Origin of the sequence: Pseudomonas sp. TNT2022 ID1044 (genome assembly GCF_028656895.1) — a bacterium.
GTDB lineage: Bacteria > Pseudomonadota > Gammaproteobacteria > Pseudomonadales > Pseudomonadaceae > Aquipseudomonas > Aquipseudomonas reinekei.
The window spans coordinates 1-55,831 of record NZ_JAMDHB010000032.1; the positions used below are offsets into that span (position 1 = coordinate 1).

A 55,831-nucleotide genomic window follows, 5' to 3' on the forward strand; every position below is an offset into this window, starting at 1 on the left:
AATCAGATCAGTCCTAGGAACGGTCTTACGTACACAACGCGTGTTGCTTGAGGTACACCGTATTTTGCCTGGATGTAGCGATGCCCGGCAGGGGTGGATAGAGGCCATGCATGAGCATGGAGGGCTAAAAAAAATGCCCCGTTCTCTCGACGGGGCACCTTTTATATCGCAACTGATTGATCAGCTGGCTGCCGCCGTACAGCCGGGCGGAGCGTATTCGGCTGTTACGCCGGTCGCGCATGACCACCCCGTAGTTGCACTGCGGGAAAGGGTGATTGTCTTGCCGGCTACAGGCGCTGGCGCTTTTTGCAAGGTGCAGACGATGGTGCCAGCCCCGGACGCTACGGTGCCCGTGACGGCAATTGCGCAATTTTGCGTGGTCGTTCCTGCTCCGGTCAGGGTGGTCGGCTCTGCAGTGCCGGAATTCATGAGGTCTTCAAACGAAACCTTCAACGCCGAAATCTCCGCCAGCCCGGCGGTGACCTTGGCCCGCGCCTGGTACTTGGAGTACGCCGGTATCGCAAACGTCGCGAGAATGCCGATGATCGCCACCACGATCAGCAGCTCGATCAGGGTAAAACCTTTTTGAGTCTTCATAGACAGCCTCCGTGCATGAGTCGAAATCTCATGATCTGAACCTGTCGCAGCACAGCCCATGCCAAGCCCGGTACGCCGTGCTGGCGGGGTACTCGCCGGGCTTAAAGACCTTTCCTACTCCCAGTATCCGCACTATCTGACACTTTTTGTCACCTCGGAGCCGCTGGTTTGGTTCCGTCGCTTGACTAGGCTATAAGTCATGAATTGTCTGCGTCCGGTATCCCAATGAATGACATCGCCCTCAGCGGCCTGGCCAAACAGTTGGTCCTGGCCGAGCTGCTCACTGACAAAAGCGCGCGACAGGCGTATCAGCAAGCCCAACGCAACCGTATGTCCCTGGTCAGCTACCTGGTGCAGAACAAACTGGTGAAAAGCCACCAGGTCGCCGAAATCGCCTCGGAGCACTTCGGCATGGCTCTGCTGGACCTGCATGCCCTGGACAAGGACTTGCAGCCCAAGGGCCTGGTCAGCGAGAAGCTGGTCCGCCAGCATCACGCCCTGCCCCTCTGGCGTCGTGGCAACAAGTTGTTCGTCGGGGTTTCCGACCCGACCAACCATCAGGCCATCAACGACATCCAGTTCAGCACCGGGCTCACCACCGAAGCGATCCTGGTCGAAGACGACAAGCTCAGCGATGCCATCGAGAGATTCTTCGACAACCCGGGCACTGGCCTGGAAGAAACCGCCGACGTCGACCTCGATGGCCTGGACATCGAGGCCACCCATGACAAAAGCCAGGACGCTATCGGCGGTCAGGAGGCCGATGACGCCCCGGTGGTGCGCTTCGTCCATAAAATGCTGCTCGACGCGATCAGGAGCGGTTCTTCCGACCTGCATTTCGAACCCTACGAAAAGCACTACCGCGTACGCATGCGTACTGACGGCGTGTTGCATGAAGTCGCCAGGCCGCCGATCCAGCTGGCCAGCCGTATCGCCGCACGCCTCAAAGTCATGGCCAGCCTCGACATCTCCGAACGTCGCAGACCCCAGGACGGCCGGATCAAGATGCGCCTGTCCAAAAGCAAATCCATCGACTTTCGGGTCAATACCCTGCCCACCCTGTGGGGCGAGAAAGTGGTGATCCGGATTCTCGACCCCGCCAGCGCGCAAATGGGCATCGACGCCCTTGGGTACGAGCCCGACCAGAAAGACCTGTACATGGCTGCGCTGAAACAGCCACAAGGCATGATTCTGGTGACCGGCCCCACCGGCTCGGGCAAAACCGTGTCGCTCTACACCGGGCTGAACATACTCAATACCGTGGACATCAACATTTCGACCGCCGAAGACCCGGTCGAAATCAACATGGAAGGCATCAACCAGGTCAACGTCAATCCCAAGCAGGGCATGGATTTCGCCCAGGCGCTGCGCTCGTTCCTGCGTCAGGACCCGGACGTGATCATGGTCGGCGAAATCCGCGATCTCGAAACTGCCGAAATCGCCATCAAGGCTGCCCAGACCGGGCACCTGGTACTGTCGACCCTGCACACCAACAGCGCCGCGCAAACCCTGACCCGCCTGCACAACATGGGCATCCAGGGCTTCAATATCGCCACCTCCGTCAGCCTGATCATCGCCCAGCGCCTGGCGCGCAAACTGTGCAGCCATTGTCGCGTGCCGGTGGAGATTCCCCGTGAAACGTTGCTAAAGGAAGGTTTTCCCGAGGAACGCATCGGCACCTTCACGCTCTATGGACCGGTCGGCTGCGATCACTGCAACGTCGGCTACAAAGGGCGAGTGGGGATTTATGAAGTGGTGAAGAACACGGCGGACCTGCAACGGCTGATCATGGCTGAAGGCAACGCACTGCAAATCGATGACCAGATGCGTAAGGACGGCTTTAACGACCTGCGCACCTCAGGACTGCTCAAAGCCATGCAGGGCATCACCAGCCTGGAAGAAATCAACCGGGTCACCAAGGACTGAACATGGCGGTCAAGGCAGCGAAAATCAGCGTGTATGCCTGGGAAGGCACAGACCGCAAAGGCACGAAAATCAGCGGCGAGTTGAGTGGGCAGAACCCGGCGCTGGTCAAGGCACAACTGCGCAAGCAAGGCATCAACCCCGGCAAGGTGCGCCGGAAAACCACGTCGATTTTCGACATGGGCAAACGCATCAAGGCCCACGATATCGCCCTCTTCACCCGGCAAATGGCGACGATGATGAAAGCGGGTGTGCCGCTCCTGCAATCGTTCGACATCATCGGCGAAGGCTTCGACAACCCGGCCATGCGCAAGCTGGTGGACGAAGTGAAACAGGAAGTCGCCGCAGGCAACAGCTTTGCCGCCGCCCTGCGCAAAAAACCGCAATATTTCGATGAGCTCTACTGCAACCTGGTGGACGCCGGAGAGCAGGCCGGTGCGCTGGATACGCTGCTGGAGCGGGTGGCGACCTACAAGGAAAAGAGCGAAAGCCTCAAGGCCAAGATCAAGAAAGCCATGACCTACCCGCTGGTGGTGGTCTTCGTGGCGATGATCGTTACCGCCATTCTGCTGGTCAAAGTGGTGCCACAGTTTCAATCGGTGTTCGAAGGGTTCGGTGCCGAATTGCCCGCCTTCACCGTCATGGTCATTGGCCTTTCGCAGTTCATGCAGGACGGGTGGTGGGTCATGCTCGGCGCGCTGATTGTGGCGATTTTCGGGGTGCGCCACGCCTTCAGGACGTCACAGGGGTTTCGCGACCGCACGGACGCCTGGTTGCTGAAGCTGCCGCTGGTGGGCACCTTGATGTACAAGTCCGCCGTGGCCCGATTTGCCCGAACCCTGTCGACCACCTTCGCGGCCGGCGTACCGTTGGTGGAAGCCCTGGAGTCAGTGGCCGGCGCCACCGGCAACATCGTGTTCAAACGGGCCGTGCTGCGCATCAAGCAGGACGTCTCGACAGGCATGCAACTGAATTTTTCCATGCGCACATCCGGCATTTTCCCGAACATGGCCACGCAGATGACCGCCATTGGCGAAGAGTCCGGGGCACTGGATGACATGCTCGACAAGGTCGCCGAATTCTACGAGGACGAGGTCGACAACATGGTCGATAACCTGACCAGCCTGATGGAACCGTTCATCATGGTGGTGCTGGGTGTTATCGTCGGCGGATTGGTGGTTGCCATGTACCTGCCCATCTTCCAACTCGGCTCAGCGATCTGACATGCCCTTGAACGAAATACTGATTCAATACCCGCTGGCGTTCGTTGTGATCGCCGGGGTGATCGGCCTGCTGGTCGGCAGCTTCCTCAACGTGCTGGTCTGGCGCCTGCCGAAAATGCTGGAACGCGAATGGCGCGTGCAGGCCCACGAGATCCTCGGGCAGCCCGGCGAATCAACGCTGCCGACCTTCAATCTGTTTCTACCCCACTCCCAATGCCCGCATTGCAGCCACCGGATACGCCCGTGGGAAAATATTCCGGTGCTCAGTTTTCTGTTCCTGCGCGGCCGCTGTTCAGGCTGCGCAGCACCGATCAGCAAGCGTTATCCGCTGGTCGAACTGGCCTGCGGCCTGGGGTCGGCTTTCATTGCCTGGCATTTCGGCTTCGGCTGGCAAGCGTGCATGACATTGCTCCTGAGCTGGGGCCTGTTGGCCATGAGCCTGATCGACGCCGAGCACCAACTGCTGCCGGACGTGCTGGTGCTGCCCTTGTTGTGGCTGGGGCTGATCGTCAACAGTCTCGATCTGTTCGTGCCGTTACCGGACGCAGTGTGGGGCGCCGTGGCCGGCTACATGACGCTGTGGTCGGTGTTCTGGCTGTTCAAGCTGCTTACCGGCAAGGACGGCATGGGCCATGGTGACTTCAAGTTGCTGGCGATGTTTGGCGCGTGGGGCGGCTGGCAGATTCTGCCGCTGACGATCCTGTTGTCATCCTTGGTGGGCGCGGTGATTGGCGTGATTTACCTGCGCTTGCGCAATGCCAGAACATCGACGCCGATCCCCTTCGGCCCCTATCTGGCAATTGCCGGCTGGATTGCCTTGCTCTGGGGTGGTCAAATAACCGACTTCTATTGGCAGTTTGTCGGTTTGAAATGAATACCCCTGTGGAAAAACCCTGGATTCTCGGCCTGACCGGCGGCATCGGCAGCGGCAAGAGCGCGGCTGCCCAGCATTTCATCGACCTGGGTGTGCACGCGGTCGATGCCGATCACGCCGCACGCTGGGTGGTGGAACCGGGTCGGCCGGCGCTGGCGAAAATCGCCGAACACTTCGGCCCTGGCGTCTTGCAGGCCGACGGCCAACTGGATCGCGCCGCATTGCGCAAACTGATCTTCGAAGTGCCGGATGAACGTCGCTGGCTGGAAGCCTTGCTGCATCCGCTGATCGGCGAAGAAATCGCCCATCACCTGGCGCTGGCAAAATCACCTTACGCGATCCTGGTTTCACCGCTGCTGATCGAGTCCGGCCAGTACGCCATGACCCAACGGGTGCTGGTCATCGATGCCCCGGAACAGCTACAGATCGAACGCACCTTGCGGCGCGACCAGACCAGCGAACAGCAGGTTCAGGCGATCCTCAAGGCCCAGTCCAGCCGTCAGGATCGCATCAGCCATGCCGACGATGTGGTGGTCAATGACCGCGACCTCGCCTGGCTGCACAGCGAAGTCGAGCGCCTGCATCACTTTTACCTAACTTTGCGTGGAGGCCAGTCATGAGCCAAACCCCAACCGTCGAATGCCCGACCTGCGGCGCCCCTGTCGAATGGAGTGCCGAGAGTAAATTCCGGCCGTTCTGTTCGGACCGTTGCAAACTGATCGACCTCGGCGCGTGGGCGTCGGAAGAACACAAGATCCCGGTCGCCCCCGATGCCGAGGACGAACTGTTCAGCGGCGATTTCGACCCGCGTCACTGATCCTTGTCATCGACGATCCCGGGACTCATCAAGGCTTGGGATCGTCGTCTTTCCACGGCGCCGACAAGTAACGCGTGCGGTTGAACGTCTCCAGCCACTCGGGGCAAAACACTACCAGCGCACTGACCACCATGCCGTTGATGAATGCCTCCGGGAAAATGATCAGCCACAGGTAGCCGACGAAATCTTCCAGCCAGTACGGCATGGCAAACACCCCGTCGAACCACAGCAACCAGAGCGCCAGCAGCAGGCACAGCAACGCCGACAGCGCCGCTGCAAAGAAGCCGGAAACGAAGATGTACACGAAGGGATTACGCGGCTGCCCGCGCTCCACGAGGATGGCGCAGCACTCGGTGACCAGCACCGGCAACGCAATCAGCAAGGCGCCGTTGACCCCGACAGCGGCCAGGTCCTGACGCCCCAGCAGCACCAGCCCCATTTGCGCCACCAGCCCGCCGACGAGCGCCAGCGGCCAGTCCAGCAGCAACGTCACCGCCGTCATGCCGATGAAGTGATAGGACACGCCGGTATCGAAATCCCGCCGCACCAGCCACAACAGAAACAATGCGAACACTGTCCCGAACAGCAGATGCTGACGACGGCTGTCGGTAAACAACTCGACCCAGGGCGCGCGACAGATCGCCCAGATCAACACCGGCACATAGATCAGCCAGCCGACCGCAAGGGTTTGCGATGACAGCAATTCGGCACCGATCATGGCGATGTGCGCCTCCTGGGGAAAAACGGCAGGCACTCAGTCTACGGTGACTGTTACGTTTCAGGTAAGGCTGCATCTGCCGTTCGCCCCTTTATCCGTAGGTGGCAAAGACTAAAATTCAGGTATCAAAACCGACCTGGAGCACGCCAGCATGAAAACCCTGATCAGCCTGTTACTGACTGTCATCGCCACCTCGGCCATGGCCGCAGGCAACGAACCTCCTGCCGTTCAGTACAACCCCGCGCAGCCTCTGGACATCGCCAAAGTAGTTTCAGTCTCGGACACGGCAAACGCGTGCGGGGTTGTACCGGCGACCATGGAATACATCGATCATCAGGGCCAGACCCACCGCGTGACCTACAACGTCATCGGTGATTGCACCAGCAACCTGTGATCAGCGGCTCATAGCAAGGTCCACGTGTAACTGAGGATCAAGCGGTTCTCGTCGATATCACTGCGGTAGTTGGAACGCGCCATCGCATTGCGCACACGAATGCCCAAGCCTTTGAGGCTGCCACTCTGCAGCACATAGCCGATGTCCAGGTCACGCTCACGATCCTTCCCCTCAAAGCCCTTCCCGGTATCGACATTGTTGCCACTGATGTAGCGCACGGTACTGGTCAATCCCGGCACACCGAGCGCCGCGAAATCGTAGTCATAGCGCGCCTGCCAGGAACGTTCATCGGTGTAGGCGAACTCGTAGGTCGGCACTTCGTTGCCCAGTGGCGAGATGTTGGCAAATACCCGTGGAAATGCGCTGTCACCGAACATGCTGTGATAGCCGACGTAAAACGTATGGCCGCCACGCTTGGCCGACAGCAACGAGAAGAACGCCTGGTTGTCGATGTTGCCCAGCTGTTTTTTGCCGTCCTCGCGTGAGTCGTAGTAGCCGAGGTTGGCACCGAGAACCCAGTCCCCCACCGGCTCACTGTGTTTTAGACCCAGGAAGCGCTGGTTGTAGATATCTTCCAGCTGACCATACCAGGCGCTGACCGAGCTGCGCTTGTCGTTGAAGACATAATCAGCGCCGGCAAAATTGAAACCGTCACTGCTGACCTGGCGCTGCGGCACATGCCCCAGCATCGCTTGCATCTTTTCGTCCCCAGCCTCGTTGCGCAGGCTGGTTGAACTCAAGTGACCACCCTGCAGCGTCAGGCCGTTGATCTCGTTAGAGGTGATGCTTGCGCCCTGATAACTCGGTGGCAACAGGCGAATATCGCTGAAGGCCAACACCGGAAGATTGGGTTGCAGTTCACCGACTTTCAGCTCGGTTCTGGAGTAGCGCATCTTCAACGCGCCTTCCAGACGGCTGAAGTTGTCCGCCGCACGACCGTCGTCCTGCACCGGCAGCAACCCGGTATTGGTGCGGTCCGGAGCACTGTCGAGCTTGAGGCCGAGCAGGCCGATGACGTCCACACCAAAACCGACGGTGCCCTGGGTGTAGCCGGACTTCACGTTGAGAATAAAGCCCTGCGCCCACTCTTCGGCCTTCGACTGCTGATTGGCACCGACGATGTCGGAAAAGTCGCGACTGAAGTAATAATTGCGCGCCTGCAACGACGCGCTGGTGCCTTCGATAAAGCCTTTTTCTGCGGCCATCGCGCCGGTGGAAAAACCCGAGACGACAGCCAGGGACAACACCGAACCAGTTGTTGGGAGAGTCTGTTTCATTGTCTTTCTCTTATTGTTATTGATCGACAGGTTGAACAACTTCAGTTGCAGCGGATTTGCGAAGGGGAACGGGACGACGGGCGTTTAACAGCACATGGGTGACCATGCCGAAAATCAGCCCCCAGAATGCGGCGGACAACCCGAACAGCGACATGCCCGAAGCGGTGACCAGAAACGTCACCAGCGCGGCTTCACGATCGCCCGGCACAGCCATGGCGCCCGTCAACGCGCCGGCAATGGCGGCGAACAGCGCCAACCCGGCCAGCGCCGCGATCAGTTCTTTGGGGAACGCCGAAAACAGCGAAACCAACGTGGCACCGAAAATCCCGAACAGCAGGTAACACAGGCCGCCGACGACTCCCGCCACGTAGCGTTTACGTGGATCTTCGTGGGATTCGCGACCGGTGCAGATCGCCGCGGTGATCGCCGCCAGGTTCAGCCCATGGCAACCGAACGGCGCCAGCAGCGCCGTGCCCAGCGCGTTACTGGCGATGATCGGGCTGGCCGGTATGGAATAACCGCTGGCACGTAGCACCGCCATGCCGGGCACGAACTGACCGGTCAGCGCCACCATCACCAGCGGCAAGGCGATGTTCAGGATCGCGCCGAGGCTGAATTGGGGCGTGATCCACACCGGCGTGGCCAGGCCGATCACCAACGCTTCACGATGTAAATCGCCAGTGAACGCAGCAATCGAACAGCCCACCAGCAGCACCATCATCACCGCATAGCGCGGCATCAACCGCTTGCAGATCAGGTAGCAGGCAAACATCGCCAGGACCAGCATCGGCTTGTGCTGCATCGACACAAACAACCCGGTGCCAAAGCTGAACAGGATCCCCGCCAGCATCGCCGCGGCAATGGCGGCGGGCAGCTTGTTGATGATCCGGTCGAACGCCCCGGAAATGCCGACCACGAAAATGATCAGGCTGCTCACCAGATACGCCCCCACCGCCTCTGCCATGGAGACGTCCGGCAATAGCGCCACCAGCAACGCCGAGCCCGGCGCCGACCAGGCAATGATCACCGGCACGCGGTAGCGCAGGCTCAAACCGATGCCCAGCACTGCGCTGCCAATGGAAATCGCCCAGATCCAGGACGACAGCACTTCCCGCGAAAGATGTGCCGCTTCAGCCGCTTGAAAAATGATCACCAACGGGCCGGCGTAGGAAATCACCGTGGCGATGAATCCAGCCACGGCGGCTGACAGGGAGAAGTCCCGGAGAAACCCTTTCATGACTCAGGCACCGGTCGCTGACAGCGCCGGGCTGACGCTGGAGGCGCTGCGTCGGCTGCTGATGGCGAATACGGTCATGGCCAGGGCTGCCACCGCCCCGGGCAATGCAAACGCCATGAAGTTCAGTTGCAAGGGCAGGCTGATCCCGAGCAAGGCACCGCCCAGCAGCGGACCGACGATGGCACCGTTGCGCCCGATGCCCGACGCCCAACCCAACCCGGTAGAACGAATCGTCATGGAGTAAAACTGCGCGGCACAGGCGTACAGCAAAATCTGCGAACCAATGGTGGTGGCACCCGCAATGGCGATCAGCAGGTACAACACCGGCATCGGACTGTTGAAGCCCAGCAGGGTGATCGACACCGCCGCCATGGCAAAAAACACCGCCAGCACTTTCGGCAGATTGAGTTTGTCACCCAACACCCCGCCGCCCACCGCGCCGAAAATCGCCCCGAAATTCAACACCAGCAGGAACGACAGGCTCGAGCCCAGGCTGTAACCGGCGTTGGCCATCAGTTTCGGCAGCCAGGAACTCAGCGCGTACACCATCAGCAGGCAGCAGAAAAACGCCAGCCACAGCATCAGCGTGCGCAGCGCACGGCCTTCACGGAACAACTGCAACACCGGGGCGCCCGTGCCCTTCACTTCATCCATGTGCAACTGATCGGATGTATGAGCAACGTACGCGGGATCGACGCGTTGAAGAATGTTGCGCGCCTCTTCATTGCGTCCCTGACGCAGCATGAAACCCACCGATTCGGGCAGGAAATACATGATCAGCGGCAACAACAGCAACGGCAGGACCGCCACGTAAAACACCGACTGCCAGCCGAAGCTCGGGATCAGCACAATGCCCAGCCCGGCGGACAACATGCCGCCCACCGAGTAACCACTGAACATGATCGCCACCAGTGTGCTGCGGATTTTTTTCGGCGCGTATTCGTTCATCAGCGCCACGACGTTAGGCATCACGCCGCCAATGCCGAGCCCGGCGATGAAGCGACAAATGCCGAATTCGGTGGGGTTTCGGGCGAAACCGTTGAGCACGGTGAAACCACTGAAGAGGATCACGCAAAGGGTGATGGCTTTCTTGCGGCCGATCTTGTCCGACAACGGGCCAAAGAACAGCGCGCCGAACATCATGCCGAACAATGCGTAACTCCCCAGTGCACCGGCTTGCAGAGGACTGAGCCCCCACTCCTTCATCAGCATTGGCAAAACCACGCCGTAGATCACCAGATCGTAACCGTCGAAAATGATGATCAGGGCACACCAGAACAGCACCATCCAGTGAAAGCGGTTGAAACGAGCGTTGTCGATAACCTCATGTACGTCGATCTTGCGCATGGCATTTATCTCTTGTTGTTGTTTTTGTAGAGCGTCGGTAACACGGCTTACGTCCGTACAGCCGAGGGTAGAGCCATCCAATACGTGGCAATATCCAGTGCGCGCAGATCACTATCCGTTTTGTGCAGTGCCCTGAAACGGGCGTGAGAACCGGGGGAATTGACCCTCTCCGACAAACTGTCTTCTTTGCGATCACATTTGAACGCTAAGCTTGGGCCTATGGATGACTCAGATTACTTACGCCTGCTGACCATCGCGGCCGAGCAAGCCAACGCGTTCCTGTCCAATGCCCGCAAATGGGAGCGTGAGCGTTGGGTCTGCCAACGCCTGCTGCAAGGGCTGAACATTCCGTATCGCGCCGACGAATTCGCCCCGGCCGGGGAACCCCCGGACGTACTGTTTCGCGACGCCAGTTTCGAAGTGTTCTTCGTGCTCGATGAGGGGCGGCGCCTCAATGATGAGTGGCGCGATGAACTGCAACGCCGGCGCAGCGCGTTCTCCCTGAGCCAGCTGGTGCGCCGCGAAGCCAAGCCGCGACGCATCCCCGCCAACGAGTTCTTGCTGCGGCTGGCGCCGACCTTGCGCAAGAAAGCGCATAACTACAAAGAACGCGGCATGGACTTGGGTGAGCTGGACATCATCGCCTTCGCCAGCCTCAAGCGCGAAGTGCTGGACCTCAACAGCCATTTCCCGCCGCCCACCGAATACCTGCGCCAGGGCTGGCGCTCGCTGTCGCTGGTAGGGCCGACGTTCGCCCGCGTTCTGTTCGCCCATCCCGACGCACCGGATTTCCTGCGCAGCAACCTGGGACGCAGCATCGTCTTCGATGTCGGGATCAGCCTGTGAGTCCATTGCAGGAATTGATTGCCCATGTCCCGCAAACCGGCCGCGTGCGCTGGATCGGCGTGCGCCCGGAACGTAACGCGCCGATGATCGAACTGGACGCCGTGGAAGCGCGGCTTGAAGCCGGTTTGACCGGTGACCGCGCCCGGCCAGGCGTACGCAACGCGCGGCAGGTGACGCTGATTCAGTGGGAACATCTGGCAGTAATCAGTTCGCTGATGGGGCGCCCGAGCGATCAACCGGTCAAACCTGAAGATCTGCGGCGCAATCTCGTTATCAGCGGGATCAATCTGTTCAGTCTCAAGGGCCGGCGCTTCCGGATCGGCCAGGCGATTTTCGAAACCACTGGCTGGTGCCAGCCTTGCGCACGCCTGCAAAACAACCTCGGCCCGGGCACCTTTCAAGCTGTACGCGGGCATGGCGGGATCACTGCCCGAGTGTTACAAAGTGGCATTATTCGCCTGGATGATACGGTGAACGTCGAGCCTGTTCCGGACACCGGCTATGCTCCGTTCATCGTTCGTTAAATCAGCCTGTAGCTTCTACACATTCAGCAACGTCTACCTGACGAGGCCTTTATGACCAGCCGCCTGAACCCCGACGATCAAAAACATGTCGAAGAGTACCTGCAACTGTCCCAGCACCAAGTCGAGCGCCGACCTTTCCGGCCGTGGATGCTCCTTGTACTGGTATTGGCAGTGACCATTGGTTTAGGCCTGTTGAGCCGACTTATCAGTTACCTGACGCTATGAGCTGCCTTGCGCTCGCGCGGTTGACTGTACCGATTTCTTTTAGCCTTGCGAGTTATCCCCATGTCCCATCGTATTGTTATTGTCGGCGGCGGCGCCGGCGGTCTGGAGCTGGCTACCCGTCTGGGTAAGACTCTGGGCAAGCGCGGCACTGCCAGCGTCATGCTGGTCGACGCGAACCTGACCCACATCTGGAAGCCGCTGTTGCACGAAGTGGCGGCCGGGTCGCTGAACTCTTCCGAAGACGAACTCAACTATGTCGCCCAGGCCAAATGGAACCACTTCGAGTTCCAGCTGGGGCGCATGAGCGGGCTCGACCGCGCGAACAAGAAAATCCAGCTGGCCGCCACCTACGACGAAGCCGGTCTGGAACTGGTGCCCGCCCGTGAAGTGCCGTACGACTCGCTGGTGATCTCTGTCGGCAGCACCACCAACGATTTCGGCACCTTGGGCGCGGCCCAGCACTGCCTGTTTCTCGATACCCGCAAACAGGCTGAGCGCTTCCACCAGCAATTGCTCAACCACTACCTGCGCGCCCATGCCGGGCAGACCGACAAAGTCGAGCAGATCAGCGTGGCCATCGTCGGCGCCGGTGCCACCGGGGTCGAACTGGCTGCCGAACTGCACAACGCCGCCCATGAACTGGCGGCTTATGGCCTGGACCGGATCAAACCGGAAAACATGCACATCACCTTGATCGAAGCCGGTCCACGGGTATTGCCAGCGCTACCGGAACGCATCGGCGGACCTGTGCATAAAACCCTGGAGAAACTCGGGGTCAACGTGATGACCAACGCAGCGGTCAGCGAAGTGACGGCTGACAGCCTGATCACCGCGGATGGCAAAGTGATCAACGCCAGCCTGAAAGTCTGGGCGGCGGGGATTCGCGCACCGGCGTTCCTCAAGGACATCGACGGCCTGGAAACCAACCGCATCAATCAGCTGCAAGTGCTGCCAACCCTGCAAACCACCCGCGACGACAACATTTTTGCCTTCGGTGACTGCGCCGCCTGCCCACAGCCAGGCACCGACCGCAACGTCCCGCCGCGCGCCCAGGCTGCGCATCAACAAGCATCGTTACTGGCCAGATCGCTGAAGCTGCGCATCGAAGGCAAGGCGCTGCCGGAGTACAAGTACACCGACTACGGCTCCTTGATTTCGCTGTCGCGTTTTTCCGCTGTGGGTAACTTGATGGGCAACCTCACCGGCAGTGTGATGCTCGAAGGCTGGCTGGCGCGGATGTTTTATGTCTCGTTGTACCGCATGCACCAGATGGCGTTATACGGCCCGTTCCGCACGGCGATGCTGATGCTGGGCAGCAAGATCGGACGCGGCACCGAGCCACGCCTGAAGCTGCACTAAAGCAAAACCTGTGGGAGCTGGCTTGCCAGCGATTGCGGTGAGTCAGTCAACGAAGATGTCGACTGGCGCGACGTCATCGCGGGCAAGCCACGCTCTCTCACAGGTTTCAATGGCGCTCATAAATTCCGGGTACACCGGATTGCATGCTTTCGCGTTTCTCGCAGACAAAAAAAATCCCCGTATCTTTCGATACGAGGATTTTTAATATGGTCGGGGTAAGGGGATTCGAACTCCTGACATCCTGCTCCCAAAGCAGGCGCGCTACCGGACTGCGCTATACCCCGGTAAAAAAAAGGCACCTTCGAGAGGCGCCTTCTGCGAACAGAGCTTTTGGCGTCTGATCTTAAGATTCGATTCCAGCGTTAACTGGTTTCAAAAATGGTGGGTCGTGTGGGATTCGAACCTACGACCAATTGGTTAAAAGCCAACTGCTCTACCAACTGAGCTAACGACCCAAAAATGGTCGGGGTAAGGGGATTCGAACTCCTGACATCCTGCTCCCAAAGCAGGCGCGCTACCGGACTGCGCTATACCCCGGTTTGAAATTGGCTCCGTGACCAGGACTCGAACCTGGGACCCAATGATTAACAGTCATTTGCTCTACCGACTGAGCTATCACGGAACTACATATTTCAAATTACAACTTTGAAGCTTTACTGCGTTCTCTTCGACTCGTTCGCATCGCTGCGTTCGTGTGTCTGAGGCGCGCTATTCTACAATCTTCAGCACCTCTGTCAACCCCCTAAATTGCTTTCAAGTTAATGATTTGCAACTTATTTTGGATTCCTGCTTGGGGAGCGGAAACCCTGGCGGGTGACTGACTGCGGGGCGCACTTTACAAGCCTTTTCCTTTGAGTTCAACAGCCTAACGAAAAAAAGGCCTCGCAATGCGAGGCCTTTTCATTTTTGCTGCCGTCGAGGATCAGGTGAAGACGATTTCGTCGTTTTCCACCACACCATGGGCCGTGTCCCCTGGCATGAATCGTCCCGACAGAATCAGCTGCGCCAGCGGGTTCTCGATCCAGCGCTGAATCGCTCGTTTGAGCGGCCGTGCGCCGTACACCGGGTCGTAACCCACCGCGATCAGCTTATCCATGGCCTCAGGACTGAGTTCAAGCTTCAGCTCCCGCTCGGTCAGGCGGCTACGCAGACGCCCCAACTGTATCTCTGTGATACCGGCGATCTGATCCCGTGCCAATGGCTCGAAAATCACCACTTCGTCGACCCGGTTGATGAACTCCGGCCGGAAGTGCGTGGAAATGGCATCCATGACCGCCGCACGCTGCGCCTCACGATCACCGACCAGCTCCTGGATCTGCACCGACCCCAGGTTAGAGGTCATGACAATCACGGTGTTCTTGAAGTCCACCGTGCGGCCATGGCTGTCAGTCAGGCGACCATCTTCGAGCACTTGCAGCAAGATGTTGAACACATCCGGGTGCGCCTTCTCGACTTCATCCATGAGAATCACCGAGTAAGGCTTGCGACGCACAGCCTCGGTCAGATAGCCGCCCTCTTCATAACCGACATACCCTGGTGGCGCGCCGATCAAGCGAGCCACGGAATGCTTCTCCATGAACTCGGACATGTCGATCCGCACCATCGCCTCTTCCGTATCAAAGAGGAACTCGGCCAACGCCTTGCACAGCTCGGTTTTACCGACACCGGTCGGGCCGAGGAACATGAACGAGCCACTTGGCCGGTTCGGGTCGGACAACCCGGCGCGGGAACGCCGTACCGCATTGGAAACTGCGACCACCGCCTCTTCCTGGCCAATCACACGTTTGTGCAAAAGGCTTTCCATCTTCATCAGTTTGTCGCGCTCGCCTTCGAGCATCTTCGACACCGGGATACCGGTCCACTTGGACACGACTTCGGCGATCTCTTCTTCAGTCACCTTGCTGCGCAGCAACTGGTTTTCGGCCTTGCCATGCTGGTCGACCATTTGCAGGCTGCGCTCCAGGTCCGGGATCACCCCGTACTGCAATTCGGCCATGCGGTTCAGGTCGCCTTTACGGCGAGCGGCTTCCAGTTCCTGCCGGGACTGTTCGATCTTTTGCTGGATCTGCGCAGAACCCTGAACTTCGGCTTTTTCCGAGTTCCAGATTTCTTCGAGATCGGAGTACTCACGCTCATGCCGAGCGATTTCCTCCTGCAGTTTTTCCAGGCGCTTCTTCGCCGCGTCGTCGCTTTCTTTCTTCAGCGCCTGGGATTCCACCTTCAGCTGAATCAGGCGACGCTCCAGACGGTCCAGCACTTCCGGCTTGGAGTCGATTTCCATACGGATGCGGCTGGCGGCCTCGTCGATCAGGTCGATGGCCTTGTCCGGCAACTGCCGGTCAGTGATGTAGCGATGGCTGAGCTTGGCCGCCGCAATGATCGCACCGTCGGTGATCGCCACCTTGTGGTGAACCTCATAGCGTTCTTTCAAGCCACGCAGGATGGCGATGGTGTCTTCCTCACTCGGTTCGTCCACCAACACTTTCTGGAAGCGTCGCTCAAGCGCGGCGTCCTTCTCTATATATTGGCGGTACTCGTTGAGCGTGGTTGCGCCGACGCAATGCAGCTCACCGCGTGCCAGGGCGGGCTTGAGCATGTTGCCCGCATCCATCGAGCCTTCGCCTTTACCGGCGCCGACCATGGTGTGCAGCTCGTCGATGAACAGAATGATCTGTCCTTCCTGCTTCGACAGCTCATTAAGCAGGGATTTCAGGCGCTCTTCGAACTCACCGCGATACTTGGCACCGGCAATCAACGCCCCCATGTCCAGGGACAACAGACGCTTGCCCTTGAGGCCATCCGGCACTTCGCCATTGATGATGCGCTGGGCCAGGCCTTCGGCGATGGCGGTTTTACCCACACCAGGCTCACCGATCAGCACCGGGTTGTTCTTGGTGCGGCGTTGCAGCACCTGGATCGTCCGGCGAATTTCGTCGTCACGGCCGATCACCGGATCAAGCTTGCCGTCTTCGGCGCGCTTGGTCAGGTCGACGGTGTATTTGTCCAGCGCCTGGCGCGCCTCCTCGTGGTTCGGGTCGTTGACGGCCTCGCCACCACGCAGGTTGTTGATCGCGTTTTCCAAGGCTTTCTTGCTCACGCCCTGACCGAGCAACAGCTTGCCGAGCTTGCTGTTTTCGTCCATGGCGGCGAGCAGCACCAGCTCACTGGAGATGAACTGGTCGCCCTTCTGCTGGGCCAGACGGTCAGCCTGGTTGAGCAGACGCGCCAGATCCTGCGACATGTTGACGTCGCCGGTCGGGTTCTGGATTTTCGGCAGTTGGTCGAGTTCTTTGGTCAGTTCTTTACGCAGGCTGTTGACGTCGAAGCCCACCTGCATCAGCAGGGGCTTGATCGAACCGCCCTGCTGTTCGAGCAAAGCTTGCATCAAGTGGGCCGGCTCGATGGCCGGATGATCGAGGCCGACAGCCAGGGATTGGGCATCGGACAACGCCAACTGCAATTTGCTGGTTAAACGGTCTATACGCATGGGTCACCTTCCTTTTGAGCAGGCCGGACCTATAAAACATCCTGAATGAAGAAACCTGCCAGATAGCACAATAGATGCGGTCGATTCTGGGAGTTTCAAGCGCCGTGACGTTGATGTAGATCAGACAAGTCTAGTGTTGGAGCCAGATAAGGGAGGCGAATCGACCGGTGCGGGACGCACGGCGATAGGAAAAGAAGCGAGGGTCGGTGACGGTGCAGAAACCGCCGCCATAGACAGCCGTCACCCCGCGAGCTGCCAAGCGCAAGCGCGCGAGCATATAGATGTCGGCCATGAACTTGCCGGCGTTTGCGCTGGGCACAAAGGCTTCATCTGCTTGTGGCAGTTGCTGCACGAAGGTTTCGCGCACTTCAGGGCCAACTTCAAAGGCTTGCGGGCCAATGGCCGGGCCGAGCCATACCAAGACTTCGGCTGGTGGCACGTCCAGACTGTCGAGCGTTGCTTCGAGTACACCCGCCGCCAACCCGCGCCATCCGGCATGGGCTGCGGCAACGCGAGTACCGGCACGGTCGCAAAACAGCGCTGGCAGGCAGTCGGCAGTCATTGCCGCACAGGCAATACCTGGGGTGGCCGTCCAGCTGGCATCGGCGGTCACCACTCGGCTCGGGTCCGCGTGTGCCACGACAATGCCGTGAACCTGCTGCAACCAGGCCGGCCGGATAGAAAAATGATCGGTGAGGCGACGGCGATTCTCGGCGACAGCTTCAGGGCTGTCGTCGACGTGATCGCCGAGATTGAGGCTGTCGAACGGCGCCAGACTGACGCCGCCCGAACGGGTGGTGACACAGGCTTTGACCCCGGCCGGCGCGGGCCAGTCAGGAATCAGCCAGTCACTCATCCAATGAACGCCTCGCGGTCTTGCTTGAGCAGGGTCAGCAACCAGACGAAATCTTCCGGCAGTGGCGATTCCCAGCTCATGCGTTGACCGGTCGTCGGGTGATCCAGCTCCAGGAACCGCGCATGCAGCGCCTGACGCGGGAAGTTTTTCAGCGACTCGACCATGGTCGGGTTGGCTGCCGGCGGAATCCGGAAACGACCGCCGTAGGCAGGATCTCCGACCAACGGGTAGTTGATGTGCGCCATGTGCACGCGAATCTGGTGCGTACGACCGGTTTCCAGCTTCACCCGCACGTGAGTGTGGGATCGGAAACGCTCAAGCACACGGTAATGACTGACGGCAGGCTTGCCGCCTTCCATCACGGCCATGCGCTGGCGTTGCTGGCCATGACGACCGATCGGCGCATTGATCTTGCCACCCGCCGTCACCACACCAATCACGATGCATTCATAGATGCGGCTGACGCTGCGGCTCTGCAACTGTGCAACCAGCTGCGTCTGCGCCTGAATGGTCTTGGCCACCACCATCAGACCGGTGGTGTCCTTGTCCAGACGATGCACGATACCGGCGCGGGGCACATTGATGATGTCCGGCACGTGGTGCAGCAAAGCGTTAAGCAAGGTGCCATCGGCATGACCGGCAGCCGGATGCACCACCAGGCCCGCAGGCTTGTTGATCACCAGGATTTCGTCGTCTTCATAGACGATGTCGAGCTCGATGTCTTGAGCGATCCATTCGCCCTGAGCTTCCTGCTCGGCAGTGAGTTCAAGAATGGCGCCACCGTGAACGATGTCTCGCGGGCGGATAACCGCCCCATCCACAGTCAGGCGGCCGTCTTTGATCCAGGCGGAAAGGCGCGAGCGCGAGTGCTCAGCGAATAATTGTGCGGCGACTTGATCGAGGCGTTGGCCGCCCAATTCGGACGGCACCTCTGCGCGAAGTTCAATTTTATCGGACATGCTCAGACTAGGCGTCGGCACAGCCTTTGGTTTCGGCTGCGCGCTTGTGGTTAAATACGGCGTCTTTTGCCCCGAGGCTATTCAACGGGGCGCTCATCATAACAGGACGGCCACGCCCAAGACAGCGGCCGTCATAGGGACGCAAGCCGCCATGCAAGTGAAACACCTGCTGCTGATCGCCATCCTCGCATTGACCGCTGCTTGCTCATCGAAGGAAGTCGTAGACGAAAACCTGAGTGAAGTCGAGTTGTACCAACAGGCTCAAGCCGACCTGGACAACAACAGCTACACCAGTGCCACTGCCAAGCTGAAGGCTCTGGAATCGCGTTATCCGTTCGGTCGTTATGCCGATCAGGCGCAACTTGAGCTCATCTACGCCAACTACAAGAACGCCGAACCAGAGGCTGCAAAAGCCGCTGCGGAGCGTTTCATTCGTCTGCATCCACAGCACCCGAATGTCGATTACGCGTACTACCTGAAAGGCCTGACGTCTTTCGACCAGGACGTTGGTCTGCTGTCGCGCTTCCTGCCGCTGGACATGACCAAGCGTGACCCGGGTGCCGCGCGCGACTCCTACAACGAGTTCGCCCAGCTGACCAGCCGCTTCCCGAACAGCCGCTACTCGCCTGACGCCAAGCAGCGCATGATCTACCTGCGCAACCTGCTGGCAGCCTACGAGATCCACGTGGCCGACTATTACCTGACCCGCCAGGCCTATGTCGCTGCTGCAAACCGTGGTCGCTACGTAGTGGAAAACTTCCAGGAAACGCCTTCGGTCGGTGACGGCCTGGCGGTGATGACCGAGTCCTACCAGCGTCTGCACCTGGACGATCTGGCCGCGACCAGCCTCGAAACCCTGAAACTCAACTACCCGAACCACCCATCGCTGGTTGATGGTCAGTTCGTGCCGTCGGTTGCCGAAGCCGACAACCGTTCGTGGCTGAGCAAGGCCACCCTGGGCCTGATCGAGTCCCGTCCTCCGCTGCCGCCGGGAGAGACCCGCGCCAACCAGGACGTGCAGAAGCAGTTCCAGGACGCGAAAGAAGCCATTCCGAACGAACTCAAGCCTAAAGATGCGGATGGCGAGGTGATTGAGGAAGAGGAACACGAAGCGCAAGGCAACAACGAAGACCGTTCGTGGTTCAGCTACATGACCTTCGGCGTGTTCGACTGACACGACCGGCGGTACCAAAAGGGAGACTCTTGAGTCTCCCTTTTTCATTACCGTTTTTTTGTGAATGCCAATTGCACTGTGCGCCTGTCATGTCCCCGGCTAAACTGCCGGTTCATCAGCCAATAAAGCAGCTCATCATGCTTCGTTTACTCTTCTGGATCGCCGTGATTGCCGCCGCGGTGTGGTTCTGGCGCAAGTACAAGAGCCAGGTGTCCTCCCCCAAGTCCAATGCCGAGCTGGAAGCCGCGCCCATGGTCCGTTGCGCCCATTGCGGCGTGCACCTGCCTCGCGACCGCGCGCTGAACCTTCAACAACAGTGGTATTGCAGCCAGGCTCACCTTGAGCAAGGCCCCGGTTCCAGTGATCGCTGAGGCGTCCAGTCACGGCGGCAAACAGGCTCAGCGACTGCTGCGCCTTTATCATCTCTACCGTTTAAGCGTCGGCATCATTCTGGTGCTGCTGATCTCCAGCAACATGGACAACCAGTTGCTGACGTCAGCCAATGACGACCTGCTGCGCAGTGGCAGCTGGTTGTACCTGGTGCTGAATATTCTGCTGGTGGTCTTCTTCGAGAACACCCGCCGCCCGGCCCAACTGTTCAGCCTGGCGCTGCTCGACGTCTTGCTGCTGTGCGGCCTGTTCTATGCCGGCGGCGGTGTGGCCAGCGCCATCGGTAACTTGCTGATCGTCTCGGTGGCCATCAGCAACACCTTGGTGCGAAGGCGCATCGGCCTGTTGATTGCCGCCATCGCGGCGATCGGCATCGTCGGCTCAAGCTTTCTGCTGAGTTTTATCCATCGCGCCAGCCCCAACGACTACTTGCAGGTCGGCACCCTCGGCGCCCTGTGCTTTGCCGCCGCGCTGCTGGTACAAGGCCTGGTCCGACGCCTGGAAGTCAGCGAAACACTGGTGGAGCAGAAGGTCAGTGAAGTCGTCGGCCTTGAGGCGCTCAATGCCCTGATCCTGCAACGCATGCGCACCGGCATCCTGGTGCTCGACGACCAGCGGCGCGTGCAATTGGCCAATCACAGTGCCTTGGCCCTGCTGGGTTGCGAGCGCCTTGAAGGCCAGCTGATCGACGACCACTTCCCGTCGCTCGTCGAGCGTTTGCAGTTGTGGCTCAACAACCCGACGCTGCGCCCCCAAAGCCTGAAAATCGCCAGCAGCGGCATGGAGCTGCAACCCAGTTTCATAGCCCTGGACCCGAGCCCCCAACACCAAACCCTGGTTTTTCTGGAAGATCTCGCGCAAATCGCCCAACAAGCCCAACAACTGAAACTCGCCGCCCTCGGCCGCCTGACCGCTGGCATCGCCCATGAAATCCGCAATCCGTTGGGTGCCATCAGTCATGCCGCGCAGCTATTGCGAGAATCTGAGGAACTGAACAGCGCCGATCAACGTCTGACGCAGATTATTCAAGACCACTCTCAGCGCATGAATCGGGTAATCGAAAACGTCCTGCAATTGTCCCGCCGCCAGCAAACCGTGGCGCAACGTCTCGACCTGAAGCCGTGGCTGCAACAGTTCGTCACGCAAACCCGCGAGGCCGCGACCGAGCGCCAGCAGATCCACCTGAACTTCGGCCCCGGTGACTTCACGACCCTGATGGACCCGAACCAACTGCACCAGATCATCGACAACCTGATACGCAACGCGTGGCGCCACAGCGCGCAAAACCACGACCTGGCGCAGGTCTGGCTTGAGTTGTTCATCGAACCCGGCAGCCAGTTGCCGATCCTCGAAGTGCTGGATGACGGCGCCGGCGTGACGCCAGATCATCAGGCGCAACTGTTCGAACCTTTCTTCACCACCAGTCACCAGGGCACCGGCCTTGGGCTGTATCTGTCCCGTGAGCTGTGCGAAAGCAACCAGGCCCGCCTAGACTTCAAACCACGCCAAGGCGGCGGCTGCTTTCGCATAACCTTTGCTCACGGACGGAAACAAAGTTGAATATGAGCCCACGGCAAAAAGTCCTGATCGTCGACGACGAACCGGACATCCGCGAACTCCTGGAAATCACCCTGGGACGGATGAAACTCGACACCTACAGCGCGCGTGACGCGAGCGAGGCCCTGACCCTGCTCAAGCGCGAGACCTTCGATCTGTGCCTGACCGACATGCGCCTGCCGGATGGCACCGGCCTGGAGCTGGTGCAGCACATCCAGCAACGCTTCCCCCAGACCCCGGTGGCCATGATCACCGCGTACGGCAACGTCGACACGGCGATTAACGCGCTCAAGGCCGGTGCTTTCGACTTCCTCACCAAACCGGTGGACCTTAATCGCTTGCGGGAACTGGTCAGCAGCGCCCTGCTCCTGCCTGCCCCCGGCGGGGTCATTGATCGACGCCTGCTGGGCGACTCATTGCCCATGCGCAACTTACGCAAACAGATCGACAAACTCGCGCGCAGCCAGGCCCCGGTGTACATCAGTGGCGAATCCGGTAGCGGCAAGGAACTGGTGGCCCGACTGATCCATGACCGCGGCCCGCGGGCCAACCAGGCGTTCGTTCCGGTCAACTGCGGAGCGATTCCGTCGGAACTGATGGAAAGCGAGTTTTTCGGTCATCGCAAAGGCAGCTTCAGCGGCGCCATCGAAGACAAGCCGGGACTGTTCCAGGCCGCCCAGGGTGGCACGCTGTTTCTTGACGAGGTGGCAGACCTGCCGCTGCCGATGCAGGTCAAATTGCTGCGGGCGATTCAGGAAAAAGCCGTTCGCAGCGTCGGTGGCCAGCAGGAAATGGTGGTCGATGTGCGCATTCTTTGCGCTACCCACAAGGACCTTGGCGCCGAAGTCGCCGCGGAACGCTTTCGCCAGGATTTGTATTACCGCTTGAACGTGATCGAACTGCGCGTACCGCCCTTGCGCGAACGCCGTGACGACATCGAGCCATTGGCCAGCCACGTGCTCAAGCGCCTGGCTGCCGACACCGGTCAACCGGTGGCAAGACTGCACCCACAAGCACTCGAGGCGCTGAAAAGCTACCGCTTTCCCGGCAATGTGCGGGAGTTGGAGAACATGCTCGAGCGGGCTCACACCCTCTGTGAAAACAAACAGATCGAGGCCGGCGACTTGCGACTGGCCGAGGGAAACTGCACGCCTGAGGGTGGGTTGCCGGATTTGACGCAAATCGACAATCTTGAAGCGTATCTGGAAAACGTCGAACGTCAGCTGATTCTCCAGGCACTGGAAGAAACCCGCTGGAACCGCACGGCGGCGGCTCAGCGGCTGAATCTTTCGTTCAGATCAATGCGTTACAGGCTGAAGAAGCTGGGTCTGGATTGATCTTTTGGTCCTGCTTCAGATCCGCCCCGTCGGCGCATACGGCGCCGGATCAATGATCGGCTCGCGCCCCAACATCACATCGGCAAACAACTGACACGACGCCGGTGCCAGCACCAAGCCATTGCGGAAATGCCCGCAGTTTAGCCACAACCCGTCAAACCCGGGCACCTGGCCAATGTAGGGAATACCTTCCGGAGAGCCCGGGCGCAAACCGGCCCAATGCCCGACCACTTCGGCATCCGCCAGCGCCGGAATCAGCTCCACCGCCGAGGCCTTGAGGCTCTCCAGGGCCGATTCGGTTGGCGTCTTGTCGTAGCCTTCATGCTCCAGCGTACTGCCAATCAGAATGTGCCCGTCACGGCGAGGAATCGCATAACGCCCCTTGGCCAGCACCATGCTCGGCAGAAAATCCGCCGCGCACTTGTAGAGAATCATCTGCCCTTTCACCGGTTCGACCGGCAACTCCAGGCCCAGGCTTTTGAGCAAGTCGCCGCTCCAGGCACCCGCAGTCAGGACCACTTGATCGCCACGGATCGTACCGTTGGATGTCTGCACACCGACAACTTTTTCGTCTTCGCGAATAAACCCGCTGACCTCACACTGCTCATGAATCGTCACGTTCGGCAGCGCCTGCAAAGCAGCCTTGAGCGATTTCACCAAGCGCGGATTGCGCACGTTGGCGACATCAGCCATGTAGATGGCCCGGGAAAAACCACCGCCCAATACCGGCACCGCGTCGTGCGCCGCCGAGATATCCACAGACCGCAACGGACGATTCTGCCGTGCCGCCCAGGCCAGCGCCTCGGCTTCGTCGTCCAGATCGAGCCAGTACAGGCCAGTGACATGTACTTCGGGATCAACCCCGGTGGCAGCAAACAGGCGCTCACCCAGCTGTGGATAAAAATCCTGGGACCAATGAGCCAGAGCCGTGACCGCCGGGTTGTAACGCCATGGGTAGAGCGGTGAAACAATGCCACCACCCGCCCACGACGACTCTTGCCCGACGTTCGATCGGTCCAGCAGCACAACGCTCTGCACTTCGGACGCGAGATTGAATGCCGTCAGCAGGCCGATTACCCCGCCACCGACAATCACCACTTGCTGTTGCCTGTTCATATTCTGATCCAACCGATAAATAGACAGAGGGCGCAAAAGGCGCCCGAAAAGAACACTCAGCGACCCCAGCAATCCTTGGTGGTCAGGCCAGCCGTGGCGTTGACCATGCTGCGCACGCCAGTATTGGTGATGGTGAAATCACCGCACTTGTCCGTCGCCATGGATGTACCGGGCTTGCGCACCGCCGTCAGCAGGAAGGTCTGGTCGGTCAGGGTCGACGCGATGGTGTAGTAATCGTTACCGGGGCTCAGGCCCGGAACGCCGGTGTAGACATTCTTTTGCGTATAGAACCGTTCGAGAAGCTGCGCCTGCTCGGACAGCAGACCGGCCACTTCGGCACGACGGCCCTTCTTCAGGTATTCGGTGAAGCTGGGTGCAGCGATGGTCATGACAATCCCGATGATCGCAATCACGATCATGATTTCAATCAGGGTAAAACCGCGGTTGGATCTGTGCATGCCTCAACTCTCACTTACTGTATTTGTCGCCACATGATGCGACGGCTGCCGCCGCCGGATTTTTCCACCAGTGTGGTGATGCCGCCACTGGAATCGTTCACGACCTTGCGGGTCCCGCCGTTGACGATGGCGTTCAAGGTCGGATTGCCACCGGTGAAAATCACACCACTGGACACCGTATCGTTGCTGTCGACCAGGCCATCGCCATTGGTGTCGAGCACGGCGTAGTTGAGCATCTTACCGCTGAACGCATCGAGTTCGACCAGTTTGCCGGTACCGAAGCTGGCACACGGATCGGTGGTGTCGACGCTGGCCGTGGTAAAGACGATTCGCCCAAGGATCAGACTGGCCTGATTGATCACCCGCTCGCCAGTCAGGGCGCTGTTGTACACCAGCGGCAAATACCAACCTTTTTCCGCCGGATAAGTCACCTCGTTCTGGCTGGTGGTAATGAATTGGCCAGAGCTACCCGAGAACACACCGGTCACCGCCTGCACCTGCAGGCTCGAGGTAGTGATCTGCCCGGAACCGCCATCCGCGTCCCACACCGCGTAGAACGCCTGTAAATCCTTGTTGGTCTTGTCCGCCGTCTCGTTGAATTTCCCGGTACCGAAAAATACCACTTTGCCACCCAGCGAGTTATCCGCCAGCAAAGGTTGCGCGGTGATTGGCTGGGTCGCGCCCCCCGCAGCGGTGAACAGCGGCTTGCCGGAAAACGCTACGCCCCAGGTGTCCGTGGCGGTACCGCTCAAATCAAACTTCCACAGCCGCCCCTTCAAGTCCCCGCCATACGCGGCCTGCACGACGTTCTGCGAGTTGACCTTGAGTTTCACCGAGGACAAGCCGTTGGTGGTTTCGGTGTTGTCGATGACGATTTTCTTGATCAGCGAGCCGTCGCGGACATCGACCACGTACAACGCCGCGACCCCGGAGTTGCTGCCGTAGCCATTGGAAATGAACGCAGCCCATCGACCGTCAGCCAGACGTGCCACTTCCGGACGGGCGTAGGCATAACCCAGATCATTGAAAGCGTTGGCGGTGTTCGCGCTGGCCGGCGCGCTGATCTCCCACAACGCCTTGGTCGCGTTACCGGCAGACGCATCGAACAATTGCAGCGCATAGAACGTTCGCCCCCCCGCCCCGGTGCCGCCCAGCGCGAGGGTTTTCCAGACACTGTTGAGCTGGGCATCGAACACCCCCACCTGCCCATCCACCAGGAACTTGTGGCTCACGCCGTTGATGTAGGTGGTATCGGCGATGTACCGCAACGAAGGCAACACACTCGACGGCATGTAGGCGTAACGTCGAGCGCCATTGGCGGAGTTGATGACGTTTACAAAACCGTCGTTGGCGTTGACCACGAGGCTGGCATTCATGTTGGCGGCTTTGCTGGCCAGGTAAGTGCTGTAGGTGTTGTCGCCAGAAAGATCGGAAGCGGTTTTATCCGTCGGTGACGCCAGGGCCACCGGTGAGTTGATGATGTCTCCCAGCAGAACACTGCGCACTTTCAGTCCGGTCTTGTGGGTGCCCTTGCTCCACTCCACCAGATCGCTGCCGGTGATGCCGGTGGGCAGGCCCTGATTGAGGGTGGTTTGCTGGGTTGTGGAAAAGTTGGCATAGGCCAAGGTCACGGCCGTGTTGCTTTGGCTGTTCCAGGACTGATAGATCGGTGCCGTGGCGCCAGGCACGATAGCCGTATCGGTAGTCCACAACACCGCATTGGTATTGACCGCGCCACTGGCGGTAAAGCCGTAGGCCTTGATCGTGCCGCGCCAGTCTTTTGGGTCGTAGCTGGTCTGGAAGTAGCTGGTGCCGCTGGCGAGAGTCGTTCCGCTGGTGGCGCCGCTGCCACCGGAACCGGCCTTGGAGGTGATATCACTCAAGGCGTTAGACAGCGCGGCATTCAAACCAGCGCTGTCCGTCGCCTGGTAGTACTTGCCCTGGCCGTAGCTGGCGGCGTCCGACAACATTTGATTCGCGGCGGTAAAACCGACGGTGTAGGTGTTCATGTTCTGCTTCGGAAAATCGCTGGCGTTCCAGCTTTTGCCAGCCAGGTCGGTTCCGGTGGAGCGCATGTCGATGTCGAAGGCGAATTTGGCGATGTCGTCCAGATACAGGGTGTCACCCTCCCCATCACCGCCGGGGTTGTCGCCGTCGTTGGCGCTGTTGCCGTCCCAGTTCGGCAGGCGAGTGCCGCCAAGTGGGTCATTGGTGGGGAAGGTTCGGTCGTAGGTGGGCAAGCCGTCGGTGATCACCACACCGTAATTTTTCTGGCAGCGATACTGAATCGGACTGGTATAGGTGGCGGGCGTCGAGTTGTAGTACGGCGCCATGCCGCGCATGTATCGGGTCACTTCGTAGTAGGTTTCCGCCAATGGCGTGTTGGCGACGGCGCTCAGACCATTGATCGAAGAAATCAGCGCGTTGTAGTTGGCGTCCACCGACAGATCACTGACTGCCCGCGCAATGTAGCCGCCGTTGCCTGGGTTATTGCTGACGGGGGGATTGAACGTCGCAAGTCCGATGCGCAAAGAGCGATTACTGGTGACCAGATTCTTGGAGACATCTTGCGCAACGCTGATCCGGTACTCATCGGGAATGGCATTGGCGCCCGAGGTGAAATCGCGACTTGAACCGTTGGCCAGCCCCAACAGATACGCCAGATAGTTCGCCGTGTAGCGGGTGTTTTCATTGCCGACGGGGTCGGGCAGTTTCAGGCAGATCGGCGTCAGCCCGAGAAAGCCGCGATAGAAACCGTACCAATTGCCGTTGGTCGAGCAACCGCCGCGGTTCAGGCTCGACAGGGCGATGTTGGCATCACTCATATCGAGATTCTGACCACCGATACATGACAGGTTGGAACTGCACATCGCGATCTGCGCACGGTTGACCTTCGGATCGAAGCCCGGTGCCCAAATGATGTTATTCATACTCCCCGAATCATCGATCATGAGCATCACGTTCGGCGCCACGGCTGCCGCGCTCAATAGCGGCGATTCCGACGGCGTGAAGGCATAGACCGGTGCCGCCAGATACAACCCCAGAGCAACGCCACACAGCATCCGCCACAGCCCGGCGCACCCATTAGTACTTCGCATAAATACTCTCCACCACACTGCGCGAACTACCCGCGATGCCCACGGCGGTCACCCGGTACAACGTCGCCGACGTGTTGCTCGGCACGTTCACGGCCGTGAGGGTGGTGCCAATGTTCTGCACCCCATAAAAGCCATTGCCCGAAGCGATCCAGGTCACGCCCGAGGTGGCATTGAAACCGGCGGCCTTGATGGTGGCAGACTCGGCCGGCGGCGCGCACTGACTGGTGCCGCTGCACACCGCCAATGAGTAGCTGTCGAGTTGCACCGCACTTTCACCGACACGCAACGCCGCTTCGGCGCCCTGAAACGATTGATTGCGCAAGCTCACACTGCCGGCCATCTTTTCCTGCAGAGTGGCGTTCTGCATCGATGAGATACCAATCAACGTCAGCAACAACAGAAACACCAGACTGACCAGCAACGCCATGCCACGCTGAGGATGAGAAGCCACGGCAGAGAAATTCATCGGCCCTCCGCTCATGGCAGACGGTTGCGCAGCGCGGCAACCACATTGAAGGTTTGATTGCTGACCCGGTTTTTAGGGTCGGTGAGGGTCAGGCTCAATCGCACGCTACGAATGCGCGCGGGGTCGGACGGGTTGCTGCTGTAACTGGAGGCCGACGAATCGGCAGCGGAACTGGCAAGGCCGAAACTCACATTGAAGGCGCTGACGTTATCCACCAGCACTTGCTGGGCCGGTGTGCCTCTGCCGACACCCATCGTCAACTGGCCGTTCTTCAAGCTGTAGATCAACCGTCGGATCGGGAATGCCAGCTGCCCCGAGGCCGGCGTGCGCGAGTCGCTATAGGCCGTCGCCGTGTTTCGACAATCCGATATCACCGTCCAGGTCGGCGTCCCGCCGCTGCTGCCGACGTCCGCCGTCACCAGGGTCAGCTTGAGATTGGCGTTATCCCAACTGATGGGGGTAATTTGAGCCCCGTTGAATTCACCTGCCGAACTGGCGTCGATAATCGTTCCCAGACAACCGAACATGCCCACCATGCGGATTTCCTGAATCATTTTGCTCAGCACGAAACGCGCGTCTTCCTGCATCGTAGCGGCGGCGCTCTGGCTGACGTAGGTGTTTTTCGAGGCAATGAAAACCTGCACAACCCCCAGCACCACGACCAGGCTCAAGGTCAGGGCGATCAGCAATTCGATCAGGCCGAAGCCTCTTTGCCGACGGTTCATGGCGTCGATACCGGGTCGACGGTGGCACGACTGGTGAGGACGAAGCTGCGACGCGAATTGGCGCTGTTGGCAGCCCGGGAGTCGTCCCAGGTGATGGTGATCGTATAAACCCGCTGGTTGAGCGCAATGCTGCCCGTGGCGGTGGGACCACCGAAATTGACGATATTGCTGGTGAAGTCGTAGAGATCCTGGTCCCGGGCTACGTTGAGGTTGCCGGAAGTCGGCGGTGTCACGGTGTAGTCGGCGGCTGAATTGGCGCGGATGCGGTCCATCATGTCGTAGGCGATGAAACTGGCCTGACTGGTCATGCGCGCACTGTCGGTGTATTTCAGCGCATTCAATTGAAAGGCAGCCGCGCCCAGTAGCCCTACGCTCAGAATCAGCAACGCCACCAGAACTTCGATCAACGTCATGCCGTCCTGGGCATGCTTGCTCCCTTGCCTCATCCGCAACTTCCACCCAATAGAATTCGTCCGTTCAAACACACATTCAGCGTCCTGCTTTGCGCCCCCAGTACATAGCTGATCACCACCGCCGTAGACGATGACGACAGCCCGCCGAGATTGTTGAAATCAATGGCGGTCACTCCTGAGGTTAGCGTCAGAGTCGCTCCGCTGCTCATCGCTGGAACAACCCGCAATACATTGGCCGAAGTGCCAGTACTGTCATAAACCGCTAACTCCCCGGTCCAGACGCTCCCGCCCGCCGTGGGCCGAAGCCGTGTCGTCACGCCCCGGTCGATGGCCTCCAGCCGGGCGAAATTAAGACTGCGTTGCAGGTCGCCGATTTCCGTGTCGGCCCTGGTCGTTTGTGCCGAACGGGTAAACGCCGGGACGGCCAGAGTGATCAGCACCAGAAAGATCCCCAACGCGATCAGTAACTCGACCAGCGTGAAACCTTTTGAACGATGTTCCATCAGTGCCCTCCGTTGCCGTCGGCTATACCTGCAGTTACACGCTAGAACATTCAGCCGCCCCAGCGCGGTTGATTTGCCATCAGCCGTGCATGGATTGTGCGGACCACACCACTCCAGGGAGGGGATGTCATGCGTCAGCAAGGCTTCAGCCTGGTTGAACTGCTTATGGGACTGACGATTGTCGGGATTGTTCTGCATTTGGTCAGCCCGGCGTTCGCCGCAGTCACCGAATCGAACCTTCGCGAGCAGGCGGCAGAGTCACTTTACAGTGGCATCCGCACCGCCAGAACCGAGGCCATTGCGCGCCATCAGAGCGTGATGATCCACGCCATCAATGGCGACTGGAGCCAGGGCTGGCGAATCATTGTGGATATCAGTGGCAAGGGACAAAAAGACGCCAGCAATCCGCTGCTGGTGGAGCGTCAGAGCGGTACGCGGGTGCCGATCGTCGGCAACCGACCGGTCAGCACATTCGTGCGGTTCAGCAGTCTGGGTGAGCCACAGTTCGCCAGGGGGGAATTTCAGGCTGGAACATTACATGTTTGCGCCGCTCGCGAACCGGTGAGCCAGTACCAGGTGGTGCTGGCGCCGACCGGTCGCGTCAGCCTGCGCAGCGTGAAAGCTGAGCAGGCGTTATGCGCAGAGGGGAAAACGCTTAAAGCAGGGAGCGCACGCGCAGTTCTTTAGGCATGGAGAACGTGATGTTCTCCTCACGACCGGCCAGTTCATCGGCACCGGTAGCGCCCCAGGCCTGCAACTGCTGGATCACACCACGGACCAGCACTTCCGGTGCAGAGGCGCCAGCGGTAATGCCGATGCGCTCGACACCGTCGAACCAGCTCTTTTGCAGATCTTCGGCGCCATCAATCAGATAAGCCGGGGTGGACATACGTTCAGCGAGTTCACGCAAGCGATTGGAGTTCGAGCTGTTCGGACTGCCGACCACCAACACCACATCGCACTCGTCAGCCAGTTGCTTGACCGCGTCCTGGCGGTTTTGCGTGGCGTAGCAGATGTCGTCCTTGCGCGGGCCACCGATGGCCGGGAAACGCGTACGCAGGGCGTCGATGACGCGGCTGGTATCGTCCATGGACAAGGTGGTCTGGGTCACGAACGCCAGTTTTTCGGGGTTGTTCACTTGCAGTTCGGCGACATCCTTTTCGTCTTCGACGAGGTAGATCGCGCCGCCATTGCTGGCATCGTACTGGCCCATGGTGCCTTCGACTTCCGGGTGTCCGGCGTGGCCGATGAGGATGCACTCACGACCGTCGCGGCTGTAACGGGCGACTTCGATGTGCACCTTGGTCACCAGCGGGCACGTGGCGTCGAACACTTTCAGGCCACGGCCGGCAGCTTCGGTACGCACGGCCTGGGACACGCCGTGGGCACTGAAGATCACGATCACGTCGTCCGGCACCTGATCCAGCTCTTCGACGAAGATCGCCCCGCGGTTACGCAGGTCTTCGACGACGAATTTGTTGTGGACCACTTCGTGGCGCACATAGATCGGCGGCCCGAATACTTCCAGGGCGCGGTTGACGATTTCGATCGCCCGGTCCACGCCGGCGCAGAAGCCACGGGGGTTGGCGAGTTTGATTTGCATGCTGTGCCTCGTGTCTTGCGCGCAAGAAATAGCGAAAACTATGGAAACCTGCTGTGGGAGCGAGCCTGCTCGCGAAGGCGGTGTGTCAGACGACATCAATGTTGAATGTCAGTCAGCCTTCGCGAGCAGGCTCGCTCCCACATTTTTGACCGTGTCCGATCAGTTACAGCGCTTTGACGGAAATGATTTCCACGTCAAAGGTCAGCGTCTTGCCAGCCAGCGGGTGGTTGAAGTCGATGGTCACTTGCGCGTCATCGAACTCTTTGACCACACCCGGCAACTCAGTATTGGCCGCATCGTTGAAGATCACCAGCAAACCCGGCGACAGGTCCATGTCCTGAAACTGCGAACGCGGGATGATTTGCACGTTTTGCGGGTTTGGCTGGCCAAAGGCGTTTTCCGGCTCAATGCTCAGGGTACGCTTGTCGCCAGCCTTGAAACCGAACAGCGCCGCTTCGAAACCTGGCAACAGGTTACCGTCGCCGACCTTGAAGGTCGCCGGGGCTTTGTCGAAGGTGCTGTCCACCGTGTCGCCGTTCTCCAGGCGCAATGCGAAATGCAAGGTGACTTCCGTGTTCTGGCCGATGCGTTGCTCAGCCAATACCTGTTCAGTCATGAACGGTTTCTCCGGTCTTTTTACTTTTGAACATATCCAGTGCCAGCATCACGGCACCGACAGTGATTGCACTGTCAGCAAAGTTGAATGCCGGGAAGTACCAGCGGTTCTGCCAGTGCACCAGAATGAAATCGATCACATGGCCCAGGGCAATGCGGTCATACAGGTTGCCCAGCGCGCCACCGAGCACCAGTGCCAGCGCAACCGCCAGCCAGGTTTCGTTGCGCCCCAGACGTTTGAGCCACACCACCAGCACCGCGCTGACCACAATTGCGATCAGGGCAAACAACCAGCGCTGCCAGCCGGAGCTGTCAGCCAGGAAGCTGAACGCCGCGCCAGTGTTGTAGGCCAGGGTCCAGCTGAAGTAATCGGGGATGATCACGATCTGCTGGTACATCTCAAGCTTGCCCTCGAAGTAGAACTTGCTGGCCTGGTCGATGACCAGGACCAGCAAACTCAACCAGAGCCAGCCCAGTCGCCCGAAGCGACCAACGGCATTAGGCATAGTGGCGGACCTCGCCGGCGCCGCTGATGTTGTCGACGCAACGACCGCAGATTTCCGGATGCTCCGGGTTCACGCCGACGTCTTCACGGCAGTGCCAGCAACGGGCGCACTTGGCGAAGGCCGACTTGACGATCTTCAGCTTCAGGCCGCTGACTTCAGTCACGACCGCATCGGCAGGCGCCTGTACGAAGGGCGCAACGCTGGCGGTCGAGGTGATCAGTACAAAGCGCAGTTCGTTGCTCAGCTTGGCCAGATCGGCGCTCAAGGCGTCTTCGGCGAACAGCGTCACTTCGGCTTGCAGGTTGCCACCGACGGCTTTGGCCGCCCGCTGGATTTCCATCTCTTTGTTGACCGCGACCTTCACTTCCATGATGCGATCCCAGTAGGCGCGACCCAGCTCGAAGCCTTCCGGCAGTTCGGTCAGGCCTTCATACCAGGTGTTGAGCATGACGGACTCGTTACGCTCGCCCGGCAGGTACTGCCACAACTCGTCGGCGGTAAACGCCAGGATCGGCGCGATCCAGCGCACCAGCGCTTCACTGATGTGGAACAGCGCGGTCTGGCACGAGCGACGGGCCTTGCTGTCGGCGCCGGTGGTGTACTGGCGATCCTTGATGATGTCGAGGTAGAAACCGCCCAGTTCCTGCACGCAGAAGTTGTGGATCTTCGAGTACACATTCCAGAAGCGGTATTCGCCGTAGTGCTCTTGCAATTCGCGTTGCAGCAGCAGAGTACGGTCCACGGCCCAACGGTCCAGTGCGAGCATTTCTTCAGCCGGCAGCAGGTCGGTGGCCGGGTTGAAACCGGTCAGGTTGGAAAGCAGGAAGCGCGCGGTGTTACGGATACGCCGGTAGGCGTCCGCACTGCGTTGCAGGATCTGCTCGGACACCGCCATTTCACCGGAGTAATCGGTCGATGCAACCCACAGACGCATGATATCGGCGCCCAGGGTGTCGTTGACTTTTTGCGGTGCAATCACGTTGCCCAGGGACTTGGACATCTTGCGGCCGGACTCGTCAACGGTGAAACCGTGAGTCAGCAGCTCGCGGTACGGCGCGTGGTTGTCGATGGCGCAACCGGTCAACAGCGACGAGTGGAACCAGCCACGGTGTTGGTCCGAACCTTCCAGGTACAGGTCGGCGCGTGGACCGCTTTCGTGGCCCATCGGGTGAGAACCGCGCAGGACGTGCCAGTGCGTGGTGCCCGAGTCGAACCAGACGTCGAGGGTGTCGCTGATCTTGTCGTACTGCGGTGCTTCAGCGCCCAGCAGCTCGGCGGCATCCAGCTTGAACCAGGCTTCGATGCCTTCGACTTCGACGCGCTTGGCGACTTCTTCCATCAGTTCAACGGTCCGTGGGTGCAGCTCGCCGCTTTCCTTGTTCAGGAAGAACGGGATCGGCACGCCCCAGTTGCGCTGACGGGAAATGCACCAGTCCGGGCGGTTGGCGATCATCGAGTGCAGGCGCGCCTGGCCCCAGGCCGGAACGAACTGGGTATCTTCGATGGCCTTGAGCGAGCGTACGCGCAGGGTGTCGCCGGTGGTCGGCTGCTTGTCCATGCCGATGAACCACTGCGCGGTGGCGCGGTAGATCAGCGGGGTCTTGTGGCGCCAGCAGTGCATGTAGCTGTGTTCAATGACGGTGGTGTGCATCAGCGCACCGACTTCGGTCAGTTTGTCGACGATGGCCGGGTTGGCCTTCCAGATGAACTGGCCGCCGAAGAATTCCAGCGAGGTCGCGTAAACGCCGTTGCTTTGAACCGGATTGAGGATGTCATCGTTGACCATGCCGTATTTCTTGCAGGTCACGAAGTCGTCCACACCGTAGGCCGGCGCGGAGTGAACCACACCAGTGCCTGCGCCCAGTTCAACGTAGTCGGCCAGGTAAACCGGCGACAGGCGGTCGTAGAACGGGTGGCGGAAGTTGATCAGCTCCAGCGCTTTACCGGTGGTGGTCGCGATGACCGAACCTTGCAGCGAATAGCGCGCCAGGCACGACTCGACCAGCTCTTCGGCCAGCACCAGCAGCTTGTCGCCGACATCGACCAGGGCGTAGTTGAATTCCGGGTGGACGTTCAGCGCCTGGTTGGCCGGGATGGTCCACGGGGTGGTGGTCCAGATCACGATCGAAGCAGGCTTGGCCAGCGATGGCAGACCGAACGCGGCAGCCAGTTGGGCTTCGTCAGCAATCGGGAACGCGACGTCGATGGTCGAGGACTTCTTGTTCTCGTACTCGACTTCGGCTTCGGCCAGGGCCGAACCGCAGTCGAAGCACCAGTTCACGGGCTTGAGGCCCTTGAACACGAAACCGCCTTTTACGATTTCAGCCAAGGCACGGATTTCGCCAGCCTCGTTCTTGAAGTCCATGGTCTTGTACGGGTTGGCGAAGTCGCCCAGCACGCCGAGACGGATGAATTCGGACTTCTGGCCTTCGATCTGCTCGGTGGCGTAGGCACGGCACAGCTCGCGGGTCTTGTCCGCGCCCAGATTCTTGCCGTGGGTCACTTCGACTTTGTGCTCGATCGGCAGACCGTGGCAGTCCCAGCCCGGAACATAAGGCGCGTCGAAGCCCGACAGGGTCTTCGAGCGAATGATCATGTCCTTGAGAATCTTGTTCAGTGCGTGACCGATGTGGATCGTGCCGTTGGCGTACGGAGGGCCGTCGTGCAGGACGAACTTCGGACGATCCTTGCCAATCTCGCGCAACTTTCCGTACAGGCCAATACTGTCCCAGCGCTGCAGAATCTGCGGTTCGCGCTGTGGCAGGCCGGCCTTCATTGGGAAGGCGGTGTCCGGAAGGTTTAGCGTGGCTTTATAGTCGGTCATTTAAGGCTCTTCATTAGCGATTGGCGCTAGGTGCGACAGGGCACGGGCGGCGGCGACATCCGCATTGATCGCCGTCTTAAGCGCCTCCAGAGAGGCGAAACGCTGCTCTTCACGCAGCTTTTGGTGGAAAACCACCGTCATACGCCGGTCATACAGATCGCCGGCAAAATCTAAAAGATGGACTTCGAGGTGGGCTTTGCCATCCCCTTGGACCGTAGGTCGAACGCCGATATTGGCGACACCCGGCCAGGTCTTGCCGTCGAGGTCGACACTGACCAGGTAAACCCCGGTGAACGGCACGCGACGGCGCTTGAGTTGAATATTGGCAGTGGGCGTACCCAGCTGACGCGCCAGTTTCTGCCCATGCAGCACGCGACCGGCAATCCGGTACGGGCGACCGAGCAACCGTTCGGCGAGGCCAAAATCGGCAGCCGCCAGGGCATTACGCACCTGGGTGCTGCTGACACGAATGCCATCGAGCTCGACGGTCTGCGCCGCTTCAACGGTGAAGCCCTGCATGACGCCGGCCTGTTGCAGGAAATCGAAATCCCCGACCCGGTCACAGCCGAAACGGAAGTCGTCACCGACTTCAAGATGCTGCACGCCAAGGCCGTCCACCAGAATGGTGTCGACGAACTCGCTGGCGCTGAGCTTGCTCAGGCGATGGTTGAATGCCAGGCACAAGACCCGGTCGACGCCTTCGGCGGCCAGCAGTTGCAGTTTGTCACGCAAACGGGCCAGACGGGCCGGTGCGGTGTCCGGCGCGAAAAACTCTCGCGGCTGCGGCTCGAAAATCACCACGCAACTGGGCACGGCCAACGCCAGCGCACGCTCACGCAAACGCGCCAGGATAGCCTGGTGGCCACGGTGTACACCGTCAAAGTTGCCAATAGTGGCGACACAGCCCCGATGCTGGGGGCGCAGATTGTGGAGGCCTCGAACCAGCTGCATAACGCGCTTCTTGCTCATAAAGTGGTCGATTATAACCACACCCGGCGGCCGACGACAGGCAACACCGTATCCCAAAGTAATCGAGCCGACAAAAATGTCGGCTCGCCCGTATTTATGGAGGTTTTATCTTCAGCCCAGCGCCTTGCGGTTGAAGTCACGCAAGCGGAAGCCCATCAACATTAACATGCCGAAATAGGTCACCACACCGGCAATCACCAAGGCGCCCAGCCGCAGGAAACGCTCAAGCATCTGCCCCTCGCCCCAGGCCGGCATGAAATGCATCCCGGCCAGCAGCACGCCAGACATCACCGCTACCGCAATCACCAACTTGAAGCCGAACCTGGCCCAGCCCGGTTGCGGCTGATACATCTGCTGTTTACGCAGTTGATAGAACAGCAGCCCGGCATTGAGGCAAGCGCCGGCACTGATGGCGAGCGCCAGGCCCGCGTGAGCCAGCGGACCGATCAGCACCAGGTTGAACAACTGCGTGACGACCAGTGTGAAAATTGCGATTTTTACCGGCGTACGGATGTTTTGTTGCGCATAAAAGCCCGGTGCCAACACTTTGATCACGATAATCCCGAGCAATCCGACGGAATAAGCGATCAACGCGCGCTGGGTCATGGCCGCGTCATGGGCATCGAACTGGCCGTACTGGAACAGCGAAACCGTCAGCGGCTCGGCCAGGATCGCCAGCGCCAGGGCACACGGCAACACCAGCACGAAACATAGCCGCAGCCCCCAATCGAGGATGCGCGAGTACTCGTGGCGATCCTTGCTGGCGTACGTCTTGGCCAGGGTTGGCAGCAGGATTGTGCCCAATGCCACACCCAGCACACCGGACGGCAACTCCATCAGACGGTCGGCGTAGTACATCCAGGACACGGAACCGGCGACCAGGAACGACGCGAAGATTGTGTTGATGATCAGCGAGATCTGGCTCACCGACACCCCGAGAATCGCCGGCAGCATCTGCTTCATCACCCGCCAGACACCGGTATCGCGCAAATTCAGGCGCGGCAGCACCAGCATGCCGATCTTTTTCAGGTGCGGCAGTTGATAAAGCAATTGTGCAAGGCCACCCACCAGGACCGCCCAGCCGAGCGCCATCACGGGTGGATCGAAGTACGGCGTCAGGAACAGCGCAAAAATAATCATGCTGACGTTGAGCAGCGTTGGCACGAACGCCGGCACCGAAAAACGGTTCCAGGTGTTGAGGATTGCGCCCGCCAGCGAAGACAGGGAAATCAGCAATATGTAAGGAAAGGTCACCCGCAACAGGTCGGTCGTGAGCTCGAATTTTTCCGGAGTATCGGTGAAACCCGGTGCGGTGACCCAGATGACCCAGGGTGCGGCAAGCATGCCCAACGCCGTGACCAGCGCCAGCACCAGCGTCAACAGGCCCGAAACGTAAGCAATGAATGTTCGCGTTGCCTCATCGCCCTGCTGGCTTTTGTATTCGGCAAGAATCGGCACGAAAGCCTGGGAAAATGCCCCTTCGGCAAAAATTCGCCGCAACAGATTGGGCAATTTGAAGGCGATGAAGAAGGCGTCGGTCGCCATTCCCGCGCCAAATGTGCGCGCAATGAGGGTGTCACGAACGAACCCCAGAACCCGGGAAAGCATCGTGATAGAGCTGACGGCGGCCAACGATTTGAGCAGATTCATTGAAAGAGTTTGTGCCTGTCGATAAACAGCAGGCGAATAAAGCGCCCACTTATGCGATACTCCGCGCCGCAACAGCACAGAGCCAAAGCTCGCGAGTTTACAGGTCACACGCCGGAAAGAAATATTCTGTGCCACCGACCTCATGAAAACGTGACGAGCGAAGGCAAGACAAGGCGAAAACAGGCGAGAAAGCGGAGCTGACGAACGTCAATGAGCATTTCGAGGCTGTTTTCAACGCAGTATTGTCGAGCGCAGTAGTTTTCATGGGGTCGGGACCGACCACTTAGCGGAACGTTTCCTCCGCCCTTGACAAGACTTCAACTCATCGGCATGATTCGCGGCCTATTTTGTTTGCTATTTCCTAAAAAGTCTTTCGAGGAGCTCGACGGTGGCCAACTCACCTTCCGCCAAAAAACGTGCAAAACAGGCTGAGAAGCGTCGCAGCCACAACGCCAGCCTGCGTTCCATGGTTCGTACCTACATCAAGAATGTAGTTAAGGCCATCGACGCAAAAGACGCTGAAAAAGCTCAAGCTGCTTACGTTCTGGCTGTGCCAGTAATCGACCGCATGGCCGATAAAGGCATCATCCACAAGAACAAGGCTGCTCGCCATAAGAGCCGCTTGAATGGCCACGTTAAGGCCCTGAGCGTTGCCGCTGCTGCCTAAGCGACCCGCTCATTAAAAAACCGACCTCAGGGTCGGTTTTTTATTGCCTGCGATTTAGTGAACGCAAAAAACTGTGGGAGCGAGCCTGCTCGCGAAGAGGTCGTTACATTCAACATCATCGCTGACTGTTACACCGCTTTCGCGAGCAGGCTCGCTCCCACAGCTTGAACTGCGTCAGATTATTGGGCGTGCGCCCACGGCAAAATCGGAATCGCCGTTACCGCATTCTGCGGACTGCCCTCAATCAAACGATCGCTGTAGACCAGATACACCAGCGTGTTGCGCTTCTTGTCGAGGAAACGCACCACCTGCATGGTCTTGAACACCAGGGACGTGCGCTCCCTGAACACCTCATCGCCATCCTTCAGTTCACCCCTGAAGCTGATCGGCCCGACCTGACGACAAGCAATGGAGGCTTCGGCGCGATCCTCGGCCAGACCAAGACCACCCTTCACACCGCCGGTCTTGGCGCGTGACAGGTAGCAGGTCACACCCTCCACCTTCGGGTCATCAAACGCTTCGACCACGATCCGATCGTTCGGCCCGACGAACTTGAACACCGTCGACACCTGACCAATTTCTTCAGCCGAAGCCAACAGCGGCATCGCCAACAGCAACCCCAGTAATCCTTTTGCCAAACGCATTCAGATATTCCTTTAAACCAGAATCAGGTTATCGCGATGAACCAGTTCCGGCTCCGCCATGTAACCCAACAGACCGACAATCGCATCAGACGACTGACCGATGATTTTTTGTGCCTCCAACGCGCTGTAGTTGGCCAGGCCACGAGCAATCTCACGACCGTCCGGCGCCACGCACACCACCATTTCGCCACGACGGAAGCTGCCCTGAACCAGCTTGACCCCAACCGGCAACAAACTCTTGTTGCCCTGGGATAACGCCGTCACAGCCCCCGCATCGAGCACCAGGGTGCCGCGGGTTTGCAGATGCCCCGCGAGCCACTGCTTGCGCGCAGCCAGCATGCCACGCTCAGGCGAGAGCAAGGTGCCGATGCGTTCGCCCGCCTTGAGGCGATCCAGCACACGCTCAAGGCGCCCGCCGACGATGATGGTATGAGCACCGGAACGCGCCGCCAGACGCGCAGCGCGCAGCTTGGTCTGCATGCCGCCACGACCCAGCGCACCACCGGTACCGCCCGCCACCGCATCGAGCGCCGGATCATCGGCACGCGCTTCGTAAATCAGCTGCGCATTAGGGTTGTTGCGCGGATCGGCGTCGAACATGCCATCGCGATCCGTCAGGATCACCAGCAAGTCCGCTTCGACCAGGTTGGCCACCAGCGCCGCCAGGGTGTCGTTGTCGCCGAAACGGATCTCGTCAGTGACCACGGTGTCGTTCTCGTTGATCACCGGGATGACTTTCAGCTCGACCAACGCGCGCAAGGTGCTGCGGGCGTTCAGGTAGCGCTTGCGATCGGACAGGTCGTCGTGGGTCAGGAGAATCTGCGCTGTGTGCCGACCATGCTCGGCAAAGCTCGACTCCCAGGCCTGCACGAGCCCCATCTGGCCGATTGCAGCAGCAGCCTGAAGTTCGTGCATTGCACTGGGTCGCGAGGTCCAGCCCAAACGGCTCATACCGGCCGCCACCGCCCCGGAGGACACCAGCACCAGCTCGACGCCCGCTTCATGCAGGGCCACCATCTGCTCTACCCAGACACCCATTGCCGCGCGATCCAGGCCTTTGCCGTCCGCCGTCAGCAAAGCGCTGCCGATCTTCACGACCCAACGCTGCGCACCTGTCACCTTGCTCCGCATCATCTTCAACCTTAGCTTGAGGAACAGTGCGACCTGGCACTGCCCATGACGTTATTCGTGGTTATTCGTGACCAACGATCGATTTCCAGATACTAAAACGCCGCTCGATTGAGCGGCGCTTAAGTTTATCGCAACGAATCAGTCACGCACGTAAATGATTTCCGGACCGTCTTCATCATCCACATCTTCTTCGTCCCAATCATCGTCGCCGATGTCGTGGACCGACTTCACGCCGCTGCGACGCAGAGCACGCTGATCGTCCAGCGCCTGCAACTGGGCACGGGCTTCATCTTCGATGCGCTGATCGAGATCAGCCAGCTCTTCCTTGTAGGCCGGGTCGTTGGCCAGGCGGTCAGCACGATCTTCCAGGTAACGCATGATGTCGTGGCACAGACGCTCGGTGTTTTGCTTGGCGATGGCCGAGATCACGTACACCGGACCGGTCCACTCCAGACGATCAACAATCTCTTTGACGCGCGCATCGTGCTCTTCGTCGAGGATCTGGTCGCACTTGTTCAGGATCAACCAGCGATCGCGCTCAGCCAGGGACGGACTGAACTTGGTCAGCTCGTTGACGATGACTTCAGCGGCGTCCGGGGCACTGGTTTCATCCAGCGGCGCCATGTCGACGAGGTGCAACAGCAGACGAGTACGCGACAAGTGCTTGAGGAAGCGAATCCCCAGGCCCGCGCCATCGGAAGCGCCTTCGATCAGACCCGGAATGTCCGCGACCACGAAACTCTTCCAGCGATCGACGCTGACCACACCCAGGTTCGGCACCAGAGTGGTGAACGGGTAATCGGCGACTTTCGGCTTGGCGGCCGATACCGAACGGATAAAGGTACTTTTACCGGCGTTCGGCAAACCCAGCAGACCCACGTCAGCCAGCACTTTCATTTCCAGCTTCAGGTCGCGCTGCTCACCCGGCTTGCCTGGCGTGGTCTGGCGTGGCGCACGGTTGGTACTGGATTTGAAACGGGTGTTGCCCAGACCGTGCCAGCCGCCCTGCACCACCATCAATTTCTGGCCAGCCTTGGTCAGGTCGCCGATCACTTCTTGCGTGGCCGAGTCGATCACCGTGGTACCAACAGGCACACGCAGGATCAGGTCCTCGCCCTTCTTGCCGGTGCAGTCAGTGCTGCCGCCGTTGGAGCCACGCTCGGCATCGAAGTGCCGGGTGTAACGGTAGTCGACCAGGGTGTTGAGGTTTTCGTCGGCCATCATGTAGATGGAACCGCCATCACCGCCATCACCGCCGTTCGGGCCACCGTTCTCGATGAATTTTTCCCGACGGAAACTCATGGCGCCATTGCCGCCATCACCAGCCTTTACGCGAATCGATACTTCATCAACAAACTTCATAACAAACGCCTCTCGCCATACGGACGAGCCGAAAAACAATCAAGACATAAGACTCTTGCAAAAATGAGCGCAGCGACCCCAAACCACGACATCTACATCGTACGCCGACAGCCCATACAAACAGCTTTGCAAGAGACTCACCCCACAAACGAAAAAGCCCCGTCGCGAGACAGGGCTTTTCCAGCGATCGCGCAATTAAGCTGCGACTACGCTCACGTAACGACGACCGAAGGCGCCTTTTACTTCGAACTTGATCACGCCTTCGACTTTAGCGAAGAGAGTGTGATCTTTACCCATGCCAACGCCGTAGCCAGCGTGGAATTGGGTGCCGCGCTGACGCACGATGATGTTGCCCGCTTTGATAGCCTGGCCGCCATACATCTTCACGCCAAGGCGTTTGGCTTCTGAGTCGCGACCGTTACGGGTACTACCACCAGCTTTTTTGTGTGCCATGAGTTCAATTCTCCTAGTGAGGAATTAGGCTGAAATTAAGCCTGAATACCGGTGATTTTGATCTCGGTGTACCACTGGCGGTGGCCCATACGCTTCATGTGGTGCTTACGACGACGGAACTTGATGATGCGGACTTTATCGTGACGACCTTGGGAGATCACTTCAGCCACAACGGTAGCGCCAGCAACAACTGGAGCACCGATATTCACGTCGTCGCCGTTGGCAACCAACAGAACGCGATCAAAGGTAACGGATTCGCCGGTAGCGATTTCCAGTTTTTCGATCTTCAGGTATTCACCTGGGGCGACTTTGTACTGCTTGCCGCCAGTAACGATTACTGCATAAGACATGGTATTTCTCCGATAATCCTGCTCACCCAGCTCTTTATAAGAAGAGGTATTGGCTGGCATGGCTGCATGGGGCTGGAAGGCCCGCTTGCAATTGCGTAAGGCAGGTGCTGCCCAGGAAGTTCAGGGTGCGCGATTGTACGCAAGGCACGAGCGCCTTGCAATAGGCCGTCTATCGCGCCTTGACAGGCCCGGACGTGGGTCCTAGCATGCCGCGCAACCCTTCTGGAGCGACTGTCGCTGATGCAACCCCAAGCTTTCTACCGCGCGGTGGCGGACGATTTTAGCGCCGTCGACGGCATCATCAAGAAGCAGCTGACTTCCCGAGTGCCGCTGGTATCGAAAATCGGCGATTACATTACCTCGGCCGGCGGTAAACGCCTGCGTCCTTTATTGGTGCTGCTGTCTGGCAAGGCCCTGGGACGTGAAGGCGATGACCTGCGACTTTTGGCCGCAACCATTGAATTCCTGCACACCGCCACCCTGCTGCATGACGATGTCGTCGACATGTCCGGCATGCGCCGTGGCCGCTCGACCGCCAACGCCATGTGGGGCAATGCACCGAGCGTGCTGGTGGGCGACTTCCTGTATTCGCGTTCTTTCGAAATGATGGTCGAGCTGGGCTCCATGCCCGTGATGAAGATCCTTTCGCAAGCCACGCGCATCATCGCCGAAGGCGAAGTGTTGCAGCTGTCGAAGGTTCGCGACGCCAGCACCACCGAAGAAACCTACATGGAAGTCATCCGCGGCAAAACCGCGATGCTCTTCGAAGCTTCGACCCACAGCGCCGCGGCCCTGGCCGGTGCAACGCCCGAACAGAGCGAAGCTCTGCGCATGTTCGGCGATCACCTGGGTGTGGCGTTCCAACTGGTCGACGACCTGCTCGATTATAAAGGCGATGCGCAAACCCTGGGCAAGAACGTCGGTGACGATCTGGCCGAAGGCAAGCCAACCCTGCCGCTGATCTACACCATGCGCGAAGGCACGCCGGAACAGGCCGCCCTGGTGCGCAAGGCGATCCAGAAAGGCGGCATTGAAGACCTGGAGAGCATCCGCGCCGCCGTGGAAGCCTCGGGCTCGCTGGAGTACACCGCGCAACTGGCTCGCGATTACGTCGCCCGCGCGATCAAATGCCTCGACGTGTTGCCGCCGAGCGAATATCGCGATGCGCTGATTGAGCTGAGCGAGTTCTCGGTCGCGCGCACGCACTGATACGCGCTCTGTAGGAGCCGGCTTGCTGGCGATTCATACAACTCGGTGTTTCAGGAACACCGGGGTGGTGCAATCGCCAGCAAGCCGGCTCCTACAGACAAAGCATCCATCGCCAGCAAGCCGGCGCCTACAGGGAATCGGCGCCAGCCAGCATCCCGCCCCTCTCACGCCTAAAACCCTATACAATGTGCGCTTTTTAGCGATCCTGAATCCAAGGAGCCTTAGTGAGCACGTTGCCACCCTGCCCGAAATGCAATTCCGAATACACCTATGAAGACGGCGCCCAGCTGATCTGCCCTGAGTGCGCCCACGAATGGTCGGCCGCTGGCGAAGCCGAGACCGTGTCCGATGATGCGGTGAAAAAGGATTCGGTCGGCAACGTCCTGCAGGACGGCGACACCATCACCGTGATCAAGGACCTCAAGGTCAAGGGCACGTCGCTGGTGGTCAAGGTCGGCACCAAGGTCAAGAACATCCGCCTGTGCGATGGCGATCACGACATCGACTGCAAGATCGACGGCATCGGCCCGATGAAGCTCAAATCCGAGTTCGTCAGAAAAGTCTGAGCCTGCCGTATTCCATCCCGCGCCCGGCGTGGGATGGTGCTTCGCCCTCCCCCGCTTCACCCAACAAATCCTCGCGATAGCCAAACGCCAGCCGTTTTGACCTTACGCAATCTTTACCCGGAAAAAAGCCCGAACCGCTAATAGGCCCTTGCTATTTATTGAATAGGAATTATTCTCATTGAACCCAATCAATGGAAATGAGAACCCATGACTTATTTGATCGATGCCTGGCTGGACCGCCCGCACCCTTACCTCAGGATCCTTCATCGGGAAACCGGGGAAGTCTGTGCCGTACTGGAAGAGGAGGCCTTGAGCGAACTGCAGGATCAGGGCGACCTGGACCTCAATGGCTTGAACTCGAGCGAGCCTGTGGTGCTTAAGGAAGTGGTGCGAAACCTGTTTCTGTTCTGCTACGCCCGGGCATTGCGCCCGTCGAATGAGCTGCATCACAAGATGGAAATATGAGGCTGCACAAAAAACTGTGGGAGCCAGCCTGCTGGCGATTGCGATCTGACAGTCGACATTGCTGCTGACTGAGACATCGCCATCGCGAGCGGGCTCGCTCCCACATTAGCCCGATGTCATATCGGGCCGGGTATTACAGAACGTCGAGCAGCTCGACGTCGAATACCAGAACGCTGTGCGGCGGGATGCTGCCAACGCCTTGAGCGCCGTAAGCCAGTTCGCTCGGCACGTACAGGCGCCATTTGCTGCCGGCATTCATCAGTTGCAGGGCTTCGGTCCAGCCAGCGATCACGCCGCCAACCGGGAATTCTGCAGGCTGGCCACGATCGTAGGAGCTGTCGAACACAGTGCCGTCGATCAGGGTGCCGTGGTAGTGGGTACGCACGGTGTCTTCACGGGATGGCTTGGCGCCTTCACCGGCAGTCAGTACTTCGAACTGCAGGCCCGAAGCCAGGGTGGTGATGCCGTCACGCTTGGCGTTTTCAGCCAGGAAGGCCAGACCTTCGCCAGCGGCCGCTTCAGCCTTGGCTGCAGCTTCGGCTTGCATGATTTCACGGATCACCTTGAAGCTGGCGGACATTTCTTCCTGGCCAACACGGCTTGGCAGACCGGCAAACGCGTCGGTCAGACCTGCCAGGATTGCGTCCAGGCTAACGCCCGGTGGCGGGTTGTCGCGCAGTTGGTCGCCCAACTGACGGCCGATACCGTAGCTGACGCGCGTTTCGTCGGTGGACAGATTTACTTCGGACATGACACTGCTCCGCTGTGCGGACGGCCCGGGAACTTGCCGTGCGTGCACAGCGCGTCCCGGAGCGCCCGGAACCAAAAGGGCCAGCAGACTAGCACAGATGCCATGGCGTTGATCAGGGGTGTCAGCCCTGATGCAGGGAGCGCTGCTCGATCGGCACCTTCAGGCTTTCTTCAACGTCACCGAGCCCGCACATCTCGTCATGCACCAGCGTGTGTACGAGGTTGAAGTTCAACTTGGGAAAGGAACGCAGCACATCACGGGCATGTTCCACCGATCGCAGGTGCATCATGTGTCCGTGGGTATCGCTTAACGGATACGCCGCGCCATGCATCCGCGCCTCCAGCAGATAGATGCCACCCTCCATCGAGATCAGATTCAGCTCGTCGACCTTCCCGGCGACGGCATAAGCATTCAGCTCTTGCAGGTTCATGAAACACACCTCACGCATTTGGCGAGCCACGACCCTTACAGGGATATGCCTCGGCGCGTCAAAGCACAAGCCACTGGCCGGACCGTTTGTCTGTTATCGCGGGAGTTCGTGGCGAGCGAGCTTGCTCGCGGCGGGCGGTACAGCGGCCCCAAAAAGCGGGATTGCTTGGCAATCCAGCGGGTGCAAGCTCCCTCGCCACAAGGGAGCTTGTCCGGATCAGTGCTTGGTCAGTTTATCCAGGTAACCCATGGCAAACGCTGACACCACGAAAGTCATGTGGATGATCACGTACCACTTCAAATGCTCGGGATCGACATTTTTGGCGTCCATGAAAATGCGCAGCAGGTGGATGGACGAGATCGCCACGATCGAGGCGGCCACCTTCATTTTCAGCGACGACGAGTCCATGGTGCCCAACCAGTTGAGCTTTTCCTTGTGGTCGTCGATGTCCAGCTGCGAAACGAAGTTTTCGTAGCCGGAAATCATCACCATCACCAGCAAGCCGCCAACCAGCGCCATGTCGATCAGCGACAGCAGGACCAGAATCAGGTCCGATTCAGCCATCGAGAAAACATTGGGAATGACGTGGAAGACTTCCTGGAAAAATTTAAGCGCCAGTGCCAACAACCCTAGGGACAAGCCGAAATAGATCGGCGCCAGCAACCAGCGGGAGGCATACATTGCGTTTTCGATAAAGCGTTCCATTGAATCTCACAGGTGGTCTGAAAATGGAAGCGAGTATAACAGCCACCTGCCCCTACTCAGAAGTCGCCATAAACCAACGGTAAATCCGTCACCTGCGCGCGTAAGGCAATTTTTTTCTGCTAGTGTCCAAATCATTGACATCGCCGCGACATCGGACAGGAAGACTGGAAATGGACGTGCGACTACCCCTGACGAGTGCCGGAATCTTTCTAGCCTTGCTGCTGAGCGGCTGTTCGCCAAGCGAAGAGAAACGCCAGATCAGCCTCGAGGAAAAGACCGCGCAGTTCGAAAAGTCGCTGGATGCAATCGAGGATCCGAAACTCAAGAATGCCGTGGCCGAGCTCGGCGGTTCGCTGCTGTTACTCGAGCGGGCGCAACTCAAGCTCGACAGCAAACCGCTGGAAACCGAATACGGCGAAGACGTCCTCGCCGTACTCAAGCACTACCCCACGCCACAAGCGCTGGTCGACACCTACATCAACGGCCTGTTCGTGCTGCTCAAAGACTCCAGCTCCGACTACCTGACCGACCTGCAGCCGGTGTTTCCCTTCAACTTCAGTATTCCGGCGGCCTTCCTCTTTCCCCATGGGCTGGAATGGCAGTCGGTCACCCTGAGTAACAAACGCGTGATTGCCTTTCAGCCGGAATGGTCGGAGACCGATCCGGGCATTCAGTTGAGCCCGTCGAGTTCAAACCTGACCAACCCTGATGACCTGACCGTGGCTTACCCCTTCATCGACGGGCTCGACGCCGACATCAAGAGCCAGCCGCAACCGGTGAGCCTGCAAGGCACGGTGGAGGTCATCGCGCCACGCCGCCTCTACAGCTTCGACCTGACGAAAAAGGACGTGGGCCAGACCCGCACCAACGACAATCTCAGCGTCACGCTGATCAAGCTGGGCACCAACTACGCCGAAGTCGAGTTCAGCAACAGTGCGCCACAAGCCCCCGAGATCGGGGAAGTCCCCCTGAACCCGCTGATCGTCCAGGCCAGGGACGCCACCGGGCAATTTCTCTCGCGCTCAGGATCCATCAACGAAACCGCTGCACAAATCGCCTTTTATCAAAAACAGTTGGCAAAGATGCAGCAACAGAAAGTGTGGAGCGAGGCGCTGGAAAAACAGCTTGATGACGAGCAACGTAACTTCGAGAAACAACGGACCCATCGTTACTCGAAGGTCTATTTCAACGGCTCCATCGAAACCCTCGAAGTCAGCCTGCTGGATTTCTCGACCGTTACGGTGACCCGAAAGGACTTGAACCTTCCGGTACGCCGCTTCGACCGCATCACCACGGAGAAAACCATCCAGCCGCTGAAACTGCCCGTGGTGGTGTATGACGATCAAGCCCCGAGCTGGCTCAAGGGTGCGGCGTTGACCGAGGAACAACTGAAAAAAGGCGTGAGCATCAGCCAATCGGTCGAAGACCCCAGCGCCGCACGCATCGAGTTCAATCACCTGCGAAGCTTCAATGATGAGTTGCTTGGGACGTCATTCAACCCCGGCGAAAGTCCGGTCAGTTTTTTCACCGAGGACAGCCGCGGCAAACGTGACGAACCCATTGAATTGCCACCGGAGGCCTATCAGGTCGACCCGTTGCGCGGCAGCATCACCTACGACCTGAACCTGTTTGCGCAAACCCCGGCTTATGTGGTTGGTTCCATACCGTTGTTTCTTGCGACAATCGATAAAAAGACCCTCGATGCCCATCAATTGCCGACTGGGCTTGAGCTCAAAGGCAACACGTTGGTGGTGGACCTGAAGCTGTTTCCCGAGCAGGACTGGCGCTTCTTCGCCAAGGACGATAGCGGCCACTACCTCAAGGAAATTCTCGCGGTCAATCACGTCGCAAGCACAGAGGGGCCGGCGCTTTTTGCCGTGCATTACTTCTACGGGCAACCGACGCGCCTGGAGACCTATCAACGAACTGACCTCGCCACCGTGCCCTACGGGTTCGAGGTCAAGCTCGACAAGGCCGATCTGTCCAAACTGCCCCAATAGCCGGGGTCAGTGTTCGGGGCGAAACTCGAAGCCACCGACGTTCCGGCAACGACCGCCATTGATTTCCCGCAACTGGGCTTGCAGATGCAGGCACCAGATCTGCGGATCATCGGCCAGCTCATAGCCGTGCAGCGTCAGGCTTTCAACAATGGTATCGAGGATGGATTCAGCCGCGAAAGGGCCATGGAACGGGCCTTGGGCTTTGATGGCTGAAGGTTGCTCGCCTGCCATTCCGGCGGCGAAGAGCAAGGTCCACATCCCCGTATCCCCGGCCAACGGCTTGATGGCGCATTCGATACGGGTCACAAGACCCAGGCATTGACGAGTGAGGCAGAGGTTGCGCGACATGGCGGCGACCCTCGGTCGATCCGGTATTCAGCCCCCATCGGAAGGCTGTTTCGATCCAGTGATTACTGTCCTTGTCCTTGAGCAGAGAATAGAAGAAAAGTACGAGATGCAGGCCAATCGACACCAGAAGGCGCCGAATGGTCATAGTGTGAATATTGGCGCCAGAGTGATGGCGTTTTCGCAAGTAAACCCGGATAGAAAGGTGGGAGCGAGCCTGCTCGCGATGGCGGTGTGTCAAACAACATACAGGTTGAATGTCAGACCGATTTCGCTAGCAGGCTGGCTCCCACAGGGGATGGATGAGCCGGCTTAAATCAAGCCGGCTTGGCTTCCACCAGCGCCTCGACCGCCATTTCCTTCTCGGCTTCTTTCAGATCGTCCTCGCTGATCATCTCCGCGATGACCCGCAAGCGCTCCACCACCCGTGCGTTAACGCTGCCTTCAGGGAATTCGCCGTTCTCGTCCGGCTCACCCGCAGGCTCGCCGACCAGCAGGCTCAGCGCCTCATCGGCCTGGCGTACCGCGTAAACGTGGAACTGCCCGGCACGCACCGCCGCCAATACTTTTTCATCCAGCATCAGCGTGGCGACGTTGGCCTGAGGAATGATCGCCCCCTGCTCGCCAGTCAACCCGCGGGCTTCGCACAGACGGAAGAAGCCCTCGATTTTCTCGTTGACCCCTCCCACTGCCTGTACTTCACCAAACTGGTTGATCGATCCGGTGATTGCAAAGCATTGCTTGAGCGGGGTTTTCGACAAGGCCGAAATCAGCGTGCACGCCTCACCCAGGGACGCACTGTCACCATCCACATAACCGTAGGACTGCTCCAGGGCGATACTCGCGGAAATCGCCAACGGGAATTCCTGGGCGTAACGGCTGCCCAGATACCCGGTGAGGATCATTACGCCTTTGGAGTGGATCGGCTGGCCGAGGTTGACCTCACGCTCGATGTCGACGATGCCGCTGCCGCCCGGGTACACCGTGGCGGAAATCCGCGCCGGCACACCGAAGGCCGAATCGCCGACTTCCAGCACCGTCAAACCGTTGCACTTGCCGACTGCCGCGCCATCGGTGTCGATCAGGATGATCCCGGCCAGCATGTCATCGAGAATCCGCGCCGACACACGTCCGGTGCGGGTCGCCTTGGCCTTGAGCGCACGCTCGATGTGCCCGGCGTCGGTCATTTCATCGCCGGCCAGATGGCGAATGAAATCCGCCTCGCTGACCAGTTGGAACAAATCACCGATACGCGCGGACAAGCGCCCCTGATGCTCGGCCAGACGCGCGCTGTAGGTTGCCAGACGCGCCACCGCATCGGCGGTCAGCGGCGCCATGCCTTCCTCGGAAGTACGGGTTTTGAGCAACTGGGCGAACTGTTCCAGGCTCTCGTCGACCATAGGGATGTCTTCGTCGAAATCCACCAGGACGCGGAACATCTCCTGGAAGTCCGGATCGAGGTCCTGCAGCGTGTAATAGAGCGAACGGGCCCCGATGATGACGACTTTGACCTGCAACGGAATGTGCTGCGGATTCAACGTGACGGTGGTGAAACGGCCCATCTCGCCCAGCGGCGATTCCATTTTCAGCTTGCGCGATTGCAGGGCGCGTTTCAGCGCGTCCCACACGAACGGTTCACTGAGCATTTTTTCCGCTTCAAGGATCAGGAAGCCGCCGTTGGCCCGGTGCAACGCACCCGGACGCAACTGGCGATACGTGGTGTAGAGCGCGCCCTGATCGGTGGTGTACTCGATGCGGCCGAACAGATTTTCGTAAGTCGGGTGCGGCTCGAAGACCACTGGCGCACCGCCGCTGAACGGATGACCGACCACCAGGCTCGGCGCGTATTGCTCCTCCAGCAGCTTGCGGGCAATCGCATCGGTCTTGCTGTCGTCGACCAGTTGCTCGACCACGGTCTTGAGCAGATACACCTGCATCGCTTGCAGGTAACCGCACACGGCGGCGTTCTCGGCGTATTTCTCCGACAACGGCGACAGCAGTGGCTGCAACGCCAGGGTGATGGTTTCTTCGTTCAGCTGGCGCAATTCATTGCTTGATTCGCGCTTCCATTGCGGCAGGCTGGCGAGTTCCTCGTTCAGGCGCTCTTCGAGGTTGGAGATATCCTCGTGGAAGCGTTCGCGTTCGGCTTCGGGCAATTGGGCGAATTCCGCTTCGTCCAGTGCCTTGCCTTCGAGCATCGGCGTGAAGGCAATGTTGCTGGCATCGCGGTACAGCGCGACTTCCTTTTCCAGGGCCAGGCGCTCGATCACGTCCAGCGCCTTGTCGTAACGCTGGTTGAAAGCGCGGTCGATGGCGCTTTTTTTCTGCTGGTAGGACGGGTGCTCGAACACCGCCGGAAAGGTCGCCAGCAGGTTATCGATCAAACCGTTGATGTCGCCGATAAAAGCACCGGCGGTGCCCGAAGGCAGCTCCAGGGCACGCGGCTCGCGCGGCTCATCGAAATTGTTGACGTAGACCCAGTCCGCCGGGGTCTGCAGGCGTTTGCCTTCGGCCTTCAGGTAGCGTTTGACGAACGAGAACCGGCCAGTGCCGGGCTCGCCCATGACAAATACGTTGTAACCGGGGCGTGGCATGGCCACACCGAACTGCAAGGCTTCGACCGCACGTTCCTGGCCGAGCACACCGCGAAAGGGCTCCAGATCATTGGTGGTAGAGAAGCTGAACTGTTCAGCGGAAAACGGACGGGTCAGCGCTTCGGGCGCTAGACGCAAGCTGGCAGCAACAGGATCAGGCATCGGGCTTCCTTACATCAGGCGGGGCAGATAGCGGCATTCTGGCGCTGCCTGTGCCTGACTGGCAAGGAGCGCCTGAGGCCAAAGCATAGACAAGTCGGTGCGCCGCGGCGGGCGTGCGTCAAATCACTGTTTTCAACGAATGTTTTGCAAAAAATCACGGAACCGCGCGATCGTGCCTAAACTCCAAACTGCGCGGCTGGACTAATAACCGGCCCACTGGCACCGGAACGGGCCAGATCCCTTGTCCATTGGTTTGCACATAAAGAGAATAAAGCTATGAAACGGATTCTTCTCGGTACTCTCTTCACCGCTGTATCCATCAACGCCATGGCTCAGGCGCCAGGCGGCCCGGATTGCGGTTGGGGCAACATGCTGTTCGAAGGTCAGCGTGGCACCCCGGCTCACTTCCTGGCATCCACCACCAACGGCACCTCCGGCAACGCGACCTTCGGTATGACTTCCGGTACCAACGGTTGCTCGACCAATGCGTCGCTGACCTATGGCGGCAAATCCTGGTTTGCCATGAATGGCATGATGAACGAGCTGTCCGAAGACATGGCCAAGGGTCAGGGCGAAGCGCTGACCACCTACGCCGTGGTACTGGGCGTGGCGCCGGAAGACCGTGCGCACTTCGCCGCTGTCACCCACCAGCACTTCCAGCAGATCTTCAGCAAGGCTGACGTGACCGCGGAAGATGTGCATACCAACACCCTGGCCGTTCTGAAGAGCGATCCTCGTCTGGCCAAGTACGCAACTCAGGCTTAAGCTCGACCCGCCCGCTTCCTTCGGGAGCGGGTTTTATTTTTTCGACTTTCGGCCAATCGTCCCACTGTAGGAGCCGGCTTGCTGGCGATGGTATCAACGCGGTTTTCCAGATACACCGCGGTGATGCCATCGCCAGCACGCTGGCTCCTACAGATGACGTTTTTCCGTACCGGGTCTTTATTTTTTTCGACTTAAGTTGCCGACTATGCTCAAACGCCTTGCCTGGCTGGCGCTCTGTGTCTGCGCCCCGCTGTCCGCCGCGCCTATTATCGACAATCAACGTTTGCAGCAACTGGCCAACGACCCTTTCTGGATTTCACTGGGCCATTACGAAACCGCCAAGCTCGGCGGCTGGCGCAGCTATGTCAGCGATAAAAAATTCTTCCTGGCCGCCGATGGAAACGAACACCCGGACCGTGAACTGGCGGCCACCGTACAAGCGCTGTACGCGCCCGCCAGCGCCGGCGAACAGCACGCGCAATGTGTTTATCCGGCGCGCACCCGCTGGCTCAAAGCTCAGCTCAACCTGGCGGATCTGCCGGTACTGGAGTGCGGCGAATTCAAGCAATGGTTCAAGGACGTCTCGCCCCACAGTGCGGTAATGATCTTTCCGGCGGCGTATTTGAACAGCCCGTCCTCGATGTTCGGCCACACTTTGTTGCGCATCGATCAGGCTGACGTGCAAAGCGACAAGACTTCGCTGCTCAGTTACGCCATCAACTTCGGCGCCTACATCGAAGGCTCCGACAACAGCATCCTGTACGCCTGGAAGGGCTTGATGGGTGGTTATCCCGGGCTGTTTGCGCTGGTGCCGTACCAGGAAAAACTCTCGGAATACCGCAGCCTGGAAAACCGCGACCTGTGGGAATACCGCCTGAACCTGACCCAGCAAGAAACCGCGCGCATGGTCGAGCACGTCTGGGAACTGAAACAGATTCAGTTCGATTATTTCTTTTTCGACGAAAACTGCTCCTATCGCTTGCTGGAACTGCTGCAAGTGGCGCGTCCCAGCCTGCGGCTCACCGAACAATTCCCGCTGACCGCCATTCCCACCGACACGGTCAAAGCCGTCAAAGAGGCGGGGCTGGTGGAGTCCATCCAATACCGCCCTTCCCGCGAGCGCGAACTACTGAGCCGCGCTGAACCGTTGAGCGACGAAGAACAGCAATGGGTACTGAAAGTCAGCGCCGACCAGAAGCAGCTGCAAACGCCGCAATTCAAGGCTCAAGCCCATGACCGCCAAGCGTTGATCATCGATGCGGCCTATCGCCTCGAACGCTATCGCGCCAACGGCCAGGAGCGCGATCCGCAGCGGGCGCAGCGCAGTTTCGAACTGCTGCGGGCGATCAATCAGAACCCTGCACCGGAACTGGACATTCCTCAACCCGGGCTACCAGAGGATGGCCACGAATCCCGCACCTGGCAGGCTGGCCTCGGCACCCGCGGCGACCGCGCCTTTGGCGAGTACGGTTTGCGCATGGCCTATCACGACCTCAACGACAATTCCGAGAGTTTCCCGCTCGGTGCGCAGATCGAAATCCTGCAACTGAAACTGCGCCAGTACGAAGGCAATGACTGGCAGGTTCAGCAATTGGACCTGGCGACCATTCGCTCCCTGACACCACGCAACGAGCTGCTGCAACCCCTGTCGTGGCAGGTCACCGGCGGCCTGGAGCGGGTGCCGGGCAAGCATGACGACGAGAATCTGGTCAGCCACGTCAATGGCGGCGGCGGTGGTACCTGGCAACTGACCGATGACATGCTCGGTTTTGCCTTGGGCACTGTGCGCGTGGAGCACAACAACGATTTCGCTGAATTCATTTCTCCAGCAGCGGGTTTCAACACGGGGCTGTTGTGGAAAAACCCGTTGGGCAATTTGAGCCTGGAGGCAAAGGGTGATTTTTTCACCAATGGTGAAGTGCGCCGTAGCGTGAGTCTGAACCAGCAGTGGGAGTTGTCGCGCAACCTCGGTTTACGCTTGAGCGCCCAGCGCGAATTCAGCCATTGGGCGACACCGGAGAATGAAGTGATGCTTGAGGTGAAGTGGTATCACTACTGACGCCCCCGAACATCTATCGAAGTGAGCCTGCTCGCGACCTCGAACGGGATCTGCGCTGTTTCAAACAGCGACTGGGTAGCGCTCAGGTCGTCGCTATCGCCACCTCAACGGAAAAAGTGCAGATCGGCAACCGGGTGGCCTGCACCGATGAACACGACACCGAACTCCGGGTGCAATTGGTGGGCGAAGATCAGGCCGATGCCGCTCATGGCCTGATCAATTGGGGCTCGCCACTGGGGATCAGATGATCGGGATCATCCGTATCGAACCGGCTTAAACCACGCCCTGGGCGAGCATGGCGTCGGCGACTTTGACGAAACCGGCGATGTTCGCGCCCTTGACGTAGTTGACCTGGCCGTTCTCTTCACCGTAATGCACGCAGGCGTGGTGGATTGACTGCATGATCGCGTGCAGCTTGCTGTCCACTTCACCGCCAGTCCACAGCAGGCGCATGGCGTTCTGCGACATTTCCAGCCCGCTGACGGCAACGCCACCGGCATTGGACGCCTTGCCCGGCGCGAACAAAATGCCCGCCTCGATGAACAGGTCCACCGCTTCCAGCGTGGTTGGCATGTTGGCGCCTTCGGCGACGCAAATGCAGCCATTGCGCAGCAGTGCCCGAGCCGCCTCGGCATCCAGCTCGTTTTGCGTGGCGCATGGCAGCGCGATATCGCAGCTGAGCCCCCACGGCTGGTGACCTGCCAGGAACTCAAGGCCAAAGCGCCCCGCCAACTCGCTGATGCGCCCACGCTGGAGGTTTTTCAGCTCCAGCACCGCTTGCCATTGTTCTTCGGTCAAACCGCTTTCGCAGTACAGCGTGCCTTCGGAATCCGACAGTGAAATCACCTTGCCGCCCAGGTCCATGACCTTGCGCGCGGCGTATTGCGCGACGTTGCCGGAACCGGAAATCGCTACTCGCTTGCCCTCGACGGTCTGTTCCCGGCGCTTGAGCATTTCTTCGGCGAAGTACACGCAGCCGAAACCAGTGGCTTCCGGGCGAATCAGGCTGCCGCCGTAACTTGGGCCCTTACCGGTCAGCACGCTGGTGAACTGATTGCTCAGGCGCTTGTACTGCCCGAACAGGAAACCGATCTCGCGGGCACCGA

Annotated in this window: 54 protein-coding genes, 4 tRNA genes and 1 pseudogene (1 of these 59 cut by a window edge); 23 read left to right on the top strand and 36 right to left on the bottom strand. The window is 59.4% G+C overall.

Annotated elements, in window-relative coordinates; genetic code table 11:
* Positions 1–180: 180 nt before the first annotated feature.
* Positions 181–597 (bottom strand): pilin, encoded by a 417-nt coding sequence (locus tag M5G20_RS28470; RefSeq protein WP_273921905.1) that lies wholly within the window; start codon positions 595–597, stop codon positions 181–183.
* A gap of 225 nt (positions 598–822) precedes the next feature.
* On the opposite strand from M5G20_RS28470, the gene pilB reads away from it, so the two are divergent.
* From pilB to yacG, 5 genes are read left to right on the top strand one after another with little or no spacing between them, the layout of a single operon-like run.
* Complete coding sequence (pilB, locus tag M5G20_RS28475; protein WP_273921906.1) at positions 823–2,523, top strand: type IV-A pilus assembly ATPase PilB; 1,701 nt, start codon at positions 823–825, stop codon at positions 2,521–2,523.
* Positions 2,524–2,525: 2 nt separating this feature from the next.
* Positions 2,526–3,743: a type II secretion system F family protein gene (locus M5G20_RS28480; RefSeq protein WP_273921907.1), complete on the top strand. Its 1,218-nt coding sequence runs from the start codon at positions 2,526–2,528 to the stop codon at positions 3,741–3,743.
* A gap of 1 nt (position 3,744) precedes the next feature.
* Entirely contained in the window at positions 3,745–4,617 is an 873-nt protein-coding gene (locus M5G20_RS28485) for a prepilin peptidase (protein ID WP_273921908.1), read from the top strand.
* Positions 4,614–5,237 carry a dephospho-CoA kinase gene (coaE, locus tag M5G20_RS28490; protein ID WP_212626538.1) on the top strand — a complete coding sequence of 208 codons (624 nt, stop codon included), beginning with the start codon at positions 4,614–4,616 and terminating at the stop codon, positions 5,235–5,237. The genes M5G20_RS28485 and coaE overlap by 4 nt, the downstream gene beginning before the upstream one ends.
* Positions 5,234–5,434, top strand: a complete 201-nt coding sequence (gene yacG / locus M5G20_RS28495; RefSeq protein WP_056855639.1) for a DNA gyrase inhibitor YacG — start codon at positions 5,234–5,236, stop codon at positions 5,432–5,434. Before coaE ends, yacG begins: the two co-directional genes overlap by 4 nt.
* Before the next feature lie 28 nt (positions 5,435–5,462).
* Here yacG and M5G20_RS28500 read toward each other — a convergent pair whose 3' ends face one another.
* Positions 5,463–6,152, bottom strand: a complete 690-nt coding sequence (locus M5G20_RS28500) for an energy-coupling factor ABC transporter permease (RefSeq protein WP_273921909.1) — start codon at positions 6,150–6,152, stop codon at positions 5,463–5,465.
* Between the two features lie 151 nt (positions 6,153–6,303).
* On the opposite strand from M5G20_RS28500, the gene M5G20_RS28505 reads away from it, so the two are divergent.
* Entirely contained in the window at positions 6,304–6,546 is a 243-nt protein-coding gene (locus M5G20_RS28505) for a DUF2790 domain-containing protein (protein WP_273921910.1), read from the top strand.
* An 8-nt stretch (positions 6,547–6,554) separates the two neighbouring features.
* On the opposite strand, the gene M5G20_RS28510 is transcribed toward M5G20_RS28505, so the two are convergent.
* Genes M5G20_RS28510 through M5G20_RS28520 form a run of 3 tightly spaced genes read right to left on the bottom strand, consistent with a single transcriptional unit; the run spans position 6,555 to position 10,407 of the window.
* Entirely contained in the window at positions 6,555–7,823 is a 1,269-nt protein-coding gene (locus M5G20_RS28510) for an OprD family porin (protein ID WP_273921911.1), read from the bottom strand.
* 16 nt (positions 7,824–7,839) lie between these two features.
* Positions 7,840–9,060, bottom strand: a complete 1,221-nt coding sequence (locus M5G20_RS28515) for a benzoate/H(+) symporter BenE family transporter (protein WP_273921912.1) — start codon at positions 9,058–9,060, stop codon at positions 7,840–7,842.
* 3 nt (positions 9,061–9,063) lie between these two features.
* Positions 9,064–10,407, bottom strand: a complete 1,344-nt coding sequence (locus M5G20_RS28520; RefSeq protein WP_273921913.1) for an aromatic acid/H+ symport family MFS transporter — start codon at positions 10,405–10,407, stop codon at positions 9,064–9,066.
* A 219-nt stretch (positions 10,408–10,626) separates the two neighbouring features.
* Between M5G20_RS28520 and M5G20_RS28525 the strand changes: the two genes are divergently transcribed.
* The 4 genes from M5G20_RS28525 to M5G20_RS28540 are packed head-to-tail and all read left to right on the top strand — an operon-like array spanning position 10,627 to position 13,361.
* On the top strand, positions 10,627–11,253 hold the full coding sequence (locus M5G20_RS28525) for a DUF1780 domain-containing protein (RefSeq protein WP_007970534.1): 627 nt from the start codon (positions 10,627–10,629) through the stop codon (positions 11,251–11,253).
* On the top strand, positions 11,250–11,777 hold the full coding sequence (locus M5G20_RS28530; RefSeq protein ID WP_273921914.1) for an MOSC domain-containing protein: 528 nt from the start codon (positions 11,250–11,252) through the stop codon (positions 11,775–11,777). Before M5G20_RS28525 ends, M5G20_RS28530 begins: the two co-directional genes overlap by 4 nt.
* A 51-nt stretch (positions 11,778–11,828) precedes the next feature.
* Positions 11,829–12,002 carry a DUF3094 domain-containing protein gene (locus M5G20_RS28535; protein WP_007970531.1) on the top strand — a complete coding sequence of 58 codons (174 nt, stop codon included), beginning with the start codon at positions 11,829–11,831 and terminating at the stop codon, positions 12,000–12,002.
* A 60-nt stretch (positions 12,003–12,062) separates the two neighbouring features.
* Positions 12,063–13,361 (top strand): NAD(P)/FAD-dependent oxidoreductase, encoded by a 1,299-nt coding sequence (locus M5G20_RS28540; RefSeq protein WP_273921915.1) that lies wholly within the window; start codon positions 12,063–12,065, stop codon positions 13,359–13,361.
* Positions 13,362–13,568: 207 nt separating this feature from the next.
* On the opposite strand, the gene M5G20_RS28545 is transcribed toward M5G20_RS28540, so the two are convergent.
* The 7 genes from M5G20_RS28545 to rluD all read right to left on the bottom strand — a co-directional run bounded on the left by M5G20_RS28545 (position 13,569) and on the right by rluD (position 18,663).
* Positions 13,569–13,645, bottom strand: a tRNA-Pro gene (locus M5G20_RS28545).
* A gap of 95 nt (positions 13,646–13,740) precedes the next feature.
* Positions 13,741–13,816 (bottom strand) — tRNA-Lys (locus M5G20_RS28550).
* A 5-nt stretch (positions 13,817–13,821) separates the two neighbouring features.
* Positions 13,822–13,898: transfer RNA gene (locus tag M5G20_RS28555), tRNA-Pro, on the bottom strand.
* Between the two features lie 9 nt (positions 13,899–13,907).
* Positions 13,908–13,983, bottom strand: a tRNA-Asn gene (locus M5G20_RS28560).
* A 300-nt stretch (positions 13,984–14,283) separates the two neighbouring features.
* Positions 14,284–16,848, bottom strand: a complete 2,565-nt coding sequence (gene clpB, locus M5G20_RS28565) for an ATP-dependent chaperone ClpB (protein WP_273921916.1) — start codon at positions 16,846–16,848, stop codon at positions 14,284–14,286.
* A gap of 130 nt (positions 16,849–16,978) precedes the next feature.
* Complete coding sequence (pgeF, locus tag M5G20_RS28570) at positions 16,979–17,704, bottom strand: peptidoglycan editing factor PgeF (RefSeq protein ID WP_273921917.1); 726 nt, start codon at positions 17,702–17,704, stop codon at positions 16,979–16,981.
* A complete protein-coding gene (rluD, locus tag M5G20_RS28575) occupies positions 17,701–18,663 on the bottom strand; it encodes a 23S rRNA pseudouridine(1911/1915/1917) synthase RluD (RefSeq protein ID WP_273921918.1) in 963 nt (320 codons plus the stop codon). The genes pgeF and rluD overlap by 4 nt, the downstream gene beginning before the upstream one ends.
* 151 nt (positions 18,664–18,814) lie before the next feature.
* On the opposite strand from rluD, the gene M5G20_RS28580 reads away from it, so the two are divergent.
* The 4 genes from M5G20_RS28580 (at position 18,815) to M5G20_RS28595 (ending at position 23,121) form a co-directional block, all read left to right on the top strand.
* Positions 18,815–19,837 (top strand): outer membrane protein assembly factor BamD, encoded by a 1,023-nt coding sequence (locus M5G20_RS28580; protein ID WP_075948413.1) that lies wholly within the window; start codon positions 18,815–18,817, stop codon positions 19,835–19,837.
* A 137-nt stretch (positions 19,838–19,974) separates the two neighbouring features.
* Positions 19,975–20,208 carry a PP0621 family protein gene (locus tag M5G20_RS28585; protein WP_075948412.1) on the top strand — a complete coding sequence of 78 codons (234 nt, stop codon included), beginning with the start codon at positions 19,975–19,977 and terminating at the stop codon, positions 20,206–20,208.
* Positions 20,198–21,787 carry a sensor histidine kinase gene (locus M5G20_RS28590; protein ID WP_273921994.1) on the top strand — a complete coding sequence of 530 codons (1,590 nt, stop codon included), beginning with the start codon at positions 20,198–20,200 and terminating at the stop codon, positions 21,785–21,787. The genes M5G20_RS28585 and M5G20_RS28590 overlap by 11 nt, the downstream gene beginning before the upstream one ends.
* A gap of 2 nt (positions 21,788–21,789) precedes the next feature.
* A complete protein-coding gene (locus M5G20_RS28595) occupies positions 21,790–23,121 on the top strand; it encodes a sigma-54-dependent transcriptional regulator (protein WP_273921919.1) in 1,332 nt (443 codons plus the stop codon).
* A 15-nt stretch (positions 23,122–23,136) separates the two neighbouring features.
* On the opposite strand, the gene thiO is transcribed toward M5G20_RS28595, so the two are convergent.
* Genes thiO through M5G20_RS28630 form a run of 7 tightly spaced genes read right to left on the bottom strand, consistent with a single transcriptional unit; the run spans position 23,137 to position 29,900 of the window.
* Positions 23,137–24,237, bottom strand: a complete 1,101-nt coding sequence (gene thiO / locus M5G20_RS28600) for a glycine oxidase ThiO (RefSeq protein ID WP_273921920.1) — start codon at positions 24,235–24,237, stop codon at positions 23,137–23,139.
* Between the two features lie 56 nt (positions 24,238–24,293).
* Positions 24,294–24,695 carry a type IV pilin protein gene (locus M5G20_RS28605; RefSeq protein ID WP_273921921.1) on the bottom strand — a complete coding sequence of 134 codons (402 nt, stop codon included), beginning with the start codon at positions 24,693–24,695 and terminating at the stop codon, positions 24,294–24,296.
* Positions 24,696–24,709: 14 nt separating this feature from the next.
* The gene (locus M5G20_RS28610) at positions 24,710–27,793 is read right to left on the bottom strand and encodes a pilus assembly protein (RefSeq protein WP_273921922.1); all 3,084 of its coding nucleotides are present in this window, start codon (positions 27,791–27,793) and stop codon (positions 24,710–24,712) included.
* On the bottom strand, positions 27,780–28,259 hold the full coding sequence (locus M5G20_RS28615) for a pilus assembly PilX family protein (protein WP_273921923.1): 480 nt from the start codon (positions 28,257–28,259) through the stop codon (positions 27,780–27,782). The genes M5G20_RS28610 and M5G20_RS28615 overlap by 14 nt, the downstream gene beginning before the upstream one ends.
* Before the next feature lie 11 nt (positions 28,260–28,270).
* A complete protein-coding gene (locus M5G20_RS28620; RefSeq protein WP_273921924.1) occupies positions 28,271–28,984 on the bottom strand; it encodes a PilW family protein in 714 nt (237 codons plus the stop codon).
* A complete protein-coding gene (gene pilV, locus M5G20_RS28625) occupies positions 28,981–29,430 on the bottom strand; it encodes a type IV pilus modification protein PilV (protein ID WP_273921925.1) in 450 nt (149 codons plus the stop codon). Before pilV ends, M5G20_RS28620 begins: the two co-directional genes overlap by 4 nt.
* Entirely contained in the window at positions 29,427–29,900 is a 474-nt protein-coding gene (locus M5G20_RS28630; RefSeq protein ID WP_150734747.1) for a GspH/FimT family pseudopilin, read from the bottom strand. Before M5G20_RS28630 ends, pilV begins: the two co-directional genes overlap by 4 nt.
* Positions 29,901–30,029: 129 nt before the next feature.
* Between M5G20_RS28630 and M5G20_RS28635 the strand changes: the two genes are divergently transcribed.
* Positions 30,030–30,587, top strand: a complete 558-nt coding sequence (locus tag M5G20_RS28635) for a GspH/FimT family pseudopilin (RefSeq protein WP_273921926.1) — start codon at positions 30,030–30,032, stop codon at positions 30,585–30,587.
* On the opposite strand, the gene ispH is transcribed toward M5G20_RS28635, so the two are convergent.
* From ispH to murJ, 6 genes are all read right to left on the bottom strand, one after another.
* Positions 30,556–31,503 carry a 4-hydroxy-3-methylbut-2-enyl diphosphate reductase gene (gene ispH, locus M5G20_RS28640; RefSeq protein WP_150734745.1) on the bottom strand — a complete coding sequence of 316 codons (948 nt, stop codon included), beginning with the start codon at positions 31,501–31,503 and terminating at the stop codon, positions 30,556–30,558. The genes M5G20_RS28635 and ispH overlap by 32 nt on opposite strands.
* 163 nt (positions 31,504–31,666) lie before the next feature.
* The gene (gene fkpB, locus M5G20_RS28645; protein WP_172668667.1) at positions 31,667–32,104 is read right to left on the bottom strand and encodes an FKBP-type peptidyl-prolyl cis-trans isomerase; all 438 of its coding nucleotides are present in this window, start codon (positions 32,102–32,104) and stop codon (positions 31,667–31,669) included.
* 7 nt (positions 32,105–32,111) lie between these two features.
* Entirely contained in the window at positions 32,112–32,624 is a 513-nt protein-coding gene (gene lspA, locus M5G20_RS28650) for a signal peptidase II (RefSeq protein WP_273921927.1), read from the bottom strand.
* Positions 32,617–35,448 carry an isoleucine--tRNA ligase gene (gene ileS / locus M5G20_RS28655; RefSeq protein ID WP_273921929.1) on the bottom strand — a complete coding sequence of 944 codons (2,832 nt, stop codon included), beginning with the start codon at positions 35,446–35,448 and terminating at the stop codon, positions 32,617–32,619. The genes lspA and ileS overlap by 8 nt, the downstream gene beginning before the upstream one ends.
* A complete protein-coding gene (gene ribF / locus M5G20_RS28660) occupies positions 35,449–36,399 on the bottom strand; it encodes a bifunctional riboflavin kinase/FAD synthetase (RefSeq protein ID WP_273921930.1) in 951 nt (316 codons plus the stop codon).
* 129 nt (positions 36,400–36,528) lie between these two features.
* Positions 36,529–38,067, bottom strand: a complete 1,539-nt coding sequence (gene murJ / locus M5G20_RS28665; protein ID WP_273921931.1) for a murein biosynthesis integral membrane protein MurJ — start codon at positions 38,065–38,067, stop codon at positions 36,529–36,531.
* 388 nt (positions 38,068–38,455) lie between these two features.
* On the opposite strand from murJ, the gene rpsT reads away from it, so the two are divergent.
* Positions 38,456–38,734: a 30S ribosomal protein S20 gene (gene rpsT / locus M5G20_RS28670; RefSeq protein WP_060543338.1), complete on the top strand. Its 279-nt coding sequence runs from the start codon at positions 38,456–38,458 to the stop codon at positions 38,732–38,734.
* A 179-nt stretch (positions 38,735–38,913) separates the two neighbouring features.
* Here the strand turns inward: rpsT and M5G20_RS28675 are convergent, their stop codons facing one another.
* The 5 genes from M5G20_RS28675 to rplU form a co-directional block, all read right to left on the bottom strand.
* Positions 38,914–39,378 carry a CreA family protein gene (locus M5G20_RS28675; RefSeq protein WP_273921932.1) on the bottom strand — a complete coding sequence of 155 codons (465 nt, stop codon included), beginning with the start codon at positions 39,376–39,378 and terminating at the stop codon, positions 38,914–38,916.
* 12 nt (positions 39,379–39,390) lie between these two features.
* On the bottom strand, positions 39,391–40,509 hold the full coding sequence (proB, locus tag M5G20_RS28680; protein ID WP_273921995.1) for a glutamate 5-kinase: 1,119 nt from the start codon (positions 40,507–40,509) through the stop codon (positions 39,391–39,393).
* A 138-nt stretch (positions 40,510–40,647) separates the two neighbouring features.
* Positions 40,648–41,871: an Obg family GTPase CgtA gene (gene cgtA / locus M5G20_RS28685; protein ID WP_075948392.1), complete on the bottom strand. Its 1,224-nt coding sequence runs from the start codon at positions 41,869–41,871 to the stop codon at positions 40,648–40,650.
* A 195-nt stretch (positions 41,872–42,066) separates the two neighbouring features.
* Positions 42,067–42,324, bottom strand: a complete 258-nt coding sequence (gene rpmA, locus M5G20_RS28690) for a 50S ribosomal protein L27 (protein ID WP_003281574.1) — start codon at positions 42,322–42,324, stop codon at positions 42,067–42,069.
* A gap of 35 nt (positions 42,325–42,359) precedes the next feature.
* A complete protein-coding gene (gene rplU / locus M5G20_RS28695; protein WP_003176051.1) occupies positions 42,360–42,674 on the bottom strand; it encodes a 50S ribosomal protein L21 in 315 nt (104 codons plus the stop codon).
* A gap of 240 nt (positions 42,675–42,914) precedes the next feature.
* On the opposite strand from rplU, the gene M5G20_RS28700 reads away from it, so the two are divergent.
* The 3 genes from M5G20_RS28700 to M5G20_RS28710 all read left to right on the top strand — a co-directional run bounded on the left by M5G20_RS28700 (position 42,915) and on the right by M5G20_RS28710 (position 44,914).
* Complete coding sequence (locus M5G20_RS28700; protein WP_150734739.1) at positions 42,915–43,883, top strand: polyprenyl synthetase family protein; 969 nt, start codon at positions 42,915–42,917, stop codon at positions 43,881–43,883.
* A gap of 224 nt (positions 43,884–44,107) precedes the next feature.
* Positions 44,108–44,449 (top strand): zinc ribbon domain-containing protein YjdM, encoded by a 342-nt coding sequence (locus M5G20_RS28705; protein WP_273921933.1) that lies wholly within the window; start codon positions 44,108–44,110, stop codon positions 44,447–44,449.
* A 207-nt stretch (positions 44,450–44,656) separates the two neighbouring features.
* Positions 44,657–44,914 carry a PA4570 family protein gene (locus M5G20_RS28710; RefSeq protein WP_273921934.1) on the top strand — a complete coding sequence of 86 codons (258 nt, stop codon included), beginning with the start codon at positions 44,657–44,659 and terminating at the stop codon, positions 44,912–44,914.
* Positions 44,915–45,047: 133 nt separating this feature from the next.
* Here the strand turns inward: M5G20_RS28710 and M5G20_RS28715 are convergent, their stop codons facing one another.
* The 3 genes from M5G20_RS28715 to M5G20_RS28725 all read right to left on the bottom strand — a co-directional run bounded on the left by M5G20_RS28715 (position 45,048) and on the right by M5G20_RS28725 (position 46,800).
* On the bottom strand, positions 45,048–45,665 hold the full coding sequence (locus tag M5G20_RS28715; RefSeq protein WP_053162553.1) for an FKBP-type peptidyl-prolyl cis-trans isomerase: 618 nt from the start codon (positions 45,663–45,665) through the stop codon (positions 45,048–45,050).
* 121 nt (positions 45,666–45,786) lie between these two features.
* The gene (locus M5G20_RS28720; RefSeq protein WP_273921935.1) at positions 45,787–46,095 is read right to left on the bottom strand and encodes a DUF6482 family protein; all 309 of its coding nucleotides are present in this window, start codon (positions 46,093–46,095) and stop codon (positions 45,787–45,789) included.
* Positions 46,096–46,311: 216 nt separating this feature from the next.
* Positions 46,312–46,800 (bottom strand): TIGR00645 family protein, encoded by a 489-nt coding sequence (locus tag M5G20_RS28725; RefSeq protein ID WP_150734735.1) that lies wholly within the window; start codon positions 46,798–46,800, stop codon positions 46,312–46,314.
* Positions 46,801–46,970: 170 nt separating this feature from the next.
* Here M5G20_RS28725 and M5G20_RS28730 point away from each other — a divergent pair, with 170 nt between their 5' ends.
* The gene (locus tag M5G20_RS28730) at positions 46,971–48,800 is read left to right on the top strand and encodes a hypothetical protein (RefSeq protein ID WP_273921936.1); all 1,830 of its coding nucleotides are present in this window, start codon (positions 46,971–46,973) and stop codon (positions 48,798–48,800) included.
* Positions 48,801–48,806: 6 nt separating this feature from the next.
* On the opposite strand, the gene M5G20_RS28735 is transcribed toward M5G20_RS28730, so the two are convergent.
* On the bottom strand, positions 48,807–49,148 hold the full coding sequence (locus M5G20_RS28735) for a PA4575 family protein (protein WP_273921937.1): 342 nt from the start codon (positions 49,146–49,148) through the stop codon (positions 48,807–48,809).
* 314 nt (positions 49,149–49,462) lie between these two features.
* Positions 49,463–51,901 carry a Lon protease family protein gene (locus M5G20_RS28740; RefSeq protein ID WP_273921938.1) on the bottom strand — a complete coding sequence of 813 codons (2,439 nt, stop codon included), beginning with the start codon at positions 51,899–51,901 and terminating at the stop codon, positions 49,463–49,465.
* Positions 51,902–52,177: 276 nt separating this feature from the next.
* Here M5G20_RS28740 and M5G20_RS28745 point away from each other — a divergent pair, with 276 nt between their 5' ends.
* The 3 genes and pseudogenes from M5G20_RS28745 to M5G20_RS28755 all read left to right on the top strand — a co-directional run.
* The gene (locus M5G20_RS28745) at positions 52,178–52,666 is read left to right on the top strand and encodes a DUF3015 domain-containing protein (protein ID WP_056855677.1); all 489 of its coding nucleotides are present in this window, start codon (positions 52,178–52,180) and stop codon (positions 52,664–52,666) included.
* A gap of 205 nt (positions 52,667–52,871) precedes the next feature.
* Positions 52,872–54,725 carry an Lnb N-terminal periplasmic domain-containing protein gene (locus M5G20_RS28750; RefSeq protein WP_273921939.1) on the top strand — a complete coding sequence of 618 codons (1,854 nt, stop codon included), beginning with the start codon at positions 52,872–52,874 and terminating at the stop codon, positions 54,723–54,725.
* A 35-nt stretch (positions 54,726–54,760) separates the two neighbouring features.
* Positions 54,761–54,964 (top strand): annotated as a pseudogene (locus M5G20_RS28755) (GreA/GreB family elongation factor); the annotation flags it as partial.
* A gap of 34 nt (positions 54,965–54,998) precedes the next feature.
* Here the strand turns inward: M5G20_RS28755 and gdhA are convergent.
* Positions 54,999–55,831 carry the 3' portion of an NADP-specific glutamate dehydrogenase gene (gdhA, locus tag M5G20_RS28760; RefSeq protein WP_273921940.1) on the bottom strand. Its footprint extends 505 nt past the window's final position, so 833 of the gene's 1,338 nt are visible here — the last part of the coding sequence; the start codon falls outside the window, past its right edge — the gene reads right to left on this strand; its stop codon occupies positions 54,999–55,001.

What these genes read in the sequence shown, in the direction of transcription:
- M5G20_RS28470 (WP_273921905.1), bottom strand. Translation starts at nt 597, where the DNA reads ATGAAGACTCAAAAAGGTTTTACCCTGATCGAGCTGCTGATCGTGGTG.
- pilB (WP_273921906.1), top strand. Translation starts at nt 823, where the DNA reads ATGAATGACATCGCCCTCAGCGGCCTGGCCAAACAGTTGGTCCTGGCC.
- M5G20_RS28480 (WP_273921907.1), top strand. Translation starts at nt 2,526, where the DNA reads ATGGCGGTCAAGGCAGCGAAAATCAGCGTGTATGCCTGGGAAGGCACA.
- M5G20_RS28485 (WP_273921908.1), top strand. Translation starts at nt 3,745, where the DNA reads ATGCCCTTGAACGAAATACTGATTCAATACCCGCTGGCGTTCGTTGTG.
- coaE (WP_212626538.1), top strand. Translation starts at nt 4,614, where the DNA reads ATGAATACCCCTGTGGAAAAACCCTGGATTCTCGGCCTGACCGGCGGC.
- yacG (WP_056855639.1), top strand. Translation starts at nt 5,234, where the DNA reads ATGAGCCAAACCCCAACCGTCGAATGCCCGACCTGCGGCGCCCCTGTC.
- M5G20_RS28500 (WP_273921909.1), bottom strand. Translation starts at nt 6,152, where the DNA reads ATGATCGGTGCCGAATTGCTGTCATCGCAAACCCTTGCGGTCGGCTGG.
- M5G20_RS28505 (WP_273921910.1), top strand. Translation starts at nt 6,304, where the DNA reads ATGAAAACCCTGATCAGCCTGTTACTGACTGTCATCGCCACCTCGGCC.
- M5G20_RS28510 (WP_273921911.1), bottom strand. Translation starts at nt 7,823, where the DNA reads ATGAAACAGACTCTCCCAACAACTGGTTCGGTGTTGTCCCTGGCTGTC.
- M5G20_RS28515 (WP_273921912.1), bottom strand. Translation starts at nt 9,060, where the DNA reads ATGAAAGGGTTTCTCCGGGACTTCTCCCTGTCAGCCGCCGTGGCTGGA.
- M5G20_RS28520 (WP_273921913.1), bottom strand. Translation starts at nt 10,407, where the DNA reads ATGCGCAAGATCGACGTACATGAGGTTATCGACAACGCTCGTTTCAAC.
- M5G20_RS28525 (WP_007970534.1), top strand. Translation starts at nt 10,627, where the DNA reads ATGGATGACTCAGATTACTTACGCCTGCTGACCATCGCGGCCGAGCAA.
- M5G20_RS28535 (WP_007970531.1), top strand. Translation starts at nt 11,829, where the DNA reads ATGACCAGCCGCCTGAACCCCGACGATCAAAAACATGTCGAAGAGTAC.
- M5G20_RS28540 (WP_273921915.1), top strand. Translation starts at nt 12,063, where the DNA reads ATGTCCCATCGTATTGTTATTGTCGGCGGCGGCGCCGGCGGTCTGGAG.
- clpB (WP_273921916.1), bottom strand. Translation starts at nt 16,848, where the DNA reads ATGCGTATAGACCGTTTAACCAGCAAATTGCAGTTGGCGTTGTCCGAT.
- pgeF (WP_273921917.1), bottom strand. Translation starts at nt 17,704, where the DNA reads ATGAGTGACTGGCTGATTCCTGACTGGCCCGCGCCGGCCGGGGTCAAA.
- rluD (WP_273921918.1), bottom strand. Translation starts at nt 18,663, where the DNA reads ATGTCCGATAAAATTGAACTTCGCGCAGAGGTGCCGTCCGAATTGGGC.
- M5G20_RS28580 (WP_075948413.1), top strand. Translation starts at nt 18,815, where the DNA reads ATGCAAGTGAAACACCTGCTGCTGATCGCCATCCTCGCATTGACCGCT.
- M5G20_RS28585 (WP_075948412.1), top strand. Translation starts at nt 19,975, where the DNA reads ATGCTTCGTTTACTCTTCTGGATCGCCGTGATTGCCGCCGCGGTGTGG.
- M5G20_RS28595 (WP_273921919.1), top strand. Translation starts at nt 21,790, where the DNA reads ATGAGCCCACGGCAAAAAGTCCTGATCGTCGACGACGAACCGGACATC.
- thiO (WP_273921920.1), bottom strand. Translation starts at nt 24,237, where the DNA reads ATGAACAGGCAACAGCAAGTGGTGATTGTCGGTGGCGGGGTAATCGGC.
- M5G20_RS28605 (WP_273921921.1), bottom strand. Translation starts at nt 24,695, where the DNA reads ATGCACAGATCCAACCGCGGTTTTACCCTGATTGAAATCATGATCGTG.
- M5G20_RS28610 (WP_273921922.1), bottom strand. Translation starts at nt 27,793, where the DNA reads ATGCGAAGTACTAATGGGTGCGCCGGGCTGTGGCGGATGCTGTGTGGC.
- M5G20_RS28615 (WP_273921923.1), bottom strand. Translation starts at nt 28,259, where the DNA reads ATGAATTTCTCTGCCGTGGCTTCTCATCCTCAGCGTGGCATGGCGTTG.
- M5G20_RS28620 (WP_273921924.1), bottom strand. Translation starts at nt 28,984, where the DNA reads ATGAACCGTCGGCAAAGAGGCTTCGGCCTGATCGAATTGCTGATCGCC.
- pilV (WP_273921925.1), bottom strand. Translation starts at nt 29,430, where the DNA reads ATGAGGCAAGGGAGCAAGCATGCCCAGGACGGCATGACGTTGATCGAA.
- M5G20_RS28630 (WP_150734747.1), bottom strand. Translation starts at nt 29,900, where the DNA reads ATGGAACATCGTTCAAAAGGTTTCACGCTGGTCGAGTTACTGATCGCG.
- M5G20_RS28635 (WP_273921926.1), top strand. Translation starts at nt 30,030, where the DNA reads ATGCGTCAGCAAGGCTTCAGCCTGGTTGAACTGCTTATGGGACTGACG.
- ispH (WP_150734745.1), bottom strand. Translation starts at nt 31,503, where the DNA reads ATGCAAATCAAACTCGCCAACCCCCGTGGCTTCTGCGCCGGCGTGGAC.
- lspA (WP_273921927.1), bottom strand. Translation starts at nt 32,624, where the DNA reads ATGCCTAATGCCGTTGGTCGCTTCGGGCGACTGGGCTGGCTCTGGTTG.
- ileS (WP_273921929.1), bottom strand. Translation starts at nt 35,448, where the DNA reads ATGACCGACTATAAAGCCACGCTAAACCTTCCGGACACCGCCTTCCCA.
- ribF (WP_273921930.1), bottom strand. Translation starts at nt 36,399, where the DNA reads ATGCAGCTGGTTCGAGGCCTCCACAATCTGCGCCCCCAGCATCGGGGC.
- murJ (WP_273921931.1), bottom strand. Translation starts at nt 38,067, where the DNA reads ATGAATCTGCTCAAATCGTTGGCCGCCGTCAGCTCTATCACGATGCTT.
- M5G20_RS28675 (WP_273921932.1), bottom strand. Translation starts at nt 39,378, where the DNA reads ATGCGTTTGGCAAAAGGATTACTGGGGTTGCTGTTGGCGATGCCGCTG.
- proB (WP_273921995.1), bottom strand. Translation starts at nt 40,509, where the DNA reads ATGCGGAGCAAGGTGACAGGTGCGCAGCGTTGGGTCGTGAAGATCGGC.
- cgtA (WP_075948392.1), bottom strand. Translation starts at nt 41,871, where the DNA reads ATGAAGTTTGTTGATGAAGTATCGATTCGCGTAAAGGCTGGTGATGGC.
- rpmA (WP_003281574.1), bottom strand. Translation starts at nt 42,324, where the DNA reads ATGGCACACAAAAAAGCTGGTGGTAGTACCCGTAACGGTCGCGACTCA.
- rplU (WP_003176051.1), bottom strand. Translation starts at nt 42,674, where the DNA reads ATGTCTTATGCAGTAATCGTTACTGGCGGCAAGCAGTACAAAGTCGCC.
- M5G20_RS28700 (WP_150734739.1), top strand. Translation starts at nt 42,915, where the DNA reads ATGCAACCCCAAGCTTTCTACCGCGCGGTGGCGGACGATTTTAGCGCC.
- M5G20_RS28710 (WP_273921934.1), top strand. Translation starts at nt 44,657, where the DNA reads ATGACTTATTTGATCGATGCCTGGCTGGACCGCCCGCACCCTTACCTC.
- M5G20_RS28715 (WP_053162553.1), bottom strand. Translation starts at nt 45,665, where the DNA reads ATGTCCGAAGTAAATCTGTCCACCGACGAAACGCGCGTCAGCTACGGT.
- M5G20_RS28720 (WP_273921935.1), bottom strand. Translation starts at nt 46,095, where the DNA reads ATGAACCTGCAAGAGCTGAATGCTTATGCCGTCGCCGGGAAGGTCGAC.
- M5G20_RS28725 (WP_150734735.1), bottom strand. Translation starts at nt 46,800, where the DNA reads ATGGAACGCTTTATCGAAAACGCAATGTATGCCTCCCGCTGGTTGCTG.
- M5G20_RS28730 (WP_273921936.1), top strand. Translation starts at nt 46,971, where the DNA reads ATGGACGTGCGACTACCCCTGACGAGTGCCGGAATCTTTCTAGCCTTG.
- M5G20_RS28735 (WP_273921937.1), bottom strand. Translation starts at nt 49,148, where the DNA reads ATGTCGCGCAACCTCTGCCTCACTCGTCAATGCCTGGGTCTTGTGACC.
- M5G20_RS28740 (WP_273921938.1), bottom strand. Translation starts at nt 51,901, where the DNA reads ATGCCTGATCCTGTTGCTGCCAGCTTGCGTCTAGCGCCCGAAGCGCTG.
- M5G20_RS28745 (WP_056855677.1), top strand. Translation starts at nt 52,178, where the DNA reads ATGAAACGGATTCTTCTCGGTACTCTCTTCACCGCTGTATCCATCAAC.
- M5G20_RS28750 (WP_273921939.1), top strand. Translation starts at nt 52,872, where the DNA reads ATGCTCAAACGCCTTGCCTGGCTGGCGCTCTGTGTCTGCGCCCCGCTG.